At 64.2% G+C, this 57,671-nt stretch carries 51 protein-coding genes (1 of these 51 running past the window's edge); 19 read left to right on the top strand and 32 right to left on the bottom strand.

Going from position 1 to position 57,671, the window contains the following annotated elements; translation table 11 throughout:
- The 13 genes from SO139_RS02390 to SO139_RS02330 all read right to left on the bottom strand — a co-directional run.
- Window positions 1-1,000, bottom strand: the 5' portion of a protein-coding gene (locus tag SO139_RS02390) for an AI-2E family transporter (RefSeq protein WP_449377336.1). 89 nt of this gene lie to the left of the window's left edge; 1,000 of the gene's 1,089 nt are visible here — the first part of the coding sequence; its start codon is at window positions 998-1,000; the stop codon falls past the left edge of the window.
- A 108-nt stretch (window positions 1,001-1,108) separates the two neighbouring features.
- Entirely contained in the window at window positions 1,109-3,136 is a 2,028-nt protein-coding gene (locus tag SO139_RS02385) for a TonB-dependent receptor (protein ID WP_449377421.1), read from the bottom strand.
- 280 nt (window positions 3,137-3,416) lie between these two features.
- Entirely contained in the window at window positions 3,417-4,460 is a 1,044-nt protein-coding gene (locus tag SO139_RS02380) for a HoxN/HupN/NixA family nickel/cobalt transporter (protein ID WP_498539586.1), read from the bottom strand.
- A 68-nt stretch (window positions 4,461-4,528) separates the two neighbouring features.
- Window positions 4,529-6,037 carry a glycerol-3-phosphate dehydrogenase gene (locus tag SO139_RS02375; protein WP_449377338.1) on the bottom strand — a complete coding sequence of 503 codons (1,509 nt, stop codon included), beginning with the start codon at window positions 6,035-6,037 and terminating at the stop codon, window positions 4,529-4,531.
- Complete coding sequence (locus tag SO139_RS02370) at window positions 6,034-6,816, bottom strand: class II aldolase/adducin family protein (RefSeq protein WP_449377339.1); 783 nt, start codon at window positions 6,814-6,816, stop codon at window positions 6,034-6,036. The genes SO139_RS02375 and SO139_RS02370 overlap by 4 nt, the downstream gene beginning before the upstream one ends.
- 19 nt (window positions 6,817-6,835) lie before the next feature.
- Window positions 6,836-7,876 (bottom strand): 2-hydroxyacid dehydrogenase, encoded by a 1,041-nt coding sequence (locus SO139_RS02365; protein ID WP_449377340.1) that lies wholly within the window; start codon window positions 7,874-7,876, stop codon window positions 6,836-6,838.
- Window positions 7,869-9,449, bottom strand: coding sequence for an FGGY family carbohydrate kinase (locus SO139_RS02360; RefSeq protein WP_449377341.1), 1,581 nt, complete (start codon window positions 9,447-9,449; stop codon window positions 7,869-7,871). The genes SO139_RS02365 and SO139_RS02360 overlap by 8 nt, the downstream gene beginning before the upstream one ends.
- A gap of 2 nt (window positions 9,450-9,451) precedes the next feature.
- Window positions 9,452-10,561, bottom strand: a complete 1,110-nt coding sequence (locus tag SO139_RS02355) for an ABC transporter ATP-binding protein (RefSeq protein WP_449377422.1) — start codon at window positions 10,559-10,561, stop codon at window positions 9,452-9,454.
- A 19-nt stretch (window positions 10,562-10,580) separates the two neighbouring features.
- Window positions 10,581-11,687 (bottom strand): ABC transporter ATP-binding protein, encoded by a 1,107-nt coding sequence (locus SO139_RS02350; protein ID WP_449377342.1) that lies wholly within the window; start codon window positions 11,685-11,687, stop codon window positions 10,581-10,583.
- Window positions 11,688-11,690: 3 nt separating this feature from the next.
- Complete coding sequence (locus SO139_RS02345; protein ID WP_449377343.1) at window positions 11,691-12,548, bottom strand: carbohydrate ABC transporter permease; 858 nt, start codon at window positions 12,546-12,548, stop codon at window positions 11,691-11,693.
- 16 nt (window positions 12,549-12,564) lie between these two features.
- A complete protein-coding gene (locus tag SO139_RS02340) occupies window positions 12,565-13,491 on the bottom strand; it encodes a carbohydrate ABC transporter permease (RefSeq protein ID WP_449377423.1) in 927 nt (308 codons plus the stop codon).
- Between the two features lie 128 nt (window positions 13,492-13,619).
- Window positions 13,620-15,059, bottom strand: a complete 1,440-nt coding sequence (locus SO139_RS02335; protein ID WP_449377344.1) for an extracellular solute-binding protein — start codon at window positions 15,057-15,059, stop codon at window positions 13,620-13,622.
- Between the two features lie 22 nt (window positions 15,060-15,081).
- Window positions 15,082-16,092 carry a sugar-binding transcriptional regulator gene (locus tag SO139_RS02330; RefSeq protein WP_449377424.1) on the bottom strand — a complete coding sequence of 337 codons (1,011 nt, stop codon included), beginning with the start codon at window positions 16,090-16,092 and terminating at the stop codon, window positions 15,082-15,084.
- Between the two features lie 160 nt (window positions 16,093-16,252).
- Here SO139_RS02330 and SO139_RS02325 point away from each other — a divergent pair, with 160 nt between their 5' ends.
- The 3 genes from SO139_RS02325 to SO139_RS02315 are packed head-to-tail and all read left to right on the top strand — an operon-like array spanning window position 16,253 to window position 19,437.
- Window positions 16,253-17,533 carry an FGGY-family carbohydrate kinase gene (locus SO139_RS02325; RefSeq protein WP_449377345.1) on the top strand — a complete coding sequence of 427 codons (1,281 nt, stop codon included), beginning with the start codon at window positions 16,253-16,255 and terminating at the stop codon, window positions 17,531-17,533.
- Complete coding sequence (locus SO139_RS02320) at window positions 17,530-18,399, top strand: TIGR01459 family HAD-type hydrolase (protein ID WP_449377346.1); 870 nt, start codon at window positions 17,530-17,532, stop codon at window positions 18,397-18,399. The genes SO139_RS02325 and SO139_RS02320 overlap by 4 nt, the downstream gene beginning before the upstream one ends.
- Window positions 18,400-18,408: 9 nt before the next feature.
- A complete protein-coding gene (locus SO139_RS02315) occupies window positions 18,409-19,437 on the top strand; it encodes a class II aldolase/adducin family protein (protein WP_449377347.1) in 1,029 nt (342 codons plus the stop codon).
- A gap of 5 nt (window positions 19,438-19,442) precedes the next feature.
- On the opposite strand, the gene lhpI is transcribed toward SO139_RS02315, so the two are convergent.
- From lhpI to amaB, 3 genes are all read right to left on the bottom strand, one after another.
- Window positions 19,443-20,414 carry a bifunctional Delta(1)-pyrroline-2-carboxylate/Delta(1)-piperideine-2-carboxylate reductase gene (gene lhpI, locus SO139_RS02310; protein ID WP_449377348.1) on the bottom strand — a complete coding sequence of 324 codons (972 nt, stop codon included), beginning with the start codon at window positions 20,412-20,414 and terminating at the stop codon, window positions 19,443-19,445.
- 134 nt (window positions 20,415-20,548) lie between these two features.
- On the bottom strand, window positions 20,549-21,829 hold the full coding sequence (locus SO139_RS02305) for an NAD(P)/FAD-dependent oxidoreductase (RefSeq protein ID WP_449377349.1): 1,281 nt from the start codon (window positions 21,827-21,829) through the stop codon (window positions 20,549-20,551).
- A 6-nt stretch (window positions 21,830-21,835) separates the two neighbouring features.
- Window positions 21,836-23,401 (bottom strand): L-piperidine-6-carboxylate dehydrogenase, encoded by a 1,566-nt coding sequence (gene amaB, locus SO139_RS02300; protein ID WP_449377350.1) that lies wholly within the window; start codon window positions 23,399-23,401, stop codon window positions 21,836-21,838.
- Window positions 23,402-23,651: 250 nt separating this feature from the next.
- Between amaB and SO139_RS02295 the strand changes: the two genes are divergently transcribed.
- A complete protein-coding gene (locus SO139_RS02295) occupies window positions 23,652-24,548 on the top strand; it encodes a LysR family transcriptional regulator (protein WP_449377351.1) in 897 nt (298 codons plus the stop codon).
- Between the two features lie 618 nt (window positions 24,549-25,166).
- Here SO139_RS02295 and SO139_RS02290 read toward each other — a convergent pair.
- From SO139_RS02290 to SO139_RS02270, 5 genes are all read right to left on the bottom strand, one after another.
- Window positions 25,167-25,802: a response regulator transcription factor gene (locus SO139_RS02290; protein ID WP_027521051.1), complete on the bottom strand. Its 636-nt coding sequence runs from the start codon at window positions 25,800-25,802 to the stop codon at window positions 25,167-25,169.
- A 145-nt stretch (window positions 25,803-25,947) separates the two neighbouring features.
- Window positions 25,948-26,577, bottom strand: a complete 630-nt coding sequence (locus SO139_RS02285) for a response regulator transcription factor (RefSeq protein ID WP_449377352.1) — start codon at window positions 26,575-26,577, stop codon at window positions 25,948-25,950.
- A gap of 93 nt (window positions 26,578-26,670) precedes the next feature.
- Complete coding sequence (locus SO139_RS02280) at window positions 26,671-27,480, bottom strand: sensor histidine kinase (RefSeq protein WP_449377353.1); 810 nt, start codon at window positions 27,478-27,480, stop codon at window positions 26,671-26,673.
- Window positions 27,481-27,850: 370 nt separating this feature from the next.
- A complete protein-coding gene (gene arcA / locus SO139_RS02275; protein ID WP_449377354.1) occupies window positions 27,851-29,113 on the bottom strand; it encodes an arginine deiminase in 1,263 nt (420 codons plus the stop codon).
- A gap of 28 nt (window positions 29,114-29,141) precedes the next feature.
- Window positions 29,142-30,575 carry a basic amino acid/polyamine antiporter gene (locus tag SO139_RS02270; protein WP_449377355.1) on the bottom strand — a complete coding sequence of 478 codons (1,434 nt, stop codon included), beginning with the start codon at window positions 30,573-30,575 and terminating at the stop codon, window positions 29,142-29,144.
- A gap of 302 nt (window positions 30,576-30,877) precedes the next feature.
- Between SO139_RS02270 and SO139_RS02265 the strand changes: the two genes are divergently transcribed.
- On the top strand, window positions 30,878-31,381 hold the full coding sequence (locus SO139_RS02265) for a DUF1269 domain-containing protein (protein WP_254113161.1): 504 nt from the start codon (window positions 30,878-30,880) through the stop codon (window positions 31,379-31,381).
- Window positions 31,382-31,398: 17 nt separating this feature from the next.
- Here SO139_RS02265 and SO139_RS02260 read toward each other — a convergent pair whose 3' ends face one another.
- A complete protein-coding gene (locus SO139_RS02260; RefSeq protein ID WP_449377356.1) occupies window positions 31,399-32,112 on the bottom strand; it encodes a Bax inhibitor-1/YccA family protein in 714 nt (237 codons plus the stop codon).
- Between the two features lie 229 nt (window positions 32,113-32,341).
- On the opposite strand from SO139_RS02260, the gene SO139_RS02255 reads away from it, so the two are divergent.
- The 14 genes from SO139_RS02255 to SO139_RS02190 all read left to right on the top strand — a co-directional run bounded on the left by SO139_RS02255 (window position 32,342) and on the right by SO139_RS02190 (window position 47,478).
- Window positions 32,342-32,560, top strand: coding sequence for a DUF6894 family protein (locus SO139_RS02255; RefSeq protein ID WP_449377357.1), 219 nt, complete (start codon window positions 32,342-32,344; stop codon window positions 32,558-32,560).
- 183 nt (window positions 32,561-32,743) lie between these two features.
- Window positions 32,744-34,183, top strand: coding sequence for a basic amino acid/polyamine antiporter (locus tag SO139_RS02250; RefSeq protein ID WP_449377358.1), 1,440 nt, complete (start codon window positions 32,744-32,746; stop codon window positions 34,181-34,183).
- 32 nt (window positions 34,184-34,215) lie between these two features.
- Window positions 34,216-34,452, top strand: coding sequence for a hypothetical protein (locus SO139_RS02245; protein ID WP_449377359.1), 237 nt, complete (start codon window positions 34,216-34,218; stop codon window positions 34,450-34,452).
- Between the two features lie 34 nt (window positions 34,453-34,486).
- Window positions 34,487-35,623 (top strand): AI-2E family transporter, encoded by a 1,137-nt coding sequence (locus tag SO139_RS02240; protein WP_449377360.1) that lies wholly within the window; start codon window positions 34,487-34,489, stop codon window positions 35,621-35,623.
- A gap of 17 nt (window positions 35,624-35,640) precedes the next feature.
- Window positions 35,641-36,231: a hypothetical protein gene (locus tag SO139_RS02235; protein WP_449377425.1), complete on the top strand. Its 591-nt coding sequence runs from the start codon at window positions 35,641-35,643 to the stop codon at window positions 36,229-36,231.
- Window position 36,232: 1 nt separating this feature from the next.
- A complete protein-coding gene (locus tag SO139_RS02230; RefSeq protein ID WP_449377361.1) occupies window positions 36,233-36,718 on the top strand; it encodes a DUF992 domain-containing protein in 486 nt (161 codons plus the stop codon).
- Between the two features lie 157 nt (window positions 36,719-36,875).
- Window positions 36,876-37,433: an HdeD family acid-resistance protein gene (locus SO139_RS02225; protein ID WP_449377362.1), complete on the top strand. Its 558-nt coding sequence runs from the start codon at window positions 36,876-36,878 to the stop codon at window positions 37,431-37,433.
- 17 nt (window positions 37,434-37,450) lie between these two features.
- Complete coding sequence (locus SO139_RS02220) at window positions 37,451-37,774, top strand: twin-arginine translocation signal domain-containing protein (RefSeq protein ID WP_449377363.1); 324 nt, start codon at window positions 37,451-37,453, stop codon at window positions 37,772-37,774.
- 42 nt (window positions 37,775-37,816) lie between these two features.
- A complete protein-coding gene (locus tag SO139_RS02215) occupies window positions 37,817-38,098 on the top strand; it encodes a hypothetical protein (RefSeq protein ID WP_449377364.1) in 282 nt (93 codons plus the stop codon).
- A gap of 47 nt (window positions 38,099-38,145) precedes the next feature.
- The gene (locus tag SO139_RS02210; RefSeq protein ID WP_449377365.1) at window positions 38,146-39,366 is read left to right on the top strand and encodes an efflux RND transporter periplasmic adaptor subunit; all 1,221 of its coding nucleotides are present in this window, start codon (window positions 38,146-38,148) and stop codon (window positions 39,364-39,366) included.
- Window positions 39,363-42,515, top strand: coding sequence for an efflux RND transporter permease subunit (locus SO139_RS02205; protein WP_498539585.1), 3,153 nt, complete (start codon window positions 39,363-39,365; stop codon window positions 42,513-42,515). The genes SO139_RS02210 and SO139_RS02205 overlap by 4 nt, the downstream gene beginning before the upstream one ends.
- A 3-nt stretch (window positions 42,516-42,518) precedes the next feature.
- Window positions 42,519-43,589 carry an HlyD family secretion protein gene (locus tag SO139_RS02200; RefSeq protein WP_449377367.1) on the top strand — a complete coding sequence of 357 codons (1,071 nt, stop codon included), beginning with the start codon at window positions 42,519-42,521 and terminating at the stop codon, window positions 43,587-43,589.
- Window positions 43,586-46,363, top strand: coding sequence for a ribosome-associated ATPase/putative transporter RbbA (gene rbbA / locus SO139_RS02195; protein WP_498539584.1), 2,778 nt, complete (start codon window positions 43,586-43,588; stop codon window positions 46,361-46,363). Before SO139_RS02200 ends, rbbA begins: the two co-directional genes overlap by 4 nt.
- Before the next feature lie 2 nt (window positions 46,364-46,365).
- Complete coding sequence (locus tag SO139_RS02190; RefSeq protein WP_449377369.1) at window positions 46,366-47,478, top strand: ABC transporter permease; 1,113 nt, start codon at window positions 46,366-46,368, stop codon at window positions 47,476-47,478.
- 5 nt (window positions 47,479-47,483) lie between these two features.
- Here the strand turns inward: SO139_RS02190 and SO139_RS02185 are convergent, their stop codons facing one another.
- From SO139_RS02185 to SO139_RS02140, 10 genes are all read right to left on the bottom strand, one after another.
- Window positions 47,484-48,251: an SDR family NAD(P)-dependent oxidoreductase gene (locus tag SO139_RS02185; RefSeq protein WP_449377370.1), complete on the bottom strand. Its 768-nt coding sequence runs from the start codon at window positions 48,249-48,251 to the stop codon at window positions 47,484-47,486.
- Window positions 48,248-49,363 carry an ABC transporter ATP-binding protein gene (locus tag SO139_RS02180; protein ID WP_449377371.1) on the bottom strand — a complete coding sequence of 372 codons (1,116 nt, stop codon included), beginning with the start codon at window positions 49,361-49,363 and terminating at the stop codon, window positions 48,248-48,250. The genes SO139_RS02185 and SO139_RS02180 overlap by 4 nt, the downstream gene beginning before the upstream one ends.
- A gap of 10 nt (window positions 49,364-49,373) precedes the next feature.
- Window positions 49,374-50,231, bottom strand: a complete 858-nt coding sequence (locus tag SO139_RS02175) for a carbohydrate ABC transporter permease (protein ID WP_449377372.1) — start codon at window positions 50,229-50,231, stop codon at window positions 49,374-49,376.
- Window positions 50,224-51,153, bottom strand: a complete 930-nt coding sequence (locus SO139_RS02170) for a carbohydrate ABC transporter permease (RefSeq protein WP_449377373.1) — start codon at window positions 51,151-51,153, stop codon at window positions 50,224-50,226. The genes SO139_RS02175 and SO139_RS02170 overlap by 8 nt, the downstream gene beginning before the upstream one ends.
- The gene (locus SO139_RS02165) at window positions 51,150-52,436 is read right to left on the bottom strand and encodes an ABC transporter substrate-binding protein (RefSeq protein WP_498539583.1); all 1,287 of its coding nucleotides are present in this window, start codon (window positions 52,434-52,436) and stop codon (window positions 51,150-51,152) included. The genes SO139_RS02170 and SO139_RS02165 overlap by 4 nt, the downstream gene beginning before the upstream one ends.
- A gap of 60 nt (window positions 52,437-52,496) precedes the next feature.
- Entirely contained in the window at window positions 52,497-53,669 is a 1,173-nt protein-coding gene (locus tag SO139_RS02160) for an ROK family transcriptional regulator (protein ID WP_449377375.1), read from the bottom strand.
- A gap of 145 nt (window positions 53,670-53,814) precedes the next feature.
- Window positions 53,815-54,945, bottom strand: coding sequence for an iron-containing alcohol dehydrogenase (locus SO139_RS02155; RefSeq protein WP_449377376.1), 1,131 nt, complete (start codon window positions 54,943-54,945; stop codon window positions 53,815-53,817).
- A 17-nt stretch (window positions 54,946-54,962) separates the two neighbouring features.
- Window positions 54,963-55,994 carry a 4-hydroxythreonine-4-phosphate dehydrogenase PdxA gene (gene pdxA, locus SO139_RS02150; RefSeq protein WP_449377377.1) on the bottom strand — a complete coding sequence of 344 codons (1,032 nt, stop codon included), beginning with the start codon at window positions 55,992-55,994 and terminating at the stop codon, window positions 54,963-54,965.
- Entirely contained in the window at window positions 55,991-57,106 is a 1,116-nt protein-coding gene (locus SO139_RS02145; protein WP_449377378.1) for a four-carbon acid sugar kinase family protein, read from the bottom strand. The genes pdxA and SO139_RS02145 overlap by 4 nt, the downstream gene beginning before the upstream one ends.
- Window positions 57,103-57,671: dihydrodipicolinate synthase family protein (locus SO139_RS02140; RefSeq protein WP_498539582.1), on the bottom strand; the 569-nt coding region annotated here is incomplete at its 5' end. The genes SO139_RS02145 and SO139_RS02140, both read right to left, overlap by 4 nt.

Raw genomic sequence — 57,671 nt, 5'->3', positions numbered from 1 at the left:
GCCCGATGAAGAGTCCGATGATGCCGTGTGCCAGTGTTCCTCCGATCACACCGATCAGGATCACGAGCGTCGGCGTGGTCAGGCCACGCCCCATCACGAGCGGCTTCAGGATGTTGTCGAGGAAGCCGACAAGGACGAGGAACACCGTCAGGAGCAACGCCGTCGTCACGTCCTTGTCCATCCAGATCCAGATGACCACGGGAAGAAGCACGATGAGCGGGCCGATCTGCACGATCGACAACAACAGGACGACGAAAGCCAGCAGACCCGCGCTTGGAATATCGGCCAGCTTGAAACCGATACCGGCCAGCAAGGCCTGAATGATCGCGACGCCGATCACGCCCTGTGCCACCGCCCGGATGGTCGCACCCGCAAGCGCCAGGAAATGCTCGCTCTGCTCGGGCACGATCCGGGTCAGGAAACCACGGGTCACCGCCACGAGTTGCGGCCCGAAAGGAAGGAGAATACCGGAGACGATGACGGACACCAGGAACTGAAGCGTGCCAAGCCCGGCATCGCCTGCGAATGACAGCAGCGGCCCCGCAAGCGGCTTCAAATAGGGCGCCACCTCACGCAACACCGCCCGCACGTTGGTGTAGGCCAGATCCCAGAATTCATAGAGCTGCGGGCCGATCAATGGCCACGTCTTGACCTGCTCCGGCGCCGGCGGAAGCATGACGTCACCGGTGCCGAGCTGGCTTGCCAGGTCCTTCACACCCTCCACCGCGCTCACGCCGAGCCAGGCGGCCGGGCCCAGAACGATGCCGAGCGCGACGAGCGTCAGAATCGCTGCCGCGGTCCGCGGACGTCCGCCGAGCAGTTTGGCGAGCCAGCTGAAGGCGGGATAGAACGCGACCGCAAGCACCGCGCTCCAGGTCAGGATCGACACGAAGGGTCGGATGATGACGAACGTCCAGATGATCAGCAAAGCCAGCAGGCCAAGCCGGATCAAGAGCTGGATGATATCTTCTGCGGACAAGAGCTGACGAAGCGTCTTCACGGCGGACTCTCATCTCAAGGCAGCCTTCAAAAATATCGATCGGCCTCGCGTGATCCTGTTGACCCAGATCAATGATCGCCTCTCCTGCGGTTCCCCGCCGGACCGCCCCTAGAAGGCGCCCGCCATCGTCACCCGAAAGGTGAGCGGCTCGACCGGGTGCAGCACGTAGTCCATCACGCCATTCTGGCACACGGCCGGCGGCGCAGCCTGCTGCAGGTAACAGAGATTGTAGAGGGAATCCGTTTTCAGGAGCGAGCCGTAGGCATAGGTGATCTGGTTGGCTTTTGTGTTGAAGAGATTGAGCACCTCGAGCTGGATGCGCCAACCTTCGGTCGTGCGGTAGCCGAGCCGCGCGTTGACGATGCTGGTCGGCTGCGAGCGGAACGCATTGTCCTCGGTCAGCGGACTGGAGGCGAGGTAGCGCCAGCGCACGCCGCCGAACCAGCCGGTCTTCTCGCCGAACGTGATGCCCGCGGACGCCACCATGGCCGGCGCGTTCGGAATATAGTTGCCGGGCGCGTTGCCGATCTGCGCCTCGGGGAAACCTGCGAGCGAGGCATAAGTTGTCGCCTGCTCGCTGTCGTAGCCGCGAAAGCGCGCATGCGTCATCGCAAGATCGGCGTCGAGGTCGATCCAGGATCTTGGGCGATAATGGTTGGTCCACTCGAAGCCGTAACGGCGGCTGGCGCGGCTCGCCGAGGTATCGCCGGCATCGCCGGAGAACAGAATCTCGGAATCCTGGTCGAGAATGAAGACGCTGAGCGAGGTGTCGAGATCGGGAAGGATCCTGCTGCGGACGCCGACCTCGGCACCTTTGGTGCGCACCAGCAGTGGTGACGGTGAGAGTTTCGTGCCGGGATCGCTGGGGTCTTCGGTCGTCGTCGCGCCGCGCGCGTCATTTGAGTGCATGCCGTAGCCGGCGCCGAGGAAGAACTCGGTCTTATTGAAGGGACCGAGCACCATCCGGAACTTCGGGCTGCCGATTGCGGCGCTGGTGCGGCCGCTATTGTTCGCATCGTACAGCGACGTGACATCGGCGGCGTAGTAATCGCCGCGCCAACCGGCCGTGGTCCGAAGCCAGCTGGTCCAGCGCACGGTGCTCTCCGCATAGACACCGACGCTGCCCTCGCCCACCTTGTCGCTGCGGATATTCGACAGGAAGTCGCGCTGAAACGTTCGCATCAACGCGAGCTCGATTGCGTCGTAGCGCGATTGCAGGCCGATGGTGGTCTCGATGGGCAGGCCCGCAAATGATCCGTTCAGCGTGCGCGCGACGTTGGCGCCGGCCATGAGCCGGTCATCATGCTGGTGGAACTGGTCGCCGAACGTCTGGTCGCTGAGGACATAGGTGAAATTGTTGAAGAGATCGAGCTCGCTCTTGACGACGTAGGCGTTGGCCTTCCAAGACCCCACGTCATCGCTCTGCGCAACGCGCGCCGACAGCGCGAAGCGATTGGTGTTGCCGCCGTCGCTCGGGTCCTCCGATCCGAACCGGTCGAGCAGGCCGGATGTGATCGCACGCTGCGGCACCTGGTCGGTCGAATTCCATTTGTTGACGTAGGCCATGCCGGTGATCGAGACGCCCTCGGTCGCGGTGCCCTCGCTGTAGCGCATGAGCCCGTTGAGCTTGCGCATGTCGTCGGGATTGTCCCAGGGGCCATTATATGTCCCCGCCTCGCCGGCGATCAGCAGCGAGCCGTCGCCGAGCTTCACCGAATCCATGCCAAGAAAGCGGCGATAGCCGAAGCTGCCCGCGGTCATCTGCGCCAGGCCCTTCACCGTGCGATCGATCAGGCCGATATGCACGCTGCCGACAGAAGAGAAATCACCCTCATCGGCGAAATACGGCCCCTTGCGCACGTCCATCGCGGCGACGGTTTCCGGGATTAGCCAGTTGAGATCGGCGTAACCTTGGCCGTGCGCGTGCGTGCGCATGTTGACGGGCACGTCGTCGACATAGATCGCCAGATCGGTGCCGTGATCGAGGTTATGGCCGCGGAGAAAATACTGATTGGCTTTGCCCTCGCCGGAGTGCTGGGTCACGATCAGGCCGGGCACCGCCTCCAGAAGTTCGCCTTGACGCGTGACGGGCCGTGCGCGCAGATCATCGCCCGATACGGTCGTTTCGCTTGCCATGGATGGCGACGCTGGCGGGCCGGAGGCGACGCCGCTGACGCCAGACGCCGCGACCACATTCGGACGCACAATGAGCCGCGTCGTCGAGGCCGTGGGCTTGCTGGAGCGCTGCGGCGAGCGTTTGGCCGTTTGCCGGGATGGCTCGCTACGGGTCACCTCGATCGGCGGCAATTCGCGCGGGACAGGAACAGCCTGCGCGAAGGCGCCCTCGCTTCTTGCGCATACGAGGCAGGCAACGAGCATCGACAACGCGGCCGATGCTCGCCTGCGCGCAAAATACTCAGGCCACCTCGACGGCATCGACGGGTCCGGCGCGGCCGAACGCGACGCGATAAGTAACGATGGAGACGACCCAAGCGAGCACGAACAGCGCGATCACCGCGAAGCCGAAATTGGCGAGCGAGCCGTTGAGGCTTTCGATCAGCGTCCACAGCGCGCCGTCGAGACCAAAACGCTGGCCGATCAGGCCGAGCGCCTCGACGCCACCAATGAACAGCGCGACCACCACGGAAGCGCCGGTGATGGTGAGGTTGTACCAGAGCTTGCGCATGGGATCGACGAAAGCCCAGCGATAGGCGCTCACCATCAGCGCCGAGTCGGCGGTGTCGACCAGCGCCATGCCGGCGGCGAACAGTGCGGGAAACACCAGCACGTCGGACAGCGGCGCGCCCCGCGCGGCTTCCGTCGCCGAGATGCTCAGCAAGCCGATCTCGGTCGCGGTATCGAAGCCGAGCCCGAACAGGAAGCCGAGCGGATACATGTGCCGGGATTTCGAGACCATGCGAAACATCGGCGCGAGCAGCCGTGCCAGGAAACCACGGCCGGCCAGCAGCGCCTCGATCCCTTCTGCATCATGGGTGCCCTGGGCGCGGACCGCGCGCAGCGTCCGCCACAGGCCGACGAGGATAGCGAGATTGACCACGGCGACCAGCAGCAGGAAGAGCGCAGACACCGAGGTGCCGATCGCGCCGCCGATGGTCTTGAGCAGGCTTTCGCCGCCAAGGCTCACCACGCCAAGGCAGAGCAGCAGCGTGGCAACGACCACGACCGTCGAATGGCCGAGCGCGAAAAAGAGCCCGGCGCTTCTCGGTGTATCGCCCGCATGCATCAGCTTGCGCACGACATTGTCGATGGCCGCGATGTGATCGGCATCCACCGCGTGGCGCAAGCCGAACACCCAGGCGAGCAGCGCGGTCGCCATCACCGCGGGCCGGTCGGCAAACAGCGCGAAAGCCCAGCTCCATGCGGCGATGTTGGCGAGGATAAGTCCCGCGAACAGCAACAGGGTGCCGGACTTGTCCCCCTGCCCAAACCACTTCGTCACGCGACCCGCTCCATCCAACCGCACTCCGGTATGATCTTTCTACCGAACTATCATACTCGGGGGCAAGCTTAGATGTAGCCCTCAAACGCGACACGCTGGGCCGGCGTCAGATGCAGCCCGTGCTTGGTCCGGCGATCCAGGAAGTCGGCAGGGCTTCTAGCCCACTCATTCTCGCGCAAATACAATGCCTCGCATTCATAGAAATCGCCGCCGAAATGACGTCCGAGATCGGCTGAGATGCGGGCCGGGCCCAAAAGCTCACGGGCGCGCGTCCCATAAAGGCGCGCATAGTGATGAATCAGCTTGCGCGGAAGATCGGGATAATCGCGCGCGAGACCGACGACGAAATCGTCGAAAGGACCGCCGATGTCGCCGCCGGGCAGCGGCGCGCCTGCCGTCCAAGCCGGCTGCATCTTCGGAAACCAGCCCGCCAGACGCTCGAGCGCATGCTCGGCGAGTCTGCGATAGGTCGTGATCTTGCCGCCGAAGATCGACAGCAGTGGCGACGCATCGGGCGTGCCGTGAATCTCGAAGACATAGTCGCGCGTCACTGCGGACGGATTGTCTGCGTTGTCGTCGTAGAGCGGCCGTACGCCGGAGAAGGCATGGACCACTTCGCTTGCACGCGGCGGAGCCCGGAAGTAGCGGCTCAAGACCTTGAGCAGATAGTCGATCTCGCCCTCGTCGATCGCGACGTCCTCGGCGCGGCCGTCGTAGGGAATGTCCGTTGTCCCGATCAACGCGAGATCGTCCTCATAGGGATTGACGAAGATCACGCGGCGATCCTCATTCTGGAGCAGATAGGCCTGCGGCCCGCTCCAGAATTTCGGCACCACCACGTGGCTTCCCTTGACCAACCGGACATTGTGCGAGGAGTTCAGGCCGGCAACGCCCTGTACGACGTCCTGCACCCAGGGACCTGCCGCATTGACGAGCGCACGCGCGCGGGCGATCTGCGTGCTACCGTCCTCGCTCTGCATCTCCAGGCGCCAAGTGTCCCCTTCCCGGCGCGCGCTCACCGCGCGGGTGCGCGGCAGGATTTTTGCGCCATTGTCTGCAGCATCGATCAGATTGAGGATCACGAGCCGGGCATCGTCGACCCAGCAATCCGAATATTCAAAGCCGCGACGGAATTCGGCGTGCAACGGCGCCCCCTCCGGCGCATGCGCGAGATCGAGCCCGCGGCTCGGCGGCAATTGCTTGCGGCCGCCGAGATGATCGTAGAGGAACAGACCGGTACGAACCAGCCAGGCCGGCCGTTGCTCCGGCGAGTGTGGCAGCACGAAGCGCATCGGCCAGATGATGTGCGGCGCCGATGCGAGCAGCACCTCACGCTCCATCAGGGCTTCGCGGACCAGGCGAAACTCGTAATATTCGAGATAACGCAGCCCGCCATGGACGAGCTTGCCGGAGCGGGACGAGGTGCCTTCGGCGAAATCGTCCTTCTCGCACAACAGGACCTTCAGCCCGCGCCCCGCCGCGTCTCGGGCAATACCGGCGCCATTGATGCCACCGCCGATGATGGCGATGTCGACAAGCCCGTGATCCCTGCCCGCCTCAGGCGCAGCGCCCGTCATCGCTTTCCGCTGCGCTTCTTCTCGACCCGTTGCCGTGCCGCCGCCTTGGCAGCGCGCGCCTTGCCAGGTTTTGGACCCGACTTGGCGCTGGACTTGGCGCTGGACTTGGCCTTGAGCTCGGGCTTGGGCGCCTGCAAGCCGTAAGTCGAGAATCCCTTCACCGTGTCGGCGATCTCCGCTTCGCTGAGAATATGCGGCGCCCCGAGCGCGAGCGAGAGATAATATTGCCGAGCGATAGTCTCGAGCTCGACGGCGAGCCACATCGCCTTGTCGAGATTGGCACCCACCGCGATCATGCCGTGATTGGCGAGCAGGCAGCCGTTGCGGCCGTCGAGCGCTTGCAGGGCGAGTTCGGATAGCTCGGCAGTACCGTACCGTGCATAGCCTGCGCAGCGGATGTCGTTGCCGCCGAACGCCGCCATCATGTAGTGGCAGGCGGGAATCGATTTGCGCGCGATCGCGAGGACCGTCGCGTAGGTCGAATGGGTGTGGACGACACCGCCGACATCCGGCCGCCCACGCATGATATCGAGATGAAAGCGCCATTCGGTGGACGGCTGGAGCGGTCCTTCCCAGGCACCGTGCTCGCCCTCGATCGGCATCGATGCGATCATCTCGGGCTTCATCGCGTCATAGGGCGTCGCAGACGGCGTAATTAGCATCCGGTCCTTGTAGCGGGCGGAGATGTTGCCTGACGTCCCCTGGTTCAGTCCCGAGGCGTTCATCCACCGGCATTTGGCGATGATCGCTTCGCGTAACTGTCGCTCCTCACGGGTCATGTCAAAACACCTTTCGTCTTCAGCAAGGGTTGAGCGGCGGCTCGCCGGCGAGATAGCGGCGCACCTCCTCCGCGGCCTGATTGGCGGCAATGGTGACGGTGCGCAAGGAGGCGCCGGCGATGTGCGGTGTCAGCGTGACGTTCGGCAGTTGCAGGAGCCGCCAGTCCGGCGGCACCGGCTCGACCGCAAACGTGTCGAGCATGGCGCCACCAAGGCGCCCCGAGGACAACACCTCGAAGAGCGCCTGGTAGTCAACCAGCGGGCCGCGCGCCGTATTGATCAGGAATGCGCCGGGCTTGACCCGCCCGAGCGCCGCGCGATCGATGAAGCCCGTCGTCTCGCCGGTGACCCGCGCATGCAGGCTGATGACGTCGGCGCGCGCCAGCAGGTCGGCCAGGCCGACATGCTCGACGCCGTCATTGCGGTCCTGCGCGCTGAGCTGGACGTAGGGGTCGGCGACCAGGATCTTGCAGCCGAACGCCTTGAGCAGCTTCACCACGCGGGTGCCGATCGCGCCGTAACCGACGATGCCCACCGTCATCTCGCCGAGCTCGCGACCAGTGCGGTCGGCGCGATAGAGATCGCCTCGCCATTCGCCGCCGCGCAAGGATTCGTGTCCGCTGCGGATCAGGCGCGTCTCGGCAAGAATGGCTCCGATGGTGAACTCGGCCACCGCGCTGGCATTGCGACCGGGTGTATTGACCACGACCACCCCGTGATCGCGCGTAGCCTGCATGTCGATATTGACGGGACCGCCACGCGAGACCGCAATGAACTTGAGATTCGGCAAGCGCTCCAGCATCGATCGCGAGATCGGTGCGAGGTGGGTCACGAGCAACGCTGCGTCGCCGATGAACTCGGCGACCTCGTCCGGATCGCCCATGAACTCCTTCAGCCCATCGAGCTTCGAGCCGGCATAGCCATGCTCCATCGGCTCGTCCGGCCAGGGCTGCTCCAGAAGGCGAATATCAACGCCGCTCCCGCAGGCCGCGTTGATCTTCTCGGCGAACACCGACGGCAGCATGAAGCGGTCACCGACGATGGCGATGGAGCTAGACATGACCGGCTCCAGCACGCAGCGCGGCAAGTTGCTTCCAGACCGGTCGCGACGCCAGCCTCGCCTCCAGGTAGGCCGGAAACATTTTCGCATAGCGCGCGGCCAATGCGGCATCTGGCGTTTGTCGTTCGTTCAAATGCGGTCTCACCCAATCCTCGGCACAACTGGTCATATCGGAATAAAGGCCGGTTGCGACGGCCGCAATCATCGCAGCGCCAGCCGCACCGGCTTCGCCGCGGCCACAGACGCGCACATCGCATTCAAGCACGGCCCCGAGGATAGTCCCGAGCGCGCGGCTGCGCGCTGCGCCGCCGGTGATCCGCACCTCGCCCGGCAACGCGCCCATCGCGGCATAGCAATCGCGGGCGGCGAAGGCGAGCCCCTCCATCACGGCGCGCATCAGGTCCCAATAGCCGTGACGCGACCGCAGACCGATGAGTTGGGCGCAAGCCTCATGGGCAACGAAGGGCCCGCGCTCGCCGGCATCGGAGATGAAGGGATGAAACAAGAGCTCGCCGGCCTTCGCCGTCAACACCTTCTCGTCCAGACGACGGATCAGATCGGCACGCGAACGCACGACGCCCTCGGCGGCGAGCAGATCGCGCGCGAGATCAAGCAGCCAGTCGATGTTCAGCGTTGCCGCCATGTTGGACTGCATCTGCGTATAGTGACCAGCGACCGGGAACGGCATGGTGTAGCCGGTCGCCTCCGCGTTCAGCGTGACCGCGTCGGCGCTGGTGGCAAGGCGCATGTGCATGCCGGTGGACCCGATGATGGTGCAGCCGACATCGGGTGAAGGATCGTAGAGGCCCGCGCCCAGCGCGTTGCAGACGACGTCGACATAGCCGAGCGAGACCGGCACGCCCCCGGGCAGTCCGGTCTCAATCGCGGCAGCCGCACTCAGCGGATGTGTCGTCGTGACCCCGTCGATGACCTCGGGAAACAGGGCCGCACTATCGGCGATGCCGATCAGCCGCGCTGTCTCCGCATCAAAGCGGCGCTTGCGGAAATCGCCACACGTGAAGGTCGATTCCGACGGATCGGTCGCACGCTGGCCGGTGAGCAGGAAATAGAGCCAATCCTTGCAGTGGAAGGCAGTCCTGGCCCGGGACAACGTCTCGGGCGCATGCGCTTGCAGCCAGGCGAGTTGCGGCCCCTGCTGGCAGGCGTTGAGCCCGGAGCCGGTGCGCCGATAGAGCGCGACATTGCGCTCGCTGGAGCGGATTCCCTCGACAAGGCCGGCGGCGCGGGAATCCAGCCATAGCAGCGCCGGCGCAACCGGGCGGCCATCATCATCGATCAGCCAGGTGCCATCGCCCTGCCCTGTGACCGCAATGGCCGCGAGACGCTGGGAAATATCCGGCACCGCCGCCACCAGGCCGCGCAATGCGGCGACCGTGTCGGTCCAGGTCCGCGACATGTCCTGCTCGACGCGGCCTCCGGGTGAGGTCGTGTATGTATTGGGCAGAGAGAAATCGCCGAGCTGCCGCCCGTTACGCGTGAACGCCACGGTCTTGATCAGAGACGTGCCGGCATCGATGCCGATGATCACGTCGCGCTGCGGCGAGGTCTGCATGGTCAGCTCCCCTCCGCATGGCGAATGCAGGTGCCGTCAGCGCCGAAGATGTGGAGGTGACGCGGCTCCAGCGCAAACGGAATGACGTCGCCAGGCCGCGCCGCGATCCGGTTCGGTGTCACCGCGATCAGGAGATGGCCGGCGCACTCGCCCGCGACATGCGATTGGTCGCCGAGCCACTGATTCGATACGACGCGCGCGCGGACATCGCCTGTCCCGACCGCAACTTTCTGCGGTCGGATACCAACCCGGACGTGCTTGCCCTGTTCAAGCGCGCGTTTCGCGCCCTGATCGAGCGCATCACCCGGAATCTGGAACGCGATATCGGAGCCTACCGACAGGCGGAAGCCGCCATCGGCGGGTGCAACCCCCGTCTCCAGCAGATTCATCGGCGGCTCACCGATGAAGCTGGCAACGAACAGGTTGGCCGGGCGGTTCTTCAGTTCCTTTTCGCTGGCGAATTGCTGAAGGACGCCGTCCTCCATCACCGCGATGCGATCGGCGAGCGCGCTCGCCTCGGTCTGGTCGTGGGTGACGAAGATCGCCGTCATGCCTCGCTCGGCCAGCAAGCCCTTGATCCGCCCGCGCAGCACAGCGCGGAGCTGCGGCTCGAGCTGTCCCATGGGCTCGTCGAGCAGGTAGAGGTCGGCGTCCCGCACCAAGGCACGCGCCAGCGACACACGCTGCTGCTGCCCGCCCGAGATGGTGCGCGGAAAGCTGTCCAGGATATCCTCGATCTCGACCAGTCGCGCGACCGCTTCGACCCGGCGCGATATTTCGCTGCGCGAGAGCTGCTGGGCCTTGAGCGCAAAGGCAATGTTCTCGCGCACCGTCAGCGGCGGATAGAGCGAATAGCCTTCGAAGGCCATGGCCACTTTGCGCTTCGCCGGCGGCAGCTCGTCGATCCGCCGCTGCGACAGCGCGATCGCGCCCGAGGTCACGCTCTCGAAGCCTGCGATCATCCGCAAAGTCGAGGTCTTGCCACAGCCGGACGATCCCAGCAGCGCAACGATCTCGCCCTTCTTCACTTCCATGTCGAGCGCGCGTACGGCGTGAACCGGCGGCTTGCCGCGGCTGCTGTAGACCTTGTCGACATTCCTGATTTCGAGCATGGCCATGGGTCCGCTCTCCTCACGCCGCCTGACGCCGGTGCGGCAGACCAACCCGGAGCCCGGTCGCACGATCGAACAACAGCGTCGCCTCTGGCGCGAAACGGACGAAGACGCCGTCGTCGGCACTCGCCATCGGCGAATCCGGCGGCAGTGCCGCGAGCCACTCCGAGCCGTCGGCAAAGCGCAGCAGCAGCACGGCCCTTTCGTGCATCGGTGTGACCGCGACGATGCGCGCGGGAACCGCGTCTTCACTGGCTGACCGGGTGATGACGAGATCATCGGGGCGAACGCCGAGCCAGCACTGACCGAGGTCGGCTGCCTGCTGATCCACGGGATCGAGCCTGACTCTTGTCCCGGCAATTTCGGCCGTCAGGCCCGCCTGTTCAGTGTGGGGTGTGACTTCGGCAAGATTGATGCTGGGATCACCGAACAGGCGCGCCACCGCCACGGACGCCGGCCGGGCGTAAATCTCTTCGGGGCGCGCGACCTGGACGAGACGCCCCGAGATCAACACCGCGATGCGGTCCGCAATCGCCATGGCTTCACGATAGTCCTGGGTGACGTAGAGCACCGCGGCAGAGCTGCGGCGCAACAGGCTCGGCAACTCCAGCCGCATCTCGTAGCGTAGCTTGGCGTCGACGTTGCGCAAGGGATCGTCGAGCAGCAGCACCTCCGGATTGCCGATCAGCGCACGCGCCAGCGCCGTGCGCTGCTTCTGCCCGTTCGACAATTCGCGGGGCATATGACCGAGCACATGCTCGATCTTCAACAACCGGCTGATCGACGTGACCCGCGAAGCCAACTCTCGTCCCTTGGCCTTCGCCCGCAGACCACTCGCAATGTTGTCCTGCGCGCTCATGTGCGGGAACAGCGCAAAGTTCTGAAAGGCCATGCCGATGCCGCGCTGCTCCGGCGGCGCGCCGACGATCGATCGCCCACCGACCAGGATATCTCCCTCGTCGGGCTCGAACATGCCCGCGATCATGCGCAGCAGCACGGTCTTGCCGCTGCCCGATGGCCCGAACACCGCGACGATCTCGCCGGGCTCGACCGCCAGCGACAGGTTGTCGGCGCAACGCACCGCGCCGAAAGCCTTGCCGACGGAATTGAGTTCGAGACGCGCCATGTGTCAGCCTTTCACCGCGCCGAGCGAGAGCCCCTCGACCAGATAGCGCTGCGCATAGAGCGCGAGCAGCAGCGTCGGCGTCACCGAGAGGACGATAGCGGCCGCGATCTGCCCGTACTGGATGCCGGAGGCCGTGACGAAGGCCAGCGCGCCCACGGTCACCGGCTGCTTGTCGGCGGAGGCCAGGATCAGCGCGAAGACGAAATTGTTCCAGCAGAAGATGAAGGACAGCAGACCCGCGGCCGCGATGCCGGGACCAGCGAGCGGCACCGCAATGCGCGTAAAGGCCTCGCGCCAGGAATGACCGGCAAGCCGATAGGCGTGTTCGATGTCCGGGCTGATGTCCTCGAAATAGCCACGCACGATCCAAAGAATCAGCGGAAGCGCGATGAGCTGATAGACCCAGACGATACCGAAATACGTGTCGCTGAGCCCGAGCTGCTGGTAGTAAAGTGACAGCGGCAGCAGGACGAGCAGAGGCGGCGCGAAGCGGAATGACAGCAGCGTGAACGCGATGCTTTCGCCGAGCCTGAACTTGAACCGCGCAAAGGCATAGGCCGCGGGTACGCCGAGCAGCAGGGCCAGGAGCACCGCCGCGCTCGATAGCACGAAGCTGTTCATGAGATTGCGCATGAAGGAGATCTCGAGATTGCCTGCGGTGGTGCGCAGCTGGCCCGAGATCAAGGCCTGGTAGTTGGAAAGCGTCGGCTCGAACAGGATGCGCGGTGGAATCCGCAGGATCTGCTCATTCGTCTGGAACGACATCATGAGGATCCAGACGATCGGGAACATGAAGAAGATCAGCACAAGCGCCAGCGCCACGCCCCGGAAGATGCGACCCGCGAGACTGGAATGATCCATCGCCGCCTCCTCAGCCTTACGCGTGACCGTGGGCGCGTGCGCGCAGCCGCAGCCAGTTCTTGATGAAGATATTCGACAGGATGTTGGTAATCAGCCACAGGATCATCAGCAGCGCCGCCGAGCGGCCGACATTGGTGTACTGGAAGAATTCGAGATAGGCCTGGACCTGGAACACCATCAGCCGGTCGCCGGGCCCGCCTTGCGTCATCGCATAGATGATGTCGAACTGCTGGATGGAATCGAGCAGGCGGAACAGCGAGGCCGTGATGATGTAGGGCGCGAGCATCGGCAGCGTGATGCGGAAGAACACGAAGCTTGCCGGGACGCCGTCGAGCGCCGCGGCCTCGAACGGCTGGCGCGGCAGCGAGCGCAGGCCGGCGAGCAGCAGGATCATGATGAAGGGCGTGTAGACCCAGACATCGACCAGCACGACCGTGAACAGCGCGCTCGACGGGTCCGACGCCCATTTGAAGTCGTGCACGCCGAGCAGGCTGACCAGATAGGACAGGATGCCGAAGCTCGGATTGGTCATCAGCTTCCACATCAGCGCGGCGATTGCGGGCGCGGTCATCAGCGGCAACAGAAGCACAATCGACACCGCGTTATGGAAGCGCGTCGGCCGCCGCAGGAGCAGCGCGATGCCAAGGCCGAGCAGAAGCTCGAGCACCACCGTCAAGGCGGTATAGACGAGCGAGATGCGCAGCGTATTCCAGAACGCGGGATCGGAGAGGAAGTCGATGTAGTTGTCGACCCCGATGAAGCCCCGCAAGTACGGCAGGTTCAGCCGGTAGCGCTGAAGCGAATAGACCGCGGCCGTCACGAACGGCACGAGGATGGCGATGCAGACGAGCAGAGCCGGCAGGCTCAGCAGGTAAGGCAACATGCGCCCGCGCAGCTTCATGGTGCGGCGCGGAAGCGCAGAGGTCTGAAGGAGTTGAACCATGCTCATGATGATACGGGATCACATACTCACTGCAACACCGCCGGCCCGGATCGGGTAGCGCTCCGAACCGGCGGGTTGTCGTGGCACGGAGGAATTGAGGCACCACGAAAGGTGTCAACCGAGCTGGCCTAACCTAGACCTGCCTGCTTCAGCTGACGGTTGATGCTGTCGGCGAGCTTGTCGAGGCCTTCGTCGACGCTGATCTCCTTGGCGACCATCTTCTGGAGCGAGGCCGCCCATTCGGTGGTCAGGTCGAAGAACAGCGGCTGCGCCGTGAAGTAGATCTTGGCGCCCGGGGCCGAGACGTCATGCTGCTCCAGATAGCCGGGATAGGATTTCGCGATGCGGTCGCGGAACTCTGAGTCCTTCCAGACCGAGGCGCGCACCGGGTTGACGAAGTCCATCTTGCGAGCGCCGAACAGATCGTGCTCGACGGAAGCTGCCCATTGCATGAACACCCAGGCCGCATCTTTCTGCTTGGAGAAGCTCGACATTGCGAGCGACCAGATCCAGACGTTCGGCGTCGGCGCCTTTGCGGCCGGATTGGCGGCAAACGGCGCGTAGCCGAGATTGCCCTTCTCCTTGTTGTCGCCGCCGTTCATGAAGTAGCCGAGAATGTCGGCGTCGAAGATCATGCCGGATGCGCCGGCGCCGAGGTCGGTGCCGACCTGATACCAGGTGTAGGTCGACCAGTTCTTCGGACCCGAGCCCTGGATCATCTTGACCCATTTCTCGTGGAAATCCTTCGAAGCCTTGGTGTTCATGGCGGCCTTCAGCTTGCCGCCTTCCATCACAAAGTCCTTCTGGCCGAAGTTCGAATAGGCCGAGAGGAAGCCGGGATGGATGGTCGCCCAGGATCGCGAGCCGCGCACGCCAACGCCGTAAGGCCCGCCCGCATCCTTGGTGATCTTCGCGGCCACCTCGAGCATGTCGTCGAGGTTCTTTGGCGGCTTGACGCCGACCTTGTCGAAGATGTTGCGATTGTAGGCGATGTTGTTGAGCTCGTAGCCCCAGGGGATGCACCACTGCTTGGCCTTGCCCGAGCCGAGTTCAGAGCCCGCAACGCCGTCCCACGCGGTCGATGAGCGCAGGCCGGGCAGCACATCGTCCCAAGCGAAGGCCGGATTGGTCTTGGCGGGATCCTTGATGTAGGTGTTGAGATCTTCGATCCAGCCGGCCGGACCGTAGGTCCAGGTCATGTAGGCGCCGGTCATGAAGGCGTCGTACTGATCCGACTTCGAGGACAGTGCCGCGGTCACCTTGTCGAAATAGACGTCCTCCGGGAAGATGTCGTAAGTGACGTTCATGCCCGTCAGCGTCTTGAACGCTTCGAGATCGCCGATCATGGCATCGACGTAGGGATGCTTGTTCAAGAGCAGCTTGACGGACTTGCCGCTATAGGCCTTCCAGTTGAAGTCCGCGGCCATTGCCCGCGACATCGCAGAGGCGAAGCCTGCATTGGCCGCTGCGCCGGCGATGCCGAGCTTGGCGGCTCCATCCAGTAGATCACGCCGGCTGATACGTTTGCCGGCGTAGGAATCGAACAGATTCTTCTCGCGGTCGTGCATTGCAACCTCCCATGGTGCGCGTTTACGTTCCCTTCCGACTCTTGTTCTTGGTTTTGCCGGATGTTGCCTCCGGCTTGTCGGTAGCGAGTGCCTGCGCTGTCACCTCATCGATGATGAGGCCGTGCAGGAGGCCGCTGCGTAAAACTGCGCGCAGCGCCGTGACTTTTGCCAGTCCGCCGCCGATGGCGACGATGCGGTGATTCCGCAAATCCGCCGCCTCCATCGAGGTGGCGCGCGCCGAGAGGTCGATGTCGAGCATCTCGCCATCGGCGTTGAAGAAATGGCCGAGCAGATCGGCGCAGGCGCCTTCCCGCTTCAGGTCCACGACCTCGTCCGGCCTGATCATGCCGCTCGAGACCAGAAAGCCCTCGGCGTGGATCTGGCCGATGCCGACGAACAGCAGCGAGGCCTTGCGGGCGAGAGCGAACACGTCGGCGATGCCGTACTGCTGCATCAGCACGGCGCGGTCGGCGACGGAATTGGCAAAAACGGGAACCGGCAGAAGATAGGCCTCCGCGCCAGTGCGCTCGGCGAGGCGATGGATGACGTCGAACGGATTGGCGGCGAATTTCCGCGTCAGTCCGCCAAGCAGCGACACGAATTGCACCCCGCGGGCCGGCGTCTGCGGCAATTGCTCCACCATCGCGGCGAGCGTGCGGCCATGGCCGACGCCGATGATCTTGTGCTCGCCGCGCTCGAGGATCTGTCGCAGGAAGCTGGCACCCTCCAGCGCCAGCGCCTTCAGCGGCAGGTCGCCCTCGCCGAGATCGGGCGCGACGCGGCAGAAGGAGAGCCCGTAGCGCTCGACCAGTATGTTCTCCAGCGCGACGCATTCGGCGACCGGCCCTTCCACGAAGACCCGGATCATCCCCTCGCGGCTGGCGCGCGCGATCAGCCGGTGCGCCTTGGTGCTCTGGATGTTGAGGCGGTCGGCGACCTCCGATTGAGTCAGTCCGGCGGCGAAATAGAGCCAGGCCGCGCGTGTCGCGAGCGACGCTTCGCCGTCAGTCGTCGCCAGCCTGTCCGGTTGCATCACCACGGCGAAAAAGCCCGCTTGCAAATTTCTTCACGTCTTGCAAAAAATTGCAGAGGCCGGCCGGGACGTCAATCCCCCAAACGTGCTGCAGTGCAATCGCGGCGGTGATTGTGATCTGGACCGCGATCGTCAGAGTGCCAAAGAGAGGTGAGATCCGATGACGGGTATGTTCCTCGGCATCGACGTTGGAACCAGCGGGGTGCGCGCCTGCGCCATTGATGCGCGCGGCGACATCCAGTGCATGGAAGCGGCCACCCTGCCCCCGCCGCGACAGGACGGTCATGCGATCGATCAGGATCCGGAGTTATGGTGGCACGCGAGCGTCGTTGCGATCAGCAAGCTCGGACGCAGCATCGATCTCGAAGCCGTCGAGCGCGTGTGCGTTGACGGCACGTCCGGCACGCTGCTCCTAGTCGACGCGGCCGGCCGTCCTTGCACGCCGGGGCTGATGTACAACGATGCCCGCGCGACAAAGGAAGCCCAGCACATTGCAACGGTCGCGCCGGAGGAAAGCGGCGCTCACGGCGCCAGCAGCGCATTGGCGAAACTGCTTCACCTGCTCGGCCATAGCGAAGCGAGAGGCGCGCGCTTTGCCGTGCATCAGGCCGATTGGATTGCCGGACGGTTGGCCGGAAACCACGGCGTCAGTGACGAGAACAACGTCCTTAAACTCGGCTACGATCCCGTCACGCGCAGCTGGCCGGCCTGGCTCGATCAGCTTGGCGTGCCCCACAGCCTTTTGCCGCGCGTGTTGGTGCCGGGGACACCGTTTGCCGAGATCGATCCGGCGATTGCCTCGGAGCTCGGCGTGTCGAAAACGGCGCGCATCGCGGCCGGCACCACCGATGGCGTCGCCGCTTTCATTGCGACGCGCGCAGATAGCCCCGGCGATGCCGTGACCTCGCTCGGAACGACGCTGGTCGTCAAGCTGCTCGCGACGCAGCCGATCTTCGCCGCCGATCAGGGCGTCTATTCGCACCGGCTCGGCGAGCGCTGGCTCGCCGGTGGCGCCTCCAATTCGGGCGGCGGGGCGCTGCTCGCACACTTTTCGGCCGCAGAGATGGAACGGCTGACACCGCAACTGCGGCCGGAGAAGCCAACCGGGCTCGACTACTATCCGCTGCCAAAACCCGGCGAGCGCTTCCCGATCGCCGATCCGTCACTGGCCGCACGGATCACGCCGCGCCCGGCGGAAGATCATCGCTTCTTCCAGGCGCTGCTCGAAGGCATCGCCTCGGTCGAAGCCCTCGCCTATCAGCGTCTCGCTGCGCTCGGAGCACCGCGACTGCGCCGCGTCGTCAGCATTGGCGGCGGTGCGAAGAACCCGGCATGGACCGAGATCAGGCGCCGCGCGCTCGGTGTTGCCGTCACGACGGCCGAGCAAACCGAGGCAAGCTATGGCGCTGCGCTGCTGGCCTTGCAAGGCAGCCCGTCATGAGAGCCGGCACCATCGAAATCGATGCGTTGAGCGCGATCGCCGACCGGTTCGATCACGTGCTGCTCGACCAATGGGGCACGCTTCATGAAGGCGGCACCGTCTTTCCGGCCGCGCGGAACTGCGTGGCAAGACTCAAGGCGGCAGGAAAGCGCGTTCTGGTGCTGTCGAACTCCGGCAAGCGTGCACACAGCAACGAAGAGCGGCTTGCAAGGCTCGGCCTGCCGCCGACGGCCTATGACGGCATCCTGACCTCGGGCGAAGTGACCTGGGCGGGCTTGCGGCAGCGCTCACGCGCCCCGTTCACCGATCTCGGCCGCTCCTGTTTTCTCATCACGCGCGGCGGCGATCATTCCGTCGTCGACCGTCTTGACCTTTCGATCGCGACCGAGATCGAGAAAGCCGATTTCATCCTGCTGGCCGGGCTCGATGACGACGTCGCCGAGCCCGAGCATTGGCGAGCGCGCTTCGCAGCGGCGGCAGCGCGACAGTTGCCGATGCTGTGCGCCAACCCTGATCTGACCATGTTCAGCGCAAGCGGGTTGATCCCGGCGCCGGGCGCGCTGGCGCGGTTCTACGAGAAACTTGGCGGCGCCGTGGCATTCGTCGGCAAGCCGCACCCACCGATCTTCGAGGCGGCGCTGGAGCAACTCGGCCATCCCGATCCGCAGCGCGTCCTGATGATCGGCGATTCTCTCGATCATGATGTCGCTGGCGCACGGGCCAAGGGAATGCTGACCCTGCTCCTCGGTGCCGGCGTGCACCGGGACGCGCTCGCAGGCGCGCCCGATCTGCCGGCGGCGATCCGCATGCTGGCGGGATCGCAGGAGATGACACCGAACTGGCTGATGAATCACTTGACCTGGTGAGGCCCCGCGATGCGTGCGCCTGCGCAACTCGATGAACTCCGCGATATGTCGGCCCGCGTCGGCCGCAACATCCTGCTGGTGCAGGGCGCCGGCGGCAACTCCTCGATCAAGGATGGTGACGTGCTCTGGGTGAAGGCATCCGGCACCTGGCTTGCGGATGCGGAAGCCAAGGACATCTTCGTGCCGGTGTCGCTCGGCGCAGCGCGCGCCGCGCTCATGCAAGGCGACGAAAAGGTGCCTCTTGCCCCCGACGCGAACACGACGCTGCGCGCCTCGATCGAGACCTCGCTCCACGCGCTCATGCCGCATCCGGTCGTGTTGCACGTCCATTCGGTCAACACGATCGCCTGGGCGGTGCGGTCCGACGCACGCGAGGAGCTTGCCAGGCGCCTCGACGGATTGGCATGGCGCTGGCTCGACTACCATCATCCGGGACTTCCGCTGGCAAAGGCCGTCAATGATGTTCTGGCGGAGGATGCAGTAGATATCCTGATCCTCGGCAACCACGGGCTGGTCGTCGGCGCCGAAAGCTGTGGGGCCGCGGAAGCGCTGGTGGATGAGGTGGAGAGACGGCTCGCACTCACCCCGCGCAGCGCAATACCCGCCGATGATGAGGCACTGCGCTCAATCTGCGCCGGCACGGACTATCATTCGCCGAAAGACCCGCTCTGCCACGGCGTCGCGATCGACCGCTTCAGCCGGGCCATTGCAACCAGCGGCTCGCTGTATCCGGACCATGTCGTCTTTCTCGGTCCCGGCCTGCCAGTGCTGGACCATGGCGAGGATCTGCGCATCCGGACGTCGCGAGGCCAGGCGGACCGGCATCCGCCTCCGGTTGCGCTCCTCGTTCCCGGCCTCGGCTGCATCATTCGCAAGGATGCAAGCGATGGCGCCGAGGCCATGCTGACCTGTCTCGGACTGGTGACCTGCCGTGTGCCTCTGACAGCAGAGGTCCGCTATCTCTCGGCGGAGAACGAGCATGCATTACTGAATTGGGACGCCGAGCGCTATCGCCAGCAATTGACCGCCGATCGCTGAACCGGTCAGGCGCGAATTCCGGACTCCCATCCGCCGACGAGGAGCGAGGCCGCCGCGAGATCCTCGGACGCCGCCCCGACTGACTTGAACAGCGTGATCTCGCTCTCCTCCAGACGACCGGGCCGCGCGCCACTGGTCAACTCATGCAGATCACCACAGATCCTGGCGGCGTCCCAACGTCCGGCCGCGATCGGCTGGAGCAGGTCGCCGGCTTCCGCGAGCGCGCCGCCATAGGTATCGACGAAGACGCGGCTGCGGCAGACGGCCTCGTCGTCGCTCTCGCGCATGTTGCGGGTGAATGCGCCGACGAGATCGAGATGCGTGCCTGGCCTCAACTGTCGGCCGAGGACGATGGGCTCGACCGATGTCGTCGCGCAACTGACGATATCCGCCTCGGCCAACGCCGCCGGCAGGTCGGCAACCGCCTCGGTGGTGAACCCTTGGCCAGAGATATCGCCAGCAAAGCCCTGCGCGCGCTGCGGATTGCGGCCCCAAACGAGCACGCGCTCGATCGGCCGCGCGGCACGATGCGCAGCGGGCAGGCAGGCCGCGATGCGACCCGTGCCAATGACCAGCAGAGTCTTGCTGTTCGGGCGCGAGAGATAGCGCGAGGCAAGCGCGGAAGCTGCGACGGTCCGCCGATTGGTCAGTGCCTCGCCATCGATCAGCGCACGCGGCTGACCGGTCGCGCCGTCGAATAGCGTGTAGAGCGACGACACCGCGCCCAGGCCGCAGGACGTGTTCGCAGGGAATACCGTCACGAGCTTGACCCCAAGCGCCTTCCCGCGCTCCCAGGCCGGCATGGTCAGGAGATGACCGGGCGCGTCGGAGGTTCCGACGTCGTAGCTCTGCCGAACCGGCATCGCCTCGCCGCCACGCCGAAAGGATTCGGCCAGCGCGTCGATCAGTCTGGCATAGTCGAGGCCGGCCTCGACCTCGGCGGCGGTATAGTAGCGCAGCAAGGCATCCTCTTTCATGGTTCGACGGCTTAAAGCATGATCTGGAAAAGTGTGAAGCGGTTTTCCCTCGCGACAAACGCGGAACGCGTTTGCACGCAGATCATGCTAACAACCTAAAGCGCAATGACGATTCATCCCAATCTCATCGCGCTTTAGAGCCGCGCTTCGGTCAGATGAACGAGCTGGGATCCAGCGCGATACAGAGCCTCCTGCGCGAGGCGGAAACGCGGCTCCTCGCCAGATGCGACCGGCAGCGGAAGATCTTTTTCCGTGACGTGGCCAAGCACATAGGATGCCAGCACACCGCCAAACACCGTGCCCGGCGCGATGCCCCGACCGTTGTAGCCGCTGAAGGCAATGACGTTGCGGTCGAGCTTGTGAAAGCGCGGCAGATTGTCCGAGGTCATGCCGATCATGCCGAACCAGCCGGCCTCGAACCTGATTTCGGCAAGCTGCGGAAACAATTTTCGCAGCGAACGAATGGCCCACGCTCGGTGGATGGCGGCACCCCTGCCCTCGAGCGCACCGACGCTGCCAAACACCAGCCGGCCCGCGCGGTCGAAGCGGAACGAGGAGAGCACCTGCTTGGTGTCCCAGGCGCCCTGCCGTCCCGGCAGGATCGACGCCTTCAGATTATCCGACAGGGGCTCGGTCGCGAAATTGAAGTAGGGCAGATGAACCTGCTCCTGCCGAACCTGCGACCACGGTCCCTGCGCGTAGGCATCGGTGGCCACGATCACCCAATCCGCGCGGACCGATCCTGATTTCGTTTCGATCGTCCATCGCGAGCCGTCCTTCGCAGCGAGAACGGGACTTTGGGTGAATATCTTCGCGCCCGCACCGAGCGCGACACGCGCCAGGCCGCGGACATAGGCGAGCGGCTGAATGGTGCCGGCGCGCTTGTCCAGCAGCGCGCCTGCGTAGTCGCCGCCGCCGATCTTGGCACGCGTCTCCTCGGGGTTGAGCACCTCGACGGGCGCACCGCGCCGCTGCCATTGCTCCGCGCGGGCCTTGATCTCCAAAAGGCCCTTGCTTCCCACGGCGCAGTGCAGCGTGCCCGCGCGCTCCGGCTCGCAATCGATGCCGTGCTTTTCGATGAGATCGAACACCTTCTGCGGTCCGTGACCGAGGAGATCGATCAGGCGCTCGCCAAAGGTCTGCCCCAGCGTCGCGGTGAGAATGTCAGGCATGACCCACATGCCCGCATTGACGAGACCGACATTGCGCCCCGATCCGCCGAATCCGATTTCCGAGGCTTCGAGCACGGCGACGCGCGCGCCTTGCTCGGCGAGATGAAGCGCGGATGAAATGCCGGTATATCCTCCGCCGATGACGACGACGTCGACGTCCAGCTCGCCCACGAGCGGCCTGGTCTCGGGCGCAGCCGGGGCCGTCAGCGCCCAAAGACCGTGCGATCGGGGATCATCCTGCATCAGGTCTCACACCACGTCGAACTTGACGCCCTGGGCCAGCGGGAGTGTCCGGCCATAATTGATGGTGTTCGTGGCCCGGCGCATATAGGCCTTCCATGCATCGGACCCGGACTCGCGTCCACCGCCGGTTTCTTTCTCACCGCCAAAGGCGCCGCCGATCTCCGCTCCGGACGGACCGATGTTGACGTTGGCGATCCCGCAATCGGAGCCGCGCGCCGACAGGAACGTCTCGGCTTCGCGCAGGTCGTTGGTGAAGATCGACGAGGAGAGCCCTTGCGGAACGGCATTGTGCAGTTCGAGCACGGAATTCAGATCGCTGTATTTCATCACGTAGAGGATCGGCGCGAAGGTCTCCTGCTCGACTGGCCCCGTCTGCGCAGCAATCTCGACCAGCGCGGGACGAACGTAATGCGCATCCGTGGCTCCCTCGACGGCAACTCGCTCGCCGCCGTGAATGGCGGCCCCCGCAGCCTTCGCGGCCTCGAGCGCGCCCTGCATCGCACGATAGGCCGTGCCGTCGATCAACGGACCAACCAGCGTGCCGGCTTCCAGGGGACTGTCGACGGAAACAGATGCGTAGGCCCGCTTCAGCCGCGGAACGAAGCTGTCATACACGCTCTCATGGACAAAGAGACGCCGAAGCGTCGTGCACCGCTGGCCGGCAGTTCCCATCGCAGCAAAGGCAATGCCGCGCAGCGTCAGGTCGAGGTCGGCCGTCGGCGCGACGATCGCCGCATTGTTGCCGCCGAGCTCGAGGATTGCGCGCGCGAAGCGCTTGGCGAGCCGCGGTCCCACGGCGCGGCCCATCGCGGTCGAGCCCGTAGCCGACACCAGCGGGACCTTCGCATGATCGACAAGCAGCTCGCCGAGGTCGCGGCCGCCAATCAGCAGCGCCGCAAGTCCTGCAGGCGCGCTTCCGCCTTCCGTCGCAAACCGCGTCAGCGCGCGGTCGAACAGCGCCTGCGTCGCCAGCGCCGTCAGCGGGGTTTTCTCGGACGGCTTCCACACGATGCTGTTGCCGCAGACGAGTGCCAGCGCCGCGTTCCATGCCCAGACCGCGACCGGGAAATTGAAGGCGGAGATGATGCCGGTCACGCCAAGCGGATGCCAGCTCTCCATCATCCGGTGCTCGCCGCGCTCGGTGGCGATGGTCAGGCCATAGAGCTGGCGGGACAGCCCGACGGCGAAGTCGCAGATGTCGATCATCTCCTGGACCTCGCCGAGGCCCTCGGACACGATCTTGCCGACCTCGATCGACACCAGTCGGCCCAAAGCCTGCTTGTTGGCACGCAGCTCTTCGCCAAACAGCCGGACCAGCTCGCCGCGCTTCGGTGCCGGCACGAGCCGCCAGACCTGGAAAGCCGCATGCGCCTTCGCAATCAGCGCGGCGGCATCGGCGGCGCTGACTTCCCTGACCTTCCCGACGATCCTGCCGGTGATCGGCGTCTGCACGGCGAGCGTGCCTTCCGTGAAGCTCACGCGGCTCACGCCGAGGTCGGTGAGGAGCCTGTCGACCTCAGTGGCAAGATCGGCGGTGTGAGCTTGTGTCTGAGGGGCTGATATGACGGACATGACAGGCTTTCCGAAGTCGACGTTGAATTGAATGGCGCGGCCGTTGCGTCTGGCTGTGAGCGCGCCGGCTCTTTGATCGAACTGAAGTGGCACGCTGGTCAATGGCTAATTCTCGTCAGGCCGCAGTCGGGAACCGGCCGGGACTGCCACAATAGTCATGCGAAATTAGCATGAAGTATTCGAAGTATTCTTGCCTTTTCAACGCCCGGAAACGACAATTATTCAATAGATCATTCCATTCTGGAATAAGATGCAGCCGACCCGCCGCTTCCTGCCGTCAACCGCCCTCCTCGCCGCGTTTGAAGCGGCGGCGCGCACCGGCAGCGTGACGCTGGCAGCCAAAGAGCTCAGCCTGACCCAGGGAGCCGTCAGCCGGCAGATCAAGTCGCTAGAAGAGCAGCTCGATGTCGAACTCTTCGTCCGCGCGCGCCAGACCATTCGGCTGACGCCCGCCGGCGAAGCCTATGCGCGCGAGATTCGCGACGCGCTGCGGAAGATCAGCACCGCCTCGTTTAACCTGCGGGCCAATCCGAGGGGCGGCACGCTCAATCTGGCGATCCTGCCGACGTTCGGCACGCGCTGGCTGGCGCCACGCCTTCCAAGATTTCTGGCGCAGAATCCGGGCGTCACCGTCAATCTTGCAACGCGCCTGTCCTACTTCGATTTTCGTTCCGAGCCGCTGGATGCAGCGATCCATTTCGGATCACCGAACTGGCCGGGCGCCGAGATGATCCTGCTGCGCTCGGAGGAAGTCGTTCCCGCCTGCAGTCCAGAGCTCAGGAAGCAATTCCACTTTCGCACGGCGGGCGACATCAGGAAGGCATTGCTGCTCAGCATCTCGACGCGCCCGAACGCATGGGACCAATGGTTCCTTGCGCAGGGCGTTGCAGGCGCGTCAGCCCAGACGATGTATTTCGATCAGTTTGCCACGGTTGCCCAGGCGGCGATGGTCGGCGTCGGCGTTGCGCTTCTTCCCACATTCCTGATTCAGGACGAGCTGGCAAGCGGTCGCCTCGTGCGCGCACTCAACCTGCCAATGGAGAGCTCTGAACGATACTATCTGGTGTGGCCGTCTGAACGAACGCTCCACCCGCCCCTCGTCGTCTTTCGGGATTGGCTTCTCGCTGAAACGGCGGCCGATCGGTGAGCGAGTCATGAGGGGCGCTCTGATCATCACGGAGGACCAGATCGGTGAAATCTTTGCCGCCAACCGCCGTGCCTGGACGATCACAGGCTGAGCAGCACACGAGCGGTCATCTCCAACCTTGCTCTCCAATCTCGCGCGTCACGACGCTTGCCGCCAGCCTTAACGAAAATTCATCGACGACGGCTGCGACTCACACCGATTTGTCTACCCGCGTCAAACTGTCAGATGGATAATTTGCGCGACGCCGTAGTCGACGCCGGGCAAGTTGAACGGAGGCTAACATGCAGAGAGCAGCCACAGTGCATGTCGCAGTAGTAATCCTTATTCTGGTTGCGGCGGCCGCAGCGTATGCAAAAGGCAGCGCGCACGGCGGAGGATTGGCGGCGCCAGCCAATCCGGCGGTCCCCCCGACCCTGACGTCCAACTCGCGCCTTTTGGACTATGCACCTCTGCCCGCCGAGCGGCAGGTAACACGGAGCGAGGATCCGTCTCTTGCGAGCGACCTTCGGCCCACACGCGAAGAGAGCGACCTCGACGGCAAGCTGGCGATCTGTCGAGGCTGCTGATCGCGCTGCGTCGGGGCCCATCACCGAGATACGGCCCTCCCCAAGCGACCCTTCACGGCGCCACCAGTCTCTTGCGAATGGCATAGCGAACCAGCTCAGCCGTCGACGACATTCCGAGCTTGCGCATCGCCGAGGCGCGGTGCGTCTCGACGGTCTTCACGCTCAGCTTCAGGATGGTGCTGATGGACCTGTTGGTATGTCCTTCAGCAATGAGCTGAACCACGCTCTGCTCGCGCGAGGTGAGCAGCATGGCCGACTTGTTCTGCTTGTTGAGCTGGTAGTCGTGGAGCAGCTTCTCCAGCAGCAGGCTGGTGAAGTAAGGTCGGCCGTCGAGCAGCGCCTCGATGGCGGAAATCAGGTGGTTCCTGGCGTCCGATTTGAACAGGAACCCACGGACTCCCGCCAGGATGGCCTCGGTCAGCAGCTCCTCATTCTCGTGCATCGTCAGGATCAGCACTTCCGTGCGCACATGCAGCGCCTTGAGACGACGGCTGACCTCCAGCCCGTTCATGAGCGGCATCGAATAGTCGACGATCACGATATCGGGCCGTGTCTCCAACGCCAACGCGACCGCCTGCTCGCCATTGGTGGCCTCCCCGCTGACGATCCAGTTGGAGCGGGTTTCGACGATCGCCCGCAGCCCGGAGCGCACGACTTCATGATCATCCGCAATCACGATGCGCTTCACGACGTCGTTCCCGTATGCCGGCCCGCGAGCCCATCGGGCGATCGATGGAGGCGACCGGCAGAAACATCGAGCGATCATACCGGTCGGGGTCCAGCGGGTTATCCCACAAAACCCTGAAATCCCTCGGCGATTGTACTCAAAGGCCTCATACCTCGATCAGCCCGGCCCGCACCGCGTAACGGACCAGTCCGGCCGTCGAATTCACATCGAGCTTGCGCATCGCCGCCGCCCGGTGCGCCTCCGTCGTCTTGACGCTGAGGTCCAGGATGGAGCTGATGCCTTTGTTGCTGTAGCCCTCCGCAACCAGCTTGACGACGAGCTGCTCACGCGGGGTGAGCGCCTGCCTGCTGTCCATGCCGGGGGCCACGCCGCGATCCAGTTCGTTCTGACAGCTCCTGCTACAGAACGGCTTGTGCGCCAGGAGCGCCTCGACCGCCGCCAGCAGCAGCTTGTTGGCGTCGGACTTCAGCAGGAAGGCGCGCGCACCTGCCTGGAACGCCTCCTGCGCGAGCAGGCTGGAATTGTGCACCGTGAAGATCAGCACCTCGGTCTGAAGCGGGTATTCCCTGATCCGCCGCGCGACTTCCACCCCCGTCATGCGCGGCATGGAAAAATCGACGATGGCGACGTGGGGCTGGTTGGCGATCGCAGCGGCAACAGCCTTGCTGCCGTCATTGGCTTCAGCGACCACCTCCCAATCCGCCCGCTGCTCGAGCACGGCTCGCAAGCCCGACCGCACGGCCTCGTGATCATCTGCAATGAGAAACCGCTTCATGGCAGCGCACTCCATTTTCTTGACACGGTGGCTGCCCCAGACGCCAGGCGCGAGAGATGATTTCGGCCACCACCGGTGATCAGTTTTCTTCCTTCACGATGTGCCTGCGTGGACCCTCGCCACTGTTGTGGTCTTCCTGTTGCGTTTGCTTGCGACGAAATCGCGCGGCAACACCGCCAGCAATGTGGTGCCGGAATGTCGCGCCGCCGAGTCGGACTGGAAATGCAGAGTGCCTCCAATCTGCTGCAATCTGGCCCGCATGGCCGGAATGCCGACGCCCATCACAGCCCTCGTGCCGGATCTCGTACGGTCAGCCGGAAATCCTCGCCCGTTGTCACTGACCGTCAGTTGAAAATGGCTGCCGGTCGAGGCGATGGCGATTCTCACTTCCGTCGCCTTCGCATGACGAAAGACGTTCGTGAGGGCCTCCTGGATGACCCGAAGCAACGCATGCTGCTTGTCTCGCGACAAGCGATCGATATCCGACGAAATCCTGGTCGTGACGTGCAGGGATGTCCGCGCGGAAAATCCCCGCGAATAGCGTTCAATCGTTGCTTTCAGACCGTCGACGGTCAGATTCTGCGGGTGCAGCAGATAGGCGAACGCTCGGATTTCCCGCAGCGCTTCGTCGATCGAGGCATCAATCTCGTCACATAGCCGCGCAGCTCCAGCCGGATCATTCAGGCAGCTGCGCAGACGCATCAGGCCGAGGCTCGCGGCGATCAGATACTGGCAGGTCGAATCGTGAAGATCGGACGCGATCCGCTGCTGGATACACTCCTGGAGCGACACCAGGTTGGCGTTCGGCTGCGCGTCGGCCAGTTGTTCCTCCGGACCGATTGGCAGCCATTCCCCGACGCCGGCTCGACTTGACTCGCAGATGGGAGAGCCACGTAGCTTCACGGTACGCACTCACTTTTTGAGCGACCTCGGCATCGAAGCTCAATGCCAAGCCTTCAATGTTCCCGAACGCGAGAGTCGCTCCCTGCCCCTCGACGCTACGCCGGATGATCATCTCTGGATCAGAACCCGCGCCCTCGGGCTTGCGCGATTATACACCCCCGGGCCGGGTACACTACCAAGTAGAGCCCTGTGCGGATTGAAATCCCGAATATGTGAGATCAAGCGCACGACTGTGCATTTCGTGCCAAACCGGCCGCGGGCCGACGCTCAACATCAATGCAACAGATACTAAAAGGCCTCCGAAGATGCCTCTCTCGACGTGGCGGCGGAACCTATTCCGCCACGGTCACCGAGCGCTCAGGTCTGCCGCCTAATAGTCCACCGCATCCCGCGTGATCGGACAGGTCATGCAGTGACCGCCCCCCCGGCCACGGCCGAGTTCTGCGCCGACGATGGTGATGACCTCGATCCCCTCCTTGCGCAGCAAAGTGTTGGCGTAGGTGTTGCGGTCGTAGGCGAATACGACCCCGGGCGACGCGCAGACCAGATTGGCACCGCTGTCCCACTGCGTGCGCTCGCGCATATAGGCGCTGCCGCCGGTCTCGATGACGCGCAGCTTCTTCAGGCCCAGTGCTTCCGCGATGACCTGCACGAACGGCTTGTCGTCCTTGCGCAACTCGATGCCGGTGGCGTTGTTTGCGGGCCGGTACGAGAACGCCCTGATGGTATCGACGATGTCGGGATAGATCAGCACACAGTCGCGATCGGCGAAGGTAAACACTGTATCGAGATGCATCGCTGCGCGGAGCTTGGGCATTGCGGCCACGATCACGCGCTCGGCCGCCTTCTTCTTGAATAAGGCCGCAGCAAGCTGGCTGATCGCCTGCCGCGAGGTGCGCTCGCTGAGACCGATCAGGACGTTGCCCTTGCCGATCGGCATCACGTCGCCGCCTTCCAGCGTTGCGAGGCCATGATCCTGGGTCGGGTCACCCCACCAGACGTTGACCTTGCCCGCAAAATCCGGATGGAACTTGTAGATGGCCGTGGCGAGGATCGGCTCTTCATGCCGCGCCGGCCAATAGAGCGAATTGAGGGTGACGCCGCCATAGATCCAGCAGGTCGTATCGCGCGTGTACAGCGTATTCGGCAGTGGCGGCAGCAGATACTCGGTCATGCCGGCTGCCTCGCGAATGAGCCGCAGCGTTTCGCCGCCATGGGCGTCCGGAAAATCGTAGGTGGAAACACCGCCGATCAAGGTTTCGGCCAGGTCACGCGGCTTGAGGCTTTCCAGATAGGCGCGCAGGTCATCGACGAGATCCGGCCCGACCTGGTTGGGAACGACCTGGTTGTCGAGAATCCATTTCCTGGCCTCGGGGATCGCGACGGTCTCGGTGAGCAGGTTGTGCATCTCGACCACTTCGATGCCGCGGTCGCGCATCTTCTGCACGAAATCGAAATGATCGCGCTTGGCGTTGTCGACCCAGAGCACGTCGTCAAACAGCAGCGTGTCGCAATTGGAGGGCGTCAGGCGCTGATGGGCGCGGCCCGGCGAGCAGACCATCACCTTGCGCAACTGTCCGACCTCAGAATGCACGCCGAATGCAGTGGAGGAATCCGAAGCTTGCTTTGCCATGGCAACTGCCTTGCTTAGAGGGTCTTGCCTAGATGGTGATGTAGCCGGTGGCCAGTCCGTGAATCCCGACCACAGCGCCGACCACAGCCACGATGAAGATGATCCATTCGACCGGCTTGAAGACCTTTGCCTTCTGCTCCAGTCGAGCCCAGAAGTACAAAACCGTACCGGGCGCGTAGAGAATGGCGGCCAGCAGCAGGTATTTCATCCCGGCCGCATAGATCAGGAACAGCGTGTAGACGACGGCGATGCCGGTGAAGATCATGTCGCGTCTGCGCTGGTCCGGACGCTTCTCATAGGTCTCGCCCCGACTGACCAGCAAGAGCCCATAGGCGGCGACCAGGAAAAACGGAATGAGGTTCATGACGCTCGTCAAATTGAGCATGAATGCAAAGGCGTCTCGCGACCAATAGGTGCTAATGACGAAGAGCTGGACGACCACGTTCGTCAACCACAGCGCCGCGGCCGGCACCTTGTTCGCGTTCTCCGTGCCGAACACCGCCGGCATGTCTCGCGTCCGGCCGGCGGCAGAGAGCACTTCGGCGCAGATCAGCGACCAGGCGAGATAGGCGCCCAACACGGAGATCAGGAGTCCAATACTGACGAAGACGGCGCCCCAATGCCCGACGACCGCCTCCAGCACCGTCGCCATTGACGGCTGGCGCATATCCGCGATCTCGGCGCGCGGGAGCACGGCATAGGGCAGCATGGTGACGAACACCATCAGGCTCGTCACGATCACGAAGCCGAGGATCGTTGCAGCTCCGACATGGGAACGCTCCCTGGCATAGCGCGAATAGACGCTGGCGCCCTCGATGCCGAGAAAGACGAACACCGTGACCAGCATGGTCGCGCGAATCTGCTCGAACAGGCTCTTGTCCGGCATGCCCTCGCCGCCCCAGAAATTGGCGCGGAACATGTCCGCCTTGAAGGCGAAGATCAGGATCGCGATGAAGACCAGGATCGGCACGATCTTGGCGATGGTGACGATGGTGTTGATCGCGGTCGCCTGCTGCACGCCGCGCAAGATCATGAAGTGGAACAGCCAGATGCCGATGGAAGCGACGATGATCGCGGTGACAGTGTTGCCATCGCCGAACACGGGAAAGAACGCGCCGAGCGTCGACTTGATCAGCACCCAGTAGGAGACATTGCCGATGCAGCTCCCGGACCAGTAGCCGAGTGCCGAGAGGAAGCCCGGATAGTCGCCAAATCCCGCCTTGGCATAGGCATAGACGCCGGCGTCGAGATCGGGCTTGCGTTCGGCCAGCGACTGGAAAACGCGGGCCAGCGTGTACATGCCGCCGCCGGCGATGCACCAGGCAAAGATGGCTCCGAACGGACCGGTTGCGATACCGAAGGTCCGCGGCAACGAGAAGATGCCCGAGCCGACCATCGAGCCGACCACCATCGCAGTCAGCGCAAACAGCGAAAGCTTCTGGATCGATGACGTCGTAGTCATGGAGGCCTCGCGCAGTCGGAAGCGTCCTCGCCAATCGGCTATTGTCGATGCTTGCGACCATGCGCTTTCGGACCTGCAGGGAATATCGGGTGATTACCTAGTCGCGGATCAGGATTTCCCTCCTCGCCGGCGACGACGCCGATCGCCTCGCGCGTGCCCCTTCGCGCATCAGAACATTCATCCTTTGAGCCCAGGGTTTTCTCCGATGCCGTGCGTAGCGCCCGCGGACTACCGTCGCGCCGGAGCGCACCATCAGCAGCATTCCGCCCAGCCGACAAAGCTTAAAGCTTAAGGAGGTTTCGATGTCCGATCTCGTCGCGATCGTGTACCCGACCGAGGCAAAAGCCGAGGAGGTGCGTCAGCGGCTCCTCAAATTGCAGAAGGAATACCTCATCACCATCAGCGACGCCGTGATCGCCGTCAAAACCGATACCGGCGGCATCAAGCTCAATCAGCTCGTCAACACGACGGCCGTGGGAGCGATGACCGGAAGCTTTTGGGGGCTCCTGATCGGCGTCTTGTTCCTGAACCCGATTCTCGGTGTCGCGGTCGGGGCGGCGTCGGGCGCGCTCGGCGGCGCGCTGTCCGATTTCGGCATCGACGATGCCTTCATGAAGGAACTGTCCGGTAACCTCCACACCGGCAACGCAGCCTTGTTCGTCCTGATCAAGCACATGACGGCGGACAAGGTGCTCAAGGAGATCAAGGACGCCGGCGGCGTCGTGCTGAAGACATCGCTGGACGAGAGCAAGGAAAAGATGCTGCGCGACGCGCTCGCCAGCGCAGCGGAGCGGCCGGCGGCTTGACGCCGCCTTCCGCCGCTTCAGCGACGATTGCCGAGAAGGCGCAGCAGCATCATGAACAGGTTGATGAAGTTGAGGTAGAGCGACAGCGCGGCGAGAACGGACTTCCGGCCTGCCGACGTCTCATCGTCCGCGCTGTCGTACATCGCCTTGATGCGCTGCGTGTCGTAAGCCGTGAGGCCTGCAAAGACGCCGACACCTACGATCGAGATCAGCCAGTCGAGCCCGGTCGACCTCAGGAAGAGGTTGACCAGGCTGGCGATGATGATGCCGATCAGGCCCATGAACAGGAAGGTGCCGACCCCGGACAGGTCGCGCCGCGTCGTGTATCCGAATAGGCTGAGTGCGCCGAAGGTCGCTGCGGTGACGAAGAACACGCGTGTGATCGAGGCGCTCGTGTAGATGTGGAGCAGGATCGAGAGCGATATGCCGACGAGCGCGGCATAGAGAAAGAAAAGCTGCCGTGCGGTGGAGACCGACAGCGTATTGATGCGCGATCCCAGAAAGAATACCAGCGCGAGCGGCGCCAGTATGAAGATCCACATCACCGGACTTTGCAGCCAGGCGGGATCAACCAGCTGGTAGGCCAGCCACGCCGCAACCGCAGTCACGCCGACACCCGTGGCCATGTGATTGTAGATCCGCAACATGTAGTCGCGCAGTCCGGCGTCAATCGCAATCGCGCTGCCGCCGGCCTGGCCTGAGGCCGCCAGATTCTGATCATAGTTCGACATCGCTTTCCTCCTCTCGCGCGTCGACGGGATCAGATCAGGCTATTCCGATGCGCAGGTCCCGGACATCGGCTGATCACCCGAGGAACCGAGGTAGGATTCCCCTAGTCCGGGGAGGCTCGCCTCGACCTTACGGGAGCGCAAGCTGCCGGACCGCTTGTCATCCCTTTGGCGGAGGCGCCTTACGGGTTTGTCACTGGAAGCCGTCCACGCGCGAGCTTAATGCAGCCGCATGCGCTACTTCTTTCACATCGTCGATCGATATGGCTTGTTCCCGGACCTGACCGGATGCGAGCACGCCGATCTGGATGCGGCGCTGGAGCACGCCAGGCGGCTGGCAGCCGAGCTCGCCAAGACAGGCGAGTTCTTTCGGTCGAGCTTCGTATTCGTGGCGCGGGCGGCGGCAGCCGGTTCGCCGTCGCGTTCCGACCAACAGGTTGCAGAAGCCTGAAGGCGGCGCTCCGCGCGAGGCCGGCGATGCCGATTTACGGCCATCGCCCTCTACAGAGAATCCCTGATGTGCGGGCGGGAAAACCGCCTCTAAGGTTGCAGGCTTGTCGGCCGGCCGCCATCCCGCGATTCCCCGCGGACTGTCGTATCAGGCCCATTTCCGATCGGAAGGCCATTCTCTGTCATGGCTCCTTCGTCGAACGAGGCCGCTCAAACGCTGTCACGCAGTGCGCTCACCGCGCTCGTGATCGGGTCGATGGTGGGTTCGGGCATCTTCGCATTGCCCGCATCCTTCGGTCGCGCCACGGGCGTGCTTGGGGCGATCATCGCCTGGGTCATTGCCGGTACCGGCATGCTGATGCTGGCGCTGGTGTTCCAGGCGCTCGCACGCCGCAAGCCGGAGCTCGACGCCGGCATCTATGCTTACGCCAGGGCCGGATTCGGCGATTACATCGGCTTTGCTTGCGCCGCCGGCTATTGGATTGGCTGCTGTCTTGCCGACGTCACCTGTCTCATCCTGATCAAGGCCACGCTCGGGCAGTTCTTTCCCATGTTCGGCGATGGCACGACGCCGACGGCGATCGCGGCGGCATCCGTGCTGCTGTGGGGCGTCCATGTCCTGGTGCTGCGCGGCATCAAGGGAGCGACCACCCTCAACACGATCGCAACCTACGCCAAGATCGTCCCGATCCTGGCGTTCATCACCGTGGCGATCTTTGCCGTGGACGCCGAACGGCTCTCGCAAAGCTTTTGGGGAACGGACGAGCCGGCTCTTGCGGACGTCTTCACGCAGGTCCGCGGTACAATGCTGCTCACCGTCTTCGTGTTCGTCGGGATCGAGGGCGCAAGCGTGTACTCCCGCTATGCGAGGGACCGCTCCGATATCGGGGTTGCGACCGTTTTCGGCTTCCTGATCGTCTTGAGCCTTCTCGTCCTCGTGACGCTTCTGTCCTACGGCGTGCTGCCTCGCGAGGCACTGGCGGCGCTTCCGACGCCTTCGATGGCCGGTGTGATGGAGGCGATGGTCGGGCGCTGGGGCAGCATCTTCATCAGCATCGGGCTGCTGATCTCGATCCTCGGAAACTACCTGTCATGGTCGCTGCTCGCAGCTGAAGTCCTGCATTCGGCGGCGCTGAACCGCACCATGCCCTCCTTCCTCGCAAACGTGAACGCGCATCAGGTCCCGGTGGGCGCGCTCTGGCTCACCAATTGCGTCATCCAGGCTTTCCTGCTCGTCACCTGGTTTGCGGAATATGCCTTCACGCTCGCGCTCAAGATGACCAGTGCGATGACGCTGATCCCGTATTTCTTCGTTGCGGCATATGGGCTGAAGCTGGCGTCGGTAAGCGAAACTTACCATGCCGGCGAACGCGCCCGCACCGTCGACGGGGTCCGCTCGGCCGTCGCGACGCTCTATGCCGCCGGCATGATCTATGCGGGCGGTCCCAAGTTCCTGCTGCTGTCGTCCATCCTGTACGCACCCGGAACGGTGCTATTCTTTCTCGCAAAGCGCGAGCGCAAGGAGCCGACCTTCAGGCCATTCGAAGCCGTCGCATTCGCAGCGTTGGTGGTCGCTGCGTGCGCCGGTATCTATGCGCTCACCATCGGAGCTATCTCGATCTGAACTTAGTCGCTGGTCGTACATTGGAGGCGAGCATGAACACCCGGGCCCTCTGCGGTATTCTGATCCTTGGACTTGCAGCAGCGATCGCACCTTCGTGGCCCTCTCTGGCGCAGTCCGACACCAAGAGCGTGGCCGCGCCGAAAGAAACAGGCGCAGCCGCGCCCAGCACCACCACACCCAATACGAACACCAACCCGACGAAGCACCGCTACTGGCGCCATCGCGGCGGCAAGCATCCACACTATGGCAGCCGTCGGGTTCGTACCTAGAAAAAGGGATGAGATCCCACGAATTGGTCGGTCGATGAGCGACACCCGGATCGGACAAGACAGGCTGCGCGAGGCGGTGCGGCGCGACGAAGCCGACCCCATCGGAGGCGACGGCCGGCGCAGCCTGCTCACGACTGGACTCACTCTGCTTGCCGCATGCGTCGCACTGTTCCTGGCGTGGCAATCCGTTTCGAGCCTCCTCGTCGTCTTCGCCGGCGTGCTGTTTGCGGCCTTGCTGGATGCCGCCGCGCGGGCGCTCGCTCCCGCCCTCCCGCTCAAGCGGGCCTGGCGATTGACGCTCGTGCTGCTGTTCCTCACTGCTCTGTCGGGACTTGGTCTCGTGTGGGGCGCACGCAAGCTGCCGGAGCAGACGCGCATATTGCTCAAGGTGATGGACGCCCAGCTCGACATCCTCCAGGAGCACCTGTTGTCGTACGGCGTCGATCTGCTCGGCCCGGAATGGGGCCGGGATTTCGCGCAATGGCTGTTCTCCGATCAGGGCCGGCTCCTCAGCCACGCCCAGTTCGTGCTGGGAGGCGCCTCGAGCGTACTGACCGCCACGCTCGTGATCCTGTTCCTCGGAATCCTCTTTGCATTCGATCCCACCAGCCATCGCGAAAGCCTGGTGATGCTGGTGAAGCCGTCATATCGGGCACGAACGCGCGAGGTGATGGACGAGATGGGCAACGTCATGCGGCTCTGGTTCGTCGGACAACTGATCCGCATCATCCTGATGACGCTGTGCGTCTGGGTCGCGCTTTACCTCATCGGGCTGCCCGGTCCGTTCGTGCTTGGGCTGCAGGCGGGATTGTCGAATTTCATCCCCTATCTCGGGCCGATCGTTGCCGCCATTCCGATTGCGCTCGTCGCGATGCCTCTCGGCGGCTCACTGCTGATCTGGGCCATGGTGGTCTACACCATCATCCAATCAGTCGAAGGCTATGTGATCGGCCCGCTGATCCAGCGCCACGCCGTGGAAATCCCGCCGGCCTGGACCCTGGTCGCGATCGTTCTGTTGGGCGCGCTGTTCGGCGTCATGGGCATTGCGCTGGCGATGCCGCTGGTTGCCATCGGCCGGGTCGCGATCATCCGATTCTACGTCGAGGACTACCTCGGCGATGGCCCCAGACTGACGCTCGGCAACGGCAAATCACGCGTGGGTGACCCATGAACAACACTGAGCGCGAGATGGATACGCAGCAGGCGGAGAGCGGCGACGCTCACCCAACGTATTCGAGCATGGCCCATTTCCTGTGGCAGCAGCTTCCTTATGTCGTGGCGCTGGTGCTGGCGATTGCGGGCGTCGCCTACACCAATGTCTCGCACCAGCCCCTGGTCGGCTATTGGGAGTTCCTGGCACTCGCCATCGGCGTGGTCTGCGTCATCACGAAATGGCCGGAGGTCGAGGCTAAGGAAGCCAAGTTGCGGTTGATCTGGACACAGGCGCTGCACTGGGTCGCCGTCCTGATTACGATGAACATCATCCTGGTGTCGGGCGTGCAGCAGTTGCTTCCGACACCGGCAACCGGCCTTGTTCTTCTGACTTTGCTCGCGCTCGGAACGTTCCTGGCGGGCGTCAGTCTTCTGTCGCTGCAAATTGCCTTCCTCGGCCTTGCGATGGGCTTGGCCGTTCCGGCGATATCCTGGCTGAAGCAGTCGTTCCTCTTCTTTCTGCTGGGCGCCATGCTCCTCATCGGCCTTGGTCTTACCTTCTGGCTTCGCCAGGACCGGCGGCCGGGAGCCGCGGCCGCCGACACCAAGACGCACATGGAGGCGTGACATGCGAATGACACGGATCGTTGCAGTGATCGGCGCATCGGCGCTGCTGTCCACATTCACCCTGCCCGCGTGCGCCGAGACCTTCAGGGTCGGCCGGCTCCTGTGTTTCAGCAACCCGCGCGTCGGGCTGGTGCTCGGATCGGCGCAGACGCTGCGCTGTGTATTCTATGCGCGAAACCCGGCCCGGCAGTACATCTATGAGGGGCGGATCCGCCGCGTTGGCCTTGATATCGGCGTGACGAGCGCAGGCACCCTCTCCTGGGCCGTGCTCGCGAAGAATTCGCGCATCGGCCCCGGCACCTTGCGCGGCAACTATGTGGGCGCGAGTGGTAATTTCGCTCTGGGGCCCGGCCTCGGCGCCAATGTCCTGATCGGCGGCTCACGACGCAGCGTCATGCTACAGCCGCTCTCCATCGAGCGATCGATCGGGCTCAATCTTGCAGCCGGCGTCACGAATCTGACGCTGGGGCCGAGGGGACGGCGATAGCGATCCGCCGCGCCTCTCGCGTGAGCGCAGCGCCGACATTCATGCCAATGGGAATATTCCCGCGCCACTGCTCAGGGTTTCGTCGGATGTCGGCGTTGCGGGTTCCAAGCTAGCATTCAGGCGTGTCGATCGAGCCATTGCCGATGAGGAGAATGGCATGACAGCCTATGACAGCCGAACCGAGATCGAGGGGCTCGTTCCGCCCCCGTTCTGGGTCTGCGCGCTTCTTGGCATCGTGCTGATCGCCGCCGGCCTCTTTGCTCTCGGCGACGTCGTGTTTGCAACTCTCATCAGCGTCAAGCTGATCGGCGTGATCGCGATCGCGGCCGGCGCGTTCGAGATCATGCACGCCTTCTGGACCAAAGGATGGGGCGGCTTCCTGTGGCAGGTTCTGCTTGGCGGGCTCTATCTGGGGCTCGGTTTCCTGCTGCTCGGCCAGCCTGTGTCAGGCGCTCTCATCCTGACCTACTTCCTCGGCGCGATACTGTTCGCCTCGGGCGCCATTCGCTGCGTGCTGAGTTTCGCGCATTGGCGGCAGAACGGATGGATGATGCTCATCTCCGGCGCCTTTGCAACGCTCGCAGGTCTCGTGATCCTGCTCGGATTCCCCGACATCAGCATCTGGGCCCTCGGATTCCTGCTGGGGGTCGACCTCATTTCGCACGGCCTGGCGTGGCTGCTCTACGCGCTGCAGTCCGTGCGGCGGACTGCGTGACAAGAGAGGAGAAGATGATGAACGTTCCCACTCGCCGTGCTTTCCTCGGCTTTGCCCAGAATGCCGTTGCCGCCGTAGCAATCGGCGCCATCGGCGTTCGCTTGATCGAGACCGCGGAAGCCATGCCGATCGCCCCCGATCTCGGGCAGGCCGGGACGCCATCCGATCTCGTGACGCAAGCGCAATGGGGACCTGGACCCGGCTGGGGACCTGGAACTGGCCCCGGTTGGGGACCCGGACCCGGTTGGGGGCGACCGCCGCCACCGCCGCAGCGGCGCAGGCGCCGCTGGGTCTGCTGGTGGCATCGCGGTCGTCGTCAATGCGGATGGCGGTGGCGCTAGAGCCGTCGCAAACCGACGCAGTCCTTCGGCGGCGGGTTTGTCATGACGACGATTCGGGCTCTCAACCAGACGATGGAGGACACCATGCACACGAAGAACCAATGGCTCCTTGCGGCCGTGCTGGCCGTCCTTCTCATTGTGGCCACCTGGTATTGCGTCGCTGTGTGGCAGGCGACGCCCATGCCGCTCTACGGCAACATCATCCTGGGAGTCGCCGCGATCTTCATACTGGTCTCGGGCTGCGGCCTGATCGCGCTGATGTTCTACAGCCGTCGCAAAGGCTACGACGAGCCTGCACGCAGCAACCGCACGCCACGGGAGTAAGCGAGGCCTGAGCTACTGATTTTCCAGGCCGGAGCAAGGAGCAGATGATGGACCTTGCGCAAGCCTCGGTCAGACTGCTGGCGGCAAGCCTTGTGACGATCTTCACCGGCGGGACAGCCTGGACCCAGGCTGCTCCCACTGGCCCTGCTGCGGTCGGTGTCGTGGAAGCGGCCGAGCGGCCGATCACCGAGAGCAACGAATTCATCGGGCGGATCGAGGCGATCAATCGCGTCAACGTCGTCGCACGCGTCACCGCGTTTCTGGAAAAGCGGCTGTTCGTCGAAGGCGCTGAAATCAAGACTGGGGATCAGCTCTATCATCTCGAACGCGGCCCCTTCGAAGCCGACCTCGAGGCAAAGCAGGCACAGGTAGCACAGCTCCAAGCGACGCTCGAGAATGCCAAACTGACCACCGAGCGCGCACGCACGCTGCTCGGCGGACCGGCCGGACAGCAATCGACCTATGACGCGGCGATCGCGAACCAGCGCAGCCTGGAAGCGCAGGTTCAGGCCGCGCAGGCACAGGTCGAGGCGTCCCGGATCAATCTCGACTACACCGTGATCAGCGCAGCGATCGACGGCAAGATCGGACGCACCTCGGTCACCGAAGGCAACGTCGTCAGTCCGAGTTCAGGCGTGCTGACCACCATCGTCAGCCAGGACCCGATGTACGTCACCTTCCCCGTGCCGCTTCGCCAGGGGCTGGAATTGCGCGAGCGCTATGGTCCGAAAGGCGGCCTGGAAGCCGTGGTGATCAGGTTGCGACTCCCCGACGGCCGCATGTATGGCCAATCCGGCAAGCTGAATTTCGTCGACAACACCATCGCGCAAAACACCGACACGGTCACCGTGCGCGGCGAGATCGCCAACCCCATCCTGCGGGCACCTTCGGCCGCGGGCGTGACCGTTCATGAACTCACCGACGGCGAATTCGTCACCGTCGTGCTCGAAGGCGTCGAGCCGGTCGAGGTGCTGGCAATCCCCCGCTCTGCCGTGCTCTCGGACCAGCAGGGTGATTATGTTCTCACCGTCGGTGCGGACAACAAGGCCGAGCAACACCGCATCAAGCTCGGACAATCGACGCCGACCATTGCCGCCGTGATCAGCGGGCTCACCGCCGGTGACAGGGTCATTGTCGAGGGCCTGCAGCGGGCCCGTCCCGGCCAAGTCGTCGCACCCGGTCCGGCAAGCCCGCTGATCCTGTCGAACATGAACGCCGCTACGGGCGACACCGGCACTTCCGGCAAAGCGGTGGGCACCAAGCCATGATGTCCGCGATCTTCATCGATCGTCCCCGACTGGCGATGGTGATCGCGTTCATCATCACCATCGCCGGCGCGCTCGCGCTGACGCAGATCCCGGTGGCGCAGTTTCCGGACATCGTGCCGCCGCAGGTTTCGGTCTCCGCCACCTTCCCCGGGGCATCGGCGGAGGTGGTCGAAGGTAGCGTCGCCCAGCCACTGGAGGCGCAAGTCATCGGCGTCGACCGCGCGCTCTACATGAAATCGACCAGCGCCAATGACGGCACCTACACGCTGACGGTCTCGTTCGCGCTCGGCACCAATCCAGACATTAACACCGTCAACGTCAACAACCGCGTCCAGAGCGCGCTGTCGCAATTGCCGACGGAGGTCCAGCAGCAGGGCGTGACGGTACGCAAGCGGTCCTCGGCCATCCTGCAATTCCTGGTGCTCTACAGCGCCGACGGACAGCAGGATCCACTCTTCATCACCAACTACGCCATCATCAACGTGCTTGATGCCCTCGCCAGCACGCCGGGCGTCGGCCAGACCAATCTGTTCGCCAAGATGAACTACTCGATGCGGATCTGGTTCGATACGCAGCGGCTGACCAGCCTCAATCTGACTCCGTCGGACGTCATTGCCGCGATCCGTACGCAAAGCGTTCAGGCGCCGGTCGGCCGCATCGGTGCGCGGCCGATCAGCGATGACCAGCAATTCCAGTTCAATGTGCAAACCCTTGGCCGGCTCGCCACCACCGATCAATTCGCCAACATCGTGCTGCGCGCGAATCCGGACGGCTCCTCGCTGTTGGTGAAGGACGTTGCGCGGGTCGAGATGGGCGCGCAAAACCTCGACAGCGAAGCGCGGATCGATGGACGCTCTGCCGTGCCGATCGCGATCTATCTTGCACCGGGCGCCAACGCCGTGACGACCGCGAAGGCAGTCGCGGCCACGATGCAACGCCTGTCCAAGCGTTTCCCGACCGGGCTCAGCTACCTCGTGCAATACGATTCCACGGGCTTCGTGTGGGATACGATCACCGAAGTCCTGCGGACGCTTGCCGAGGCCTTCGTCCTGGTCGTGATCGTGGTGTACCTCTTCCTTGGCAATCTCCGCGCCACCGTGATCCCGGCCGTGGCAGTTCCCGTGAGCCTGATCGGCACTTTCGCCGTGCTGCTGGTGGTCGGCTATTCGGCCAATACGGTGTCGCTGCTCGCAATGGTGCTCGCCATCGGCATCGTGGTGGACGACGCGATCGTGGTGGTCGAGAACGTGGAACGCGTCATGGAGGAGGAGCCGGATCTGTCCCCGGTCGAGGCCAGCAAGAAGGCCATGACGCAGATCACTGCACCGATCATCGCGATCACGCTGGTGCTGCTCTCCGTGTTCGTACCAATCGCGTTCATTCCGGGCATTTCCGGCACGCTGTTTCGCCAGTTCGCGGTCACGATCAGCGCAGCGATGATCATCTCGGCATTGAACGCGCTGACACTGTCGCCGGCGCTCTGCGCGCTGTTCCTGCGCCACACCGGACCTAGGGGCGGCATCATCGGGCGCGTGCTTGGCGGCATCGACTGGCTGCGCGAGTGCTACAGCAGCGGCGTTCGCCGGCTGTTGCGCATGGCGACCCTTTCCCTCCTGCTGGCTGTCGTGTTCGCGAGTGCGATCTTCGGCATGTCGCTGATCACGCCGACGGGCTTCCTCCCCGAGGAAGACCAGGGCGCCTTCTTCACATCGGTGCAACTCCCCGACGGCGCGTCGGTCGCACGCACCAGCGAGGTCACCCAAAAGATCGAAGACATCCTGAAGAAAATGCCGGCAGTCGATCACGTGCTCGCCGTCATCGGCTTCTCACTGCTCGACGGGGCATCCGAGCCGAACAGCGCGCTGGTCGTGACCCGACTCAAGCCTTTTGCCGATCGCAAGGCTGCGGCCGATTCTGCACAGGCGTTAATCGCGCAAACCTTCGCAGCCGGTGCGCAGATCCCGCAGGCAAACGTGCTGCCCTTCAACATGCCGCCGATCATCGGCCTCTCCACCTCCGGCGGGTTCGAATACCAGCTCGAGGCGCTGGAAGGACAGAGCCCTGCGGCCATCTCCAGCGTCACCAGCGCATTGATCAGCGCCGCCAACGCCGATCCAAGGCTGGCGCGCGTCTTCTCGACGTTCACGGCGACCAATCCTTCGATCTTTCTCGACATCGACCGCCGCAAGGCGCAGGCGCTCGGCGTTACCGTCAGCGACATCTTCACCGCCTTGCAGGCGACGCTCGGCGGTATCTACGTCAACAACTTCAACCTGTACGGCCGCACCTGGCAGGTCAACGTCCAGGGCGAGGCGTTCGATCGCGCCGATATCTCCGACATCTGGCGGATCTTCTTGCGCAACGACACTGGCCAGATGGTGCCGATACGCTCGCTAGCCGGCATCAAGATCGTGACCGGACCGCAGGTGATCACCCGCTACAACAACTATCGCTCGGTGACGGTGAACGGCAGCCCGGCGCCAGGCATCTCGTCCGGCACCGCGATTGCAACCATGGCGGAGATCTCGAACACCGTGCTGCCGACGGGCTACAGCTTCGAATGGACCGGCACCGCCTATCAGGAGCAGCAAGCCGCCGGCCAGACCGGCATCGTGCTGATGCTCGCGGTATTGTTCGCCTATCTGTTCCTGGTCGCGCTCTACGAAAGCACCGTGATCCCGATCCCGGTGCTGCTCTCGGTCGTCGTCGGTGTGCTCGGCTCCTATGTCGGGATCAAGGTCGCCGGCCTCAATCTCGATCTCTATGGCCAGATCGGCCTCGTGGTCTTGATCGCGCTCGCTGCCAAGAACGGCATCCTGATCGTGGAGTTCGCAAAGGAGCGGCGCGAGGCGGGCGTGGCGCTCCACGATGCGGCGATCCAGGGGGCACATATGCGCTTCCGCGCGGTCATGATGACGTCGGTTGCGTTCATCCTCGGTCTCCTGCCGCTCGTCATCGCAACCGGTGCCGCCGAGCTCAGCCGCCGTGCCGTCGGCACGGCCGTTTTCGCCGGCATGCTCGCCGCCAGCTCGATCGGGATCTTCATGGTGCCGATGCTCTACGTGACGTTCCAGCGCCTGCGCGAGCGGGCGAAGGCGAAACCCGGTTCAAACCCCCACCTGACACCGCCTGTCGATGAAACGGTCTAGACCATGACGCGCAATCGAAAACGCTGGCTGATCGCCCTCCTTGTCGTGGCCTTAGGCGTGGGCGGCTACCTCGCCTGGCAGAGGCTGGGCAGTGACAGCCTTCCGCTCGGCTTTGCCAGCGGCAACGGCCGCATCGAGGCCGTCGAAATCGACATTGCGACCAAGACGCCGGGCCGGATCAAGGACATCCTGGTGAGAGAGGGCGATTTGGTCTCTGCCGGACAGGCGCTGGCGCAAATGGATACCGTGCAACTCGAGGCGCTATACCGTCAGGCGCAGGCGCAACTGCGCCGCGCCACGATCGGAATCGACACGGCCAAGAGTTTCGTGACCCAGCGCGAGGCCGAGAAGAAGACGGCGACCGCCGTGATCAGCCAGCGCAGCGCGGAGTTCGATGCGGCCGATCGAAAGCTGCAACGCTCGGAGCAATTGATCAGGACCAATGCCGTGTCGCAGCAGGTGCTCGACGACGACCGGGCGGCTGCCAACGGCGCGCGCGCAGCCGTGGCCGCATCGGAGGCCCAGCTCGCCGGCTCGGAAGCTGCGATCAGTGCCGCTGAAGCACAAGTCGTCGATGCCGAGGCTGCCGTAGAGGCGGCGAAGGCGGCCATCGAGAGCATCAAGGCCGACCTCAACGACTCGACGCTGCGCGCGCCGCGCGATGGACGCGTCCAGTTCCGCGTGGCTCAGCCCGGCGAAGTGCTCTCCGCCGGCGGACGCGTGCTCAACCTCGTCGACCTCGGCGACGTCTACATGACCTTCTTTCTGCCGACCGCGCAGGCAGGCCGCGTCGCGATCGGCTCGGAGGTCCGCCTCGTGCTCGACGCCGCGCCGCAATGGGTGATTCCCGCCAAGGCGACGTTCGTCGCCAGCGTTGCCCAGTTCACGCCGAAGACGGTCGAGACCGAGGAGGAGCGCCAGAAGCTGATGTTCCGCGTCCGCGCGCATATCTCCCCCGACCTGCTGCGGAGAAACATCGAGCAGGTCAAGACCGGCCTGCCCGGCCGGGCCTTCGTCCGGCTCGACCAGAACGCCGCGTGGCCGGCGCAACTGACGGAACATCTGGTCAAATGAGCGACGCGTCGAATGGCGATCAGTCAGCGGTGCCGGTCATACGCCTGGAGGCGGTCGCGCTGTCCTATGACAGGACTCGCGCACTTGACGGCATCACGCTCGACATTCCCGCAGGCCGCATGGTTGGATTGATCGGACCTGACGGGGTCGGAAAATCCAGCCTGCTTTCGCTGATCGCCGGGGCTCGCGCGATCCAGGGAGGCGGCGTCCACGTGCTCGGCGGCGACATGGCCGACGCTGCGCATCGCCGACGGACCTGCCCGCAGATCGCCTATATGCCGCAGGGCCTGGGCAAGAATCTCTACCCGACTCTGTCCGTCTTCGAGAATGTCGATTTCTTCGGCCGCCTGTTCGGACACGACCGGCGCGAGCGGGAGGAACGCATACAGCAGCTCCTCAAGGACACTGACCTTGCTGCCTTTGCCGACCGACCCGCCGGTAAGCTGTCCGGCGGCATGAAGCAGAAGCTCGGCCTCTGCTGCGCGCTGATCCACGATCCCGACCTGCTGATCCTCGACGAGCCGACCACTGGCGTCGACCCGCTCTCGCGCCGGCAGTTCTGGGAGTTGATCGAGACGATCCGGAAGGATCGTCCCGGCATGAGCGTCATCGTCGCGACCGCCTATATGGAGGAAGCCGCGCGCTTCGACTGGCTCGTTGCAATGAACGACGGCCGGGTACTGGCCACCGGCACGCCGGCTGCACTGCTGCAGCAGACCGGCGCCGACAATCTCGACGCCGCCTTCATCGCCCTGCTCCCCGAGGCGCAGCGACGGGGTTACAAAGAGGTGGTGATCCCGCCGCGCGCGGGCGACCATGACGGCGACATCGCGATCGAGGCCGAGCAACTGACCGTTCGGTTCGGCGATTTCACGGCCGTCGATCATGTGAGCTTCCGCATCGCTCGCGGCGAGATCTTCGGCTTCCTCGGCTCGAACGGCTGCGGCAAGACCACGACGATGAAGGTGTTGACCGGGCTGCTGCCGGCGAGCGAAGGCGAAGCCAGGCTGTTCGGGCATGAGGTCGATCCCAACGACATGGATGTCCGGCGGCGCGTCGGCTACATGTCGCAGGCCTTTTCGCTCTATTCCGAGCTGACGATCCGCCAGAACCTGGAACTGCACGCACGCCTGTTCCGCCTCGCGCCAGAGACCATCGAAGACCGCGTCCGCCAGATGGTCGAAGACTTCGACCTCACCGACGTCATCGACGCGCTGCCCGATGCGCTGCCGCTCGGTGTGCGCCAGCGCCTGTCGCTGGCGGTCGCCATGATCCACGCACCCGACGTCCTGATCCTGGACGAGCCGACGTCAGGTGTCGATCCGGTCGCGCGCGATGGCTTCTGGCAGATCCTGTCCGACCTGTCGCGGCGCGACAACGTCACGATCTTCGTGTCCACCCATTTCATGAACGAGGCCGAGCGCTGCGACCGCATCTCGCTGATGCATGCCGGCAAGGTGATGATCAGCGACACGCCGGCAGGGATCGCGGAGCGGCGCGGCGGCGGCAACCTGGAGGAAGCCTTCGTCGCCTATCTGAAGGACGCGATCGCCGCAACGGACGCAAGCGAGACGCGCACCACGCCGCATGTCGCGACCGAACCCGTGGTCACCAGGGCGCACGGCGCCATGCACAATGCCCTGAGCTTCTTCGATCCGCGACGCATGTTTGCCTACACGCAGCGGGAGGCACTCGAGCTCAGGCGCGACCCGATCCGAGCGACGCTGGCGATCCTCGGCAGCCTGATCCTGATGTTCGTGATGGGTTATGGCATCAACATGGACGTCGAGAACCTCTCCTTCGCCGTCATGGACCGCGACGATACCACGATCAGCCGCGACTACGTCCTTCAGATCGCGGGGTCCCGCTATTTCACGGAGCTCGCACCGATCACCGACTATGACGATCTCGACCGCCGCATGCGCAACGGCGAGTTGAGCCTGGCCATCGAAATTCCGCCTGGCTTCGGTCGCGATGTGGCGCGCGGCAGCGACGTCCAGATTGGCGCCTGGGTCGACGGCGCGATGCCATCGCGCGCGGAGACAGTGCGGAGTTATGTGCAGGCGATGCACGCGACGTGGCTCGCGCAACGGGCCCGGCAACTCCTGGGCAATGCCGCGACCACCGGTGACTACCAGCTCGAGGTACGTTTCCTCTACAACCCCGACATCAGAAGCATCGTCGCGATGGCGCCCGCCGTGATCCCGATCCTGCTCCTGATCATCCCGGCGATCCTGGCGACGCTGAGCGTCGTGAGGGAGAAGGAGCTGGGATCGATCATCAACTTCTACGTCACGCCGGTGACCCGGATCGAGTTCCTGCTCGGCAAGCAGCTGCCCTATGTCGCGCTCGCCATGCTGAACTTCTTCCTCCTGACCGCTTTCGCCGTGTTCGCATTCGGCGTTCCCTTCAGGGGCAGCTTCGTTGCCTTCACGGCAGCCGCCCTCCTCTACGTCGTCATCACGACCGCGATGGGGCTCGTGATCTCCTCGTTCATGACGAGCCAGATTGCTGCGATCTTCGCGACCGCGCTGCTCACCATGATTCCGGCCACGCAATATTCGGGTCTGGTCGATCCGGTATCATCGCTCCAGGGTGCGGGCGCGATCATCGGACGGATCTACCCGACGGCCCATTTCGTCACCATCACGCGCGGCACCTTCTCCAAGGGGCTCGACTTCAGCGATCTTTCGGGACCGTTCCTGGCGCTCGTCATCACCATCCCCGTGCTGCTCGGGCTCGGCGTGCTGCTCCTGAAGAAACAGGCGAACTAACCATGCGCGCAGGCAATATCATCCAGCTCGGCGTCAAGGAACTGCGCGGCCTGTTGCGCGATCCGATGATGCTGGGGCTGATCGTCTATGCCTTCACGGTCTCGATCTATACCTCGTCCAGGGCGCAGCCGGAGACGCTGAACCAGGCGGCGCTGGCCATCGTCGACGAGGACAGGTCGCCCGCCGCCACGCGCATCATCACCGCATTCAGGCCGCCCTATTTCACGGTCCCGCGGCTGATCCCACAATCGGAGATGATGTCCCGCATGGACGCCGGGCTCGACACCTTCGCGCTCAACATTCCGCCCAACTTCCAGCGTGACCTGCTGGCGCAGCGATCGCCCGCCATCCAGCTCAATGTCGATGCGACGCGCATGTCGCAGGCTTTCACGGGAAGCGGCTACATCCAATCCATCGTCAGCGACGAGGTCAGCGAGTTCCTGTCCCGCTACCGTTCGGCCGCACCGCTGCCGATTGATCTGGCGCTGCGCGCGCGTTTCAATCCAGAGCTCAACAAGGGCTGGTTCGGCGCGATCAACAACGTCATCTCCTCGGTCACGATGCTCTCGATCATCCTGACCGGCGCGGCGCTGATCCGCGAGCGCGAGCATGGCACCATAGAGCATCTCCTGGTGATGCCGGTGACGCCGTTCGAGGTGATGGCGAGCAAGATCTGGTCGATGGGGCTCGTCGTTCTCGTCGCCGCCAGCGTCGCGATCATCTTCATCGTTCAGGGATTGCTCGCGGTTCGGATCGGCGGCTCGGTCCCGCTGTTCCTGTTCGGTACGGCGCTCTACCTCTTCGCCACCACCTGCATGGGCATCTTCCTCGCCACCTCTGCCGGCACCATGCCGCAATTCGGTCTGCTGCTGATGCTGGTGCTGATGCCGCTTCAGATGCTGTCGGGCGCGACGACGCCGCGCGAGAGCATGCCCCAGATCATTCAGGACATCATGCTCGCCGCACCGAACACCCATTTCGTCATCCTCGCGCAGGCTGTCCTGTTCCGTGGCGCGGGACTGACGGTCGTCTGGCCGCAATTTGCGGCCTTGCTGACGATCGGCGGGATCCTGTTCTTCGTGTCTCTTCGCCGCTTCCGGCAATTCCTGCGCTGAACGACCTAGCCGAGGCCGCCGTCGACCTGGAAGCACTGACGCGTGATGCGTTTGCTGTCATCGGACGCCAGAAACAGCGCCATCCGCGCGATATCCTCCGGCGTTACCGCGTCCGGAATGGCCTGCCGCGTGCGAAGTTCGGCGATCTTTTGCTCGTCGGGATACCAGAGCCGACGCTGACGTTCCGTGATCACCATACCCGGCGCGATCGCATTGACGCGGATGCGGTCGGGGCCCACCAGCCGGGCGAGCGCGTTGGTGAAGCCGACGATCGCCGCTTTGGCCGCGGCGTAAACCGGCAGCGCCGGCGCGCCGCGTATCCATGCCACCGATGACATGTTGATGATCGAACCGCCACCGCGTGCCTGCATCTGCGGCACGATCCCCTGCGCGGCGAAGAAGACGTGTTTGAAGTTGACGCCGATTGTCCAGTCAAATTCTGCCGGCGTCACCTCGGACACTACCTGGCGCTGGTCGTTGGCGGCGTTGTTGACCAGCACCGCGGCATCGCCAAGCGTGCCGTGGACCTCTGCCATCGCCTCGCGCAGGGCCCCGATGTCGAGCAAGTCGCACGGCACGAAGAGGGGCGCTGAGCCGCCTGCGTCCGTCACCTCCCGCACCAAGGTCTCACCGGCATCGGTGTCGATGTCGAGGAAGGCGACGCGGGCCTGTTGGGCCGCGAACGCGCGCACGAAGGCCGCGCCGATACCGCTGGCGCCGCCGGTAATCAACACCACCTGGCCCGCAAGGCCCGGATAACTCGTCTCAGTCATGCGATCAGCCGCTCCGTCTCGGGGTCGAACAGGCAGATGCGGCGCGTGTCGAGCGCGAAGGCGGCGCGCTCGCCCGGCACCGGCCGGATGTCGGGCGCAATCCGCGCCAATGCGGACTCGCCGCCAAGCCGTAGCAATACGATGGTCTCCGCACCAGTCGGCTCGACCATCTCGACAGGCGCATTGACGACGACGGGCGCGCCGGCGCCGTTGGAGAAACTGCGGCTTCCCTCGGCGATGCATTCCGGCCGGATCCCGACCACGATCTCGCGGCCGACGAAGGAGGCTGCTGCGTCATATCCTTGCAGGCGCAGGCGGGCCTCGTCCGGCCGACCCGCGCCGATGACGACCACCGGCCCGCCATCTTCGGTTTCCAGCCGCGCCCTCATGGTATTCATCGGCGGCGAGCCCATGAAGCGCGCCACGAACAAATTGGCCGGATAGCGGTACACGGTGTCGGGATCGGCGAACTGCTGCACCTCGCCCTGATGCATGACGGCGATCCGCGTCGCCATCGTCATCGCCTCGATCTGGTCGTGGGTGACGTAGACGATGGTGGCGCCGATGCGCTGATGCAGCCGCTTGATCTCCATCCGCATTTCGACGCGCAGCTTGGCATCGAGATTGGAGAGCGGCTCGTCGAACAGGAACAGCAGGGGATCGCGCACCAGCGCGCGGCCCATCGCCACGCGCTGGCGCTGGCCGCCGGACAATTGCGCCGGCTTGCGTCCGAGCAGCGGCTCGATCTGCAAGAGGCGCGCGACATTCGATAGCGCCTTCTCCTGCTCCGCCTTCGGCACATGACGGCATTCCATGCCGAACGTGATATTCTGCCTCACCGTCATCGACGGATAGAGCGCGTAGGACTGGAACACCATGGCGATGTCGCGATCCTTCGGCGGGACATCATTGACGACTCGTCCACCGATCTCGATTGTTCCGTCGTTGGCGCGATCGAGCCCGGCGACGATGTTGAGCAGCGTGGACTTGCCGCAGCCGGAGGGCCCGACCAGCACCGTGAACTCACCGCTCTCGATGTCGAGATCGATCCCCTTCAGCACCTCGAGATTGGCGTAACGCTTCGACAGGGAGCGAATGCTCAATGCTGCCATGACAACCCCATCATTTCACTGCTCCGGCGGTAAGGCCGCGCACGAAGTACCGACCGCCGAGGAGATAGATCAACAAGGTGGGCAGCGCTGCGATGATCACGGCAGCGCTCTGCACGCCATGCTTCGGGATATCCGCGATAGCGGCGGATAGCGCGATGAGAGCGGCCGTAACTGGCTGCTGTTGGCCGGTCGTGAATGTCACGCCATAGAGGAACTCGTTCCAGATGTGCGTGAACTGCCAGATCACGGTGACGATCAGGATGGGCGACGACAGCGGCAGAATGATGCGCCAGAAAATACGAAAGAACCCGGCGCCATCGATACGCGCGGCCCTGATCAGCTCATGTGGGATGGCGACATAGTAGTTCCGGCAGAACAGCGTGGTGAAGGAGAGCCCCTGGATCGTATGAATCAGCACGAGGCCCGTCAACGTGTTGATGAGCCCGATGTCCCGCAGCACGATAGTCCAGGGAAGCAAGCGCATCTGCTGCGGAAGGAAGAGACCAAGGGTCACGATGCCGTAGATCCAGCTATCGCCGCGAAAACGCCAGAGCGATACGGCGTAACCGGCAATCGCACCGAGTATGGTGGAGAAGATCGTCGCAGGAATCGTGACGAGCGCGGAGTTCAGCATGTACGGCCGGATGCCGGCGCAGGTCTCGGCGACGCAGAAACCGCTCCAGGCAGCAGCGTAGTTGCTCCAGGCCCAGTGTTTTGGCCAACCGATCATCGAGGCCTGCGCGATCTCCTCGTTCGTTCGGAGCGAGTTCAGCACGACAACAACCAGTGGCGCGAGCCAGGCTGCCGCGATCAATGAAACAAGCAGATAGATCAGGATCCGGTTCGGCGCGAAGGCGTGATCACGCATGGATCACCCGCCGTCGCTGGTAATAGCGCCATGCGGCATACGGCAGCAGCACCGCAAGGAGAATCAGCAGCATCAGCACCGCCGCCGCCGCACCCCGGCCGAGTTGGCTGCGCTGGAACATGAGGTCGTAGACCACAAGGGCCGGCAGCTGGGTCGCGATCCCGGGCCCGCCGTTGGTGAGCGCGCGGACGAGGTCAAAAGCCGAAATCGCGAACTGCAGCTGGACCACGATGACGGTGATGGTGATCGGCCACAGCGTCGGCAAAATGACGCGCCGGTAGGTTCGGAACGGACCGGCACCGTCGATCTGCGCAGCCTTGATGATGTCGGCGTCGACCGACCGAAGGCCGGCAAGAAAGAGTGCCATGGCGAATCCCGAGGATTGCCAGATCGCCGCGATGACAATCGTCCAGATGGCCATGTCGCGGTCGACCAGCCAGTCGAACCGGAAGGATGTCCAGCCGAGGTCATGGACGAGCTTCTCGATTCCGATGCCGGGATTGAGCAGCCAGCTCCAGACCGTGCCGGTGACGACGAACGACACCGCGAGGGGATACAGGAAGATAGATCGCAGCACGTTCTCGCCGCGAATGCGCTGGTCGAGCAGGATCGCGAGTATGAGCCCGGTCACCAGACTTAGCAGCACGAACGCGCTGCCAAACAGCAGCAGATTGTCGAAGGCGATCTGCCAGTTCCGTGACGCCAAGACCGCCGTGTAGTTGCGCAAGCCCACCCACCCCGAGACCGGAACAAGCGTGGATGGCGTGAACGAAATCCAGATCGTCCAGATCGAAAACGAAATGAGGTGCGCTGCAGACAAGAGCAGCGGCACCCAGATCATCAGATATTCGGGCAGCCGGCGCACCATTTCAGAGGTCGCCGGCCGGCCCGGTCGCGCTGCTGTCGAGACGGCGTCGGTCAACGTGAGCTCTCGACGGCGTCGGCGAGGCGGGTGACCGCCTGTTCCGGCGTAATCGTCTTGTTCTTCACGTACTCTGTGATCACGTCGATCATCGCTGCGGTCAGCCCGTTTTCCTGCGCCATGTTGTGCGCGAGGCTCAGGACGGCCTGATTGTTGGCGACAGCATCTTTCAGAGCTGCAGCGGTTCGCCGTTGACCGTCGGACCAGCCGGCACCGGAGAGGTCGACATCGGTGCGCACGGGGATCGATCCTGTGATCTGCGAATACATGGTCTGGATCGCCGGATCCATGACGAGCTGGGCCATCAGCGTCTGACCGGCCTGCAGATCGGCCTCCTTGCGTTGCCAGAATATGAAGGCATCGGCATTCAACAGGAACACCGGCTTGCTGTTGTCGCTGGGGCCCGGCACGATGATGAAGTCCTCGAACTTGAAACCGGCGTTGCGCAACACGCCCTGCGCCCACCCGCCCTGGATCATCATGCCCATGTCGCCGTCGACGAAACGCTTCAGGTTGGTGGCAAACGGTTGGGCGCCGACATTGGGATCCATCCAGTCGGCGATCTTGCGCGTCTGCGCGAACGCAGCCTTTATGTCGGGCCCCTCCAGGGCCTTCTTGTCGAGATTCATGATGGCTGCGCGGTATGAAGTCGGACTGATGCCGGCGAAAGAGGCCTCGAATTTCTGCCCATCGTCGGGGCGTGTGCCGCCGTTGGCGATGGGATATGTGACACCGCCCGCCTTCATCTTCTCGGCGAGATCGTTGAACTCGGCCCAGGTGACGGGGGCCTTGTCGGCCTTGGCTTTGTCCAACGCACGTTTGGAGAGAAACAGCATGTTGGTGCTGTAGATCTGCAACGGCAGTGCGATCCACTTGCCCGCCGGCTTGTGCAATTTTGCAAGATCTGGTGCGACAACCTTTTCGTAGCCAGCAGCAGCGACGATGGCATCGAGATCGACTGTCGGGGCGATCTTCGACCAGGCCGCGATCTCGGGGCCCTTGAGCTGCGAACAGGCCGGCGGATCGCCGGCGATGATCTGGGCGCGGAGCTTATTCATCATCTCGGTGGTGAACCCGGGAACAGGCGAGTGCTGCCAGACCCCGCCTTTCTCCTCGAATTTCTTGCCGAGCGCCGTGATGGCCGCCCCATCGCTACCGGCGGACCATTGCGAGATCGCTGTCAGGCGCGGCTTGACCGCGCCTTGCGCACGAGCAAACGCCGGCAGGGCCAGCGCGGCAGCGGATCCAGCGAGCAGACGACGCCTTGTTGTTGTAATCGGCATAGCAAGTTCCTCCCGGGTGCGAACTTTTTTTGGCACGAGTGAGCCGTGGCTCAAGACATTTCAGGCAGCCTCCGTCGATGCGGCCGGCATGCCGCCGCGGCACGCGAGACAACAGGCGGCAAAGGCGAGCGCGGCATTCGGATCGCTTCCGTTCGAAGGCGGCACGAAAGCGAGTGACACCTCGGCGAGCTTGCGGCCGCCGAGCAGGCTGGTATCGATCCCGTCGATCACGGCCTTGCGATCGTCCTCGCTAAGAAGGGACGGCCAGCCACTGATGACGACGCCAGGACTGGGCTTCACGTTCAGCGTATTGCCGATCGCAAGGCCGAGCCGGAACAGCCGGCGGCGCAACTCCTGGCGCACGCGCGCGGGAAACGGGATTGCATTCATCCAGAGGTCGCCGAGTTGCAGCAAGTCGGATTCGCTGACACCAAGAAGCTCGGCCAGCGCAGGCAGCGAGGTATAGGCCTCGACACATCCATGATGGCCGCAACGACAGCGCGGACCGCCTTCGCCGAACACCATGTGGCCGAGCTCAACCGGCCGCGAGGCATTTGCCTCGATCGCGTCGTCCACCCACGCGCCTGCGACACCCTGGCCGACGAACACGAACAGATGGGCGCCTGTAAGCGGATAATCTTCGGTGCGGCAGCGATGAAACATCGCATGCGCCACGACCGAGTTCGTGAACTCGACAGTTGCGTCCGCGAACGTCTCGCTGAACATGTCGCGAACCATGGCGACGTCACAGGGAATGATCGGATTGTGCAACTCACTCAACCGGCCGAGCCCCGGAACCGAAACGCCGATCTGCGCGAGGCCGTCTCCTCGCCGCCGCGTCCAGTTCCGAAGCAGGTGCAGTGCGTCGCGAAAGACCCCGCCGACGGTGTCGGCGGTCAGCGCCTTCGGCAATGGCAGACGCTCGACGTAGCTGAGCTCGCCCGAAAGCGTGCCGACGCCGACGCTCAGCCGCTGTGTGGTCAGCTCGAAAGCCGCCAGCGCCACGGACCTGTCGAGCGACACCAGGCCGGTCGGGCCACCGAAGTAAGGCGCAGGTCGCCTCACTTCTTCGATCAAGCCTTCGGCCTTCAGGTCAAACAAGATGCGCGACAGGCTCGCCTCGGACAGGCGCACCGCCTTGGCCAGAGGAGGCCGAAACATGCCGCCCGACTTGAGCAGGTGCCCAAGAATGGCCGCACGCGTCTGCCGCCGACTTCGCGGCTGCTCCGACATTTCCGTCCCTGTCGTCATTCTTACTTAGTGTAAGAATGTGCGAGGAGCGTTTCGCCTGTCAAGGCGCCCGCTGGCTAGACGTTGGACTTAGTGTTGTGCGAGGCAGCAAAGTTTCAAGCAACGGACTCGTCTTCCCACGAAACAGTCAGAATGCCGCCTGGTACATCTTGAGGATCGCATCGCGGCCGAGATCGCGCGGATTGTTGTCGAGAAGACGGCGAATTGCGTGGGCCTCGTCGACCATCGCGCCAAGGTCATCCGCGGGCACGCCGAGCGCGGACAACTTCATCTCGATGCCGAGATCCGCGCAGAACTTGTAGGCCGCCTCGAACGCAGCCGCAGGGTTCCTGGTCGCGGGCGCACCGAGCCCCTCCAGCACGCCCTCCGTCTTTGCTTCCACCGCCGGCATGTTGAACGCCAGCGTATGCGGGAAGATCACCGCGCAGGCGAGGCCATGGGCGATGTGATGGCGGGTGCCGAGCGGATAGGCCACCGCGTGGCCCGCGGTGGTGTTGACTGGCCCAAGGCAGAAGCCGCCATAGAGCGATGCCAATGACAGCGCGGCGCGCGCCTCGCGATCCGCACCATCCTTGACCGCGCGCGCGAGATAGCGGCCGACGAGGCGGATGCCTTCGAGCGCATAGAGATCAATGGCCGGATGTGCCTTGCGGCTGGTGAAGGCTTCAGTGCAGTGCGCGAGCGCATCGACGCCCGTCGCGGCCGTTACCTGCGGGGGAACAGTCATGGTGAGGTCGGGATCGACGACCGCGAGATCGGCCAGCATGAAGCGGCTCTGCACGGCGAGCTTGTTGCGGGTCGCGGGATCCGTGACGAGTGCGCGGATGCCGCCCTCGCTGCCGGTGCCTGACGTGGTCGGCACCTGGATCAGCGCGACGGCGCGACCCGCCACCTTGTCCGGACCGACGACATCGGCAAGCTTCTGCTCGCCGGTGCTGAGCACGGCGACGAGCTTGGCGAGATCCATCGCGCTGCCGCCGCCGAAGCCGACCACGAGATCCGGCCGCGCCGCGTGGGCCACGCCGAGCGCCTTCTCCAGATTGGGAACGTCCGGCTCCGGCTTGACCTCGCCGAATACGGTCACCTCGCCCGGCAGCGCGAGCAGGTCGACGCGCGCCGCGTTGAAGGCATCGGCGACGACGAGCGGACGCCGCACGCCCTTCCCGCGTGCGAACCGCGCCACCGCGGCGATAGTGCCGGATCCAAACTCGATCACTTCAGGGCGAATGATTTCGATCGACGCAGAAAGGTTGGTCATGGTTCTCTTTCCCGGACTCAGGCGCGCGTCGCGCTGGCGGCAAGACGTTCGGCATATTCGATCGCCTCGATCAGGCTGCGCTCATTGGCGATGCCCTTGCCGGCGATGTCGAAGGCGGTGCCGTGGTCGACGGAGGTGCGGATGATCGGCAGGCCGAGCGTGATGTTGACGCCGGACAGCTCCTGCCAGCGGCCGGTGGCAGGATCAACCTCGAAGCCGAGCAGCTTGACCGGGATGTGTCCCTGGTCGTGATACATCGCGATCACGGCGTCGTACTGGCCGGCGCGCAGTTTCACGAACACGGTATCGCCCGGCACCGGGCCGACGATGTTCAGCCCATCGGCGACAGCCTTCGCGATCGTCGGCTCCGACACGTCAATGTCCTGGCGGCCGAACAATCCGCCCTCGCCGGCGTGCGGATTGAGCGCGGCCACGGCGATCTTCGGCTTGTCCAGGCCAAGGCCGCGCAGCGCCTTGTCGGTGAGATCGATGACATAGCGCAGGCGTTCCGGCGTCAGCCGCTTCGGCACGTCCTGAAGCGCGACATGGGTCGAGACATGGCTGACCCGCATGTTGCCATGGGCGAGCATCATCACCGATCCCTTGACGCCGGTAAGCTCGGCCAGCATCTCGGTATGGCCGGGATAGTGGTAGCCCGCCTTGTTGAGCGCTTCCTTGTTCAAGGGCGCGGTGACGATCCCGCCGATCCGCCCGGCCTGTGTCAGGCGCACGCCCTGCTCTACCGCCTTGAACGCGAAGCGGCCGCCGTCGGCCGTCAGAACGCCGGGCTTGATCGGCTCGCCTTCGTCATCGGCCTGGAGAAAGCACAGATTCGGCCAGTCCTTGTCGGACGTGTGCACCTCGGGGATATCGAGTTTCGCGGCCAGTTGCGCGGCCGCATTCTTCAATGCTGCGCCGCTGCCGATGATCAACAGCCGGAGATCACCTGCTTCGATCCGCGATCGCAGCTTCTCGCAGGCCTTGATGATGATCTCCGGACCGATCCCGGCGGGATCGCCCATGGTGATGGCGAGATGCGGATGGGTCATATGTCGTGTCTCTCGTTGATCAACTGATTGTCCTGCAACAGCGTGTGCCACAAGTTCGGCGCGCCGAAGGCGCCTGATTTCGAGATCACCGCAACGCCGTCCCAGCGGCCGCCGCGAATGATCGAGCACGGCAGGCCCGGCATGATGCGCCCAGTCACCTCTAACGCGTTTGCGTCCAGCGCAAGGCACAATGCCCGCAAGGTCTCGCCGCCCGCAACGATCAGCGTGCCCGGCGGCTCGAGCGCCGTGGTCACCGCCCCGAGTCCGCGCGCGATGCGGCGCGCCGCCTCATCGCGGGACAGACCGGGCGCGAGAGCGAACTTCACCAGCGCGACGCCTTCCGTACCGAGCTTGCGGCGAACCGGTCCGGCGTTGTCTTCACCAGTTTCCGCAAGCGCAATGACGGCATCACCGCAGGCTGCCAGCTGTGCGGCCGTCGCAGGTTGATCCGATCCGAACAGCCCGAGGACCGGCTTGCGCAGTACCGACGGCGCGGACGCATCGCTGCCGCGTGCGAGCGCGCCGGCGAGACCGCCGCTGCCGCACCACAGGACCGGCTGCGACGCGCGGCGTCCGATCGCGACGATGCGATCGAGATCATCCTCGCTCTCAGCGTCGAAGACGCTGATGCCGGCAGGCAGATCGGCGTCGAACCGTCCCGTCTGCGCGTCGAGGCCTTCGGCTGCGAGCTGCGCCAGCAGGTTGTCGCCGACCCGCGACCAGCTCCCGTCGTGCGCGCGCGCATATTGCTGGCCGCCAAAGGTGCGGCGTCCCTGATAGGCGAACGCCGGAGCCACGATGCAGGCCTTCCACGGCGCCGATCGCAGGCACGCCCCGAGCTCGGCAGCCCAGGCGCCGCGCAACAGGCTGTCGACCTTCTTGTAGGCGATCGCCCCATTGCGTAGCAGCGGCGCGAGGCGCTCGACGATCTGCGCGCTCTCGGCCTTGTCACGCTCCCGCGTTCCGGTATCGACCGCGAGACATGCAGGAAGCTGCGAGGGCAGTGCCTCCGCCCATGTCACCTGAAGTGGTCCGCACATACCGACGAACTCGGCGGCCGTGTCCAGCGCACCGGTCAGATCGTCGGCGAGAAGGCGGAGCGTCGGCTTCACGCCTGCTCCTTGACGAGCCCTGTGGCCAGCAGCTTGTCGGCGTTCTCCTGCGACAGCGGCAGCAGCGGCGGCCGCATCCGGCGCCAGCCGGCATGGCCGGTTTCCTGCGCCAGCAGCGTCTTCAGCGAAGCGATCTGCGGGAACACGGACACACGCTCGCGCGCCTTGACGATGCGGTTCTGCGCCGCTTCGAGCGCGGCGTCATCATCCTTGTAGTGACGGAACACGTAAGCGAGCTCGCGCCCCACCAGGTTCGAGGTTGCGGTGATGCAGCCCGCGCCGCCCTTCTTCAGCAGCGGCAGCAGCAGCGGATCGGCGCCTGCGAGCACGGCGAAGTCGGGGAATTTCTCGATCATCGCCGTCATGTTGGCGAAGTCACCGGAAGAATCCTTGATGCCGACGATGACGTCCGGATAGGCCGCGCGCAACCGCGCGACCACCGCATGCGGGATCGGCTGATGTGACATCTGGGGGATGTGATAGAGCACGACCTTGAGCCTGACATCAGCGACACGCTGAATGACCTCGCTGTAGGAGGCATACAGTCCCTCGTCCGTGACGTCCT

Source organism: Bradyrhizobium sp. UFLA05-89 (assembly GCF_059803475.1).
Note: the sequence above shows the minus strand (reverse complement) of the source record. Positions and strands in the feature narration are given on the sequence as shown.

Excerpts from the sequence above, each read along its gene's own strand:
- SO139_RS02385 (WP_449377421.1), bottom strand. The coding sequence starts at position 3,136 with ATGGCAAGCGAAACGACCGTATCGGGCGATGATCTGCGCGCACGGCCC.
- SO139_RS02345 (WP_449377343.1), bottom strand. The coding sequence starts at position 12,548 with ATGGATCATTCCAGTCTCGCGGGTCGCATCTTCCGGGGCGTGGCGCTG.
- SO139_RS02200 (WP_449377367.1), top strand. The coding sequence starts at position 42,519 with ATGACGCGCAATCGAAAACGCTGGCTGATCGCCCTCCTTGTCGTGGCC.
- SO139_RS02250 (WP_449377358.1), top strand. The coding sequence starts at position 32,744 with ATGGCTCCTTCGTCGAACGAGGCCGCTCAAACGCTGTCACGCAGTGCG.
- SO139_RS02255 (WP_449377357.1), top strand. The coding sequence starts at position 32,342 with ATGCGCTACTTCTTTCACATCGTCGATCGATATGGCTTGTTCCCGGAC.
- lhpI (WP_449377348.1), bottom strand. The coding sequence starts at position 20,414 with ATGAAAGAGGATGCCTTGCTGCGCTACTATACCGCCGCCGAGGTCGAG.
- SO139_RS02360 (WP_449377341.1), bottom strand. The coding sequence starts at position 9,449 with ATGCAGACCTCGCCGCAGCGCGACGTGATCATCGGCATCGATGCCGGC.
- SO139_RS02190 (WP_449377369.1), top strand. The coding sequence starts at position 46,366 with ATGCGCGCAGGCAATATCATCCAGCTCGGCGTCAAGGAACTGCGCGGC.
- SO139_RS02365 (WP_449377340.1), bottom strand. The coding sequence starts at position 7,876 with ATGTCTAGCTCCATCGCCATCGTCGGTGACCGCTTCATGCTGCCGTCG.
- SO139_RS02350 (WP_449377342.1), bottom strand. The coding sequence starts at position 11,687 with ATGGCGCGTCTCGAACTCAATTCCGTCGGCAAGGCTTTCGGCGCGGTG.
- SO139_RS02270 (WP_449377355.1), bottom strand. The coding sequence starts at position 30,575 with ATGACTACGACGTCATCGATCCAGAAGCTTTCGCTGTTTGCGCTGACT.
- SO139_RS02315 (WP_449377347.1), top strand. The coding sequence starts at position 18,409 with ATGCGTGCGCCTGCGCAACTCGATGAACTCCGCGATATGTCGGCCCGC.
- SO139_RS02225 (WP_449377362.1), top strand. The coding sequence starts at position 36,876 with ATGACAGCCTATGACAGCCGAACCGAGATCGAGGGGCTCGTTCCGCCC.
- SO139_RS02215 (WP_449377364.1), top strand. The coding sequence starts at position 37,817 with ATGACGACGATTCGGGCTCTCAACCAGACGATGGAGGACACCATGCAC.
- SO139_RS02155 (WP_449377376.1), bottom strand. The coding sequence starts at position 54,945 with ATGACCAACCTTTCTGCGTCGATCGAAATCATTCGCCCTGAAGTGATC.
- SO139_RS02160 (WP_449377375.1), bottom strand. The coding sequence starts at position 53,669 with ATGTCGGAGCAGCCGCGAAGTCGGCGGCAGACGCGTGCGGCCATTCTT.
- SO139_RS02220 (WP_449377363.1), top strand. The coding sequence starts at position 37,451 with ATGAACGTTCCCACTCGCCGTGCTTTCCTCGGCTTTGCCCAGAATGCC.
- SO139_RS02375 (WP_449377338.1), bottom strand. The coding sequence starts at position 6,037 with ATGACGGGCGCTGCGCCTGAGGCGGGCAGGGATCACGGGCTTGTCGAC.
- pdxA (WP_449377377.1), bottom strand. The coding sequence starts at position 55,994 with ATGACCCATCCGCATCTCGCCATCACCATGGGCGATCCCGCCGGGATC.
- SO139_RS02265 (WP_254113161.1), top strand. The coding sequence starts at position 30,878 with ATGTCCGATCTCGTCGCGATCGTGTACCCGACCGAGGCAAAAGCCGAG.
- SO139_RS02295 (WP_449377351.1), top strand. The coding sequence starts at position 23,652 with ATGCAGCCGACCCGCCGCTTCCTGCCGTCAACCGCCCTCCTCGCCGCG.
- SO139_RS02165 (WP_498539583.1), bottom strand. The coding sequence starts at position 52,436 with ATGCCGATTACAACAACAAGGCGTCGTCTGCTCGCTGGATCCGCTGCC.
- SO139_RS02335 (WP_449377344.1), bottom strand. The coding sequence starts at position 15,059 with ATGCACGACCGCGAGAAGAATCTGTTCGATTCCTACGCCGGCAAACGT.
- SO139_RS02340 (WP_449377423.1), bottom strand. The coding sequence starts at position 13,491 with ATGGTTCAACTCCTTCAGACCTCTGCGCTTCCGCGCCGCACCATGAAG.
- SO139_RS02185 (WP_449377370.1), bottom strand. The coding sequence starts at position 48,251 with ATGACTGAGACGAGTTATCCGGGCCTTGCGGGCCAGGTGGTGTTGATT.
- SO139_RS02230 (WP_449377361.1), top strand. The coding sequence starts at position 36,233 with ATGCGAATGACACGGATCGTTGCAGTGATCGGCGCATCGGCGCTGCTG.
- SO139_RS02235 (WP_449377425.1), top strand. The coding sequence starts at position 35,641 with ATGGATACGCAGCAGGCGGAGAGCGGCGACGCTCACCCAACGTATTCG.
- SO139_RS02260 (WP_449377356.1), bottom strand. The coding sequence starts at position 32,112 with ATGTCGAACTATGATCAGAATCTGGCGGCCTCAGGCCAGGCCGGCGGC.
- SO139_RS02370 (WP_449377339.1), bottom strand. The coding sequence starts at position 6,816 with ATGACCCGTGAGGAGCGACAGTTACGCGAAGCGATCATCGCCAAATGC.
- SO139_RS02180 (WP_449377371.1), bottom strand. The coding sequence starts at position 49,363 with ATGGCAGCATTGAGCATTCGCTCCCTGTCGAAGCGTTACGCCAATCTC.
- SO139_RS02305 (WP_449377349.1), bottom strand. The coding sequence starts at position 21,829 with ATGCAGGATGATCCCCGATCGCACGGTCTTTGGGCGCTGACGGCCCCG.
- SO139_RS02245 (WP_449377359.1), top strand. The coding sequence starts at position 34,216 with ATGAACACCCGGGCCCTCTGCGGTATTCTGATCCTTGGACTTGCAGCA.
- rbbA (WP_498539584.1), top strand. The coding sequence starts at position 43,586 with ATGAGCGACGCGTCGAATGGCGATCAGTCAGCGGTGCCGGTCATACGC.
- SO139_RS02325 (WP_449377345.1), top strand. The coding sequence starts at position 16,253 with ATGACGGGTATGTTCCTCGGCATCGACGTTGGAACCAGCGGGGTGCGC.
- SO139_RS02355 (WP_449377422.1), bottom strand. The coding sequence starts at position 10,561 with ATGCTCGAAATCAGGAATGTCGACAAGGTCTACAGCAGCCGCGGCAAG.
- SO139_RS02330 (WP_449377424.1), bottom strand. The coding sequence starts at position 16,092 with ATGCAACCGGACAGGCTGGCGACGACTGACGGCGAAGCGTCGCTCGCG.
- SO139_RS02205 (WP_498539585.1), top strand. The coding sequence starts at position 39,363 with ATGATGTCCGCGATCTTCATCGATCGTCCCCGACTGGCGATGGTGATC.
- SO139_RS02240 (WP_449377360.1), top strand. The coding sequence starts at position 34,487 with ATGAGCGACACCCGGATCGGACAAGACAGGCTGCGCGAGGCGGTGCGG.
- amaB (WP_449377350.1), bottom strand. The coding sequence starts at position 23,401 with ATGTCCGTCATATCAGCCCCTCAGACACAAGCTCACACCGCCGATCTT.
- SO139_RS02210 (WP_449377365.1), top strand. The coding sequence starts at position 38,146 with ATGGACCTTGCGCAAGCCTCGGTCAGACTGCTGGCGGCAAGCCTTGTG.
- SO139_RS02320 (WP_449377346.1), top strand. The coding sequence starts at position 17,530 with ATGAGAGCCGGCACCATCGAAATCGATGCGTTGAGCGCGATCGCCGAC.
- SO139_RS02285 (WP_449377352.1), bottom strand. The coding sequence starts at position 26,577 with ATGAAGCGGTTTCTCATTGCAGATGATCACGAGGCCGTGCGGTCGGGC.
- SO139_RS02175 (WP_449377372.1), bottom strand. The coding sequence starts at position 50,231 with ATGCGTGATCACGCCTTCGCGCCGAACCGGATCCTGATCTATCTGCTT.
- arcA (WP_449377354.1), bottom strand. The coding sequence starts at position 29,113 with ATGGCAAAGCAAGCTTCGGATTCCTCCACTGCATTCGGCGTGCATTCT.